Below are 55,476 nucleotides of genomic sequence, written 5' to 3'. Positions count from 1 at the left end.
GCCGTTGATGGTGCAACAGGCCGGGCAATGGCAGCCGATGTTCAGTTTGATTCCCAGCGCTTTGTTGCCAGCGTTGCGAGCGAGCTGGGATCAGGGCGAACGGAGTTTGTTGCGGGTGCTGCTGCAGCACGATCTACGCGCACTGGACTGCGCGGCCGATGACCTGCGCCTGACGAATTTCAATTCGCCGGATTTGCTGAAGTCACTGTAGGAGCGGGCTTGCCCGCGATCGCGATGTGTCAGGTAAATCGCTATCGCGGGCAAGCCCGCTCCTACAGGGTTAGATCAGCTCCGCCAGACAGCTCTCAAAAATATCCAGCCCTTCATTCAGCACCGATAACTCGGTGGTCAACGGTGGCAGCAAGCGAATGATGTGGCGCGCCTTGCCACTTGGCATTAGCAGCAAGCCTTTGTTTCGCGCCGCCTCCAGCAACGCTGCCAATTGCGCGGTTGCCGGCTTGCCTTCCGGGGTGACGAACTCGATGCCGCGCATGGCGCCGACACCGGTCAGTCGACCGAGGAATGGCGACACCTTGTTGTCTACCCACTGCTGATAACGACTGACAATGGCCTGTTCCTGCGCCTCACCCCAGGCTGACAGATTGGCGTCGGTCATTTGCGCCAACGACGCCAGACCCGCCGCGCAGGCAATCGGGTTGCCCGAATAGGTGCCACCCAAACCGCCTTTGGGCAGGGTGTCCATCAATTCTTTTCTGCCCGCAACCGCACCCAGTGGTACGCCGCCGGCAATGCTTTTGCCCATCAGCAGCAAATCAGGCTCGATGCCCAGACGCGAAAATGCGAAGCGCTGACCGCTGCGGCCAAAGCCCGACTGAATCTCGTCGATGATCAGCAAAATGCCTTTTTCATCGCAGAACCTGCGTAGGTGTTGAGCGAACTCGACGTCCAGCGCAAGGAAACCGCCTTCACCCTGTATCGGCTCGATGATGAAACAGGCTATTTCTTCCACGTCGATTTCGACGCTGAACAGACGATCCATCGCCTTCAACGCTTCGGCAGTGGTGACGCCGTTGTCCTTGCTCGGAAACGGCAAGTGATACACCGGCCCCGGCAGTACACCGACTTTTTGCTTGTAGGGCGCTACCTTGCCGTTGAGGTTCAAGGTCGCCAGGGTCCGGCCGTGGAAGCCGCCGTCGAACGCGATGACTGCAGTGCGCCCGGTATGACCGCGGACGATTTTCAGGGCGTTTTCCGCAGCTTCAGCACCACTGTTGGTGAGCATGCCGCTCACCGGATAACTGACCGGAATGAACTCGGCCAGACGCGCCATGAACTGCTTGTAGGGGCCGTGAGGGACAGCGTTGAAGCAGTAATGGGTGAGCTTGGTCGCCTGCTCGCGAATGGCGTCGACGATGAGCGGGTTGCAATGCCCCAGGTTCAGCACACCAATGCCACCGACGAAGTCGATGTAGCGCTTGCCATCCTCATCCCAGACTTCGGCGTTCTTGCCGTGATCCAGAGTGATCGGGTGGACCATGGAGATCGAACCGCTGATTGCTGCAGTGCTCATGCTGGAAAACATCCCGTGAAAATCGTTGCGTCATATAAGCGAGGAATGCCCATGGCTCACAAGCGAAATAAAATCGCAGGGTTATTCCGGATTTTCCGGATGTCTGTAGGAGCGGGCTTGCCCGCGATCAGCGGTGTGTCAGTTGCACCGCCATCGCGGGCAAGCCCGCTCCTACAAGTGTCAGCCCTGCCCACCAAAAATCTGCGAGGGCCGGCGCAGAGTCGGGTCGAACGGGTTGATTCTCGGCCCGATGGCCGCCGCTTCGCGCTTGAGCAGTTCCACCACCGTGGGCAGCCGATCCGGCCCCAGGCGATCGCTGATGGTCGCCACACTGAGCGCTGCCACCGCATACCCGTCACGGTTGAGGATCGGCACCGCAAGCCCCGCCATGCCTTGCAGCACGCCGGTATTGCGCGCGGCGTAACCCAACCGTCGGACGTTCTCCACTTCCGAACGCAGGAACACTTCGTCGTACAGGTGAAAGTCCTTGAGCCGTGGCAGGTTGTAGCGGATCACCGTCTCGCGCTCTTCCTCCGGCAAGAACGCCAAGATCGCCAGACTGCCTTGCCCGACGCCCAGCGCCACGCGCCCACCGATGTCGCCGGTAAAGGTGCGGATCGGGTAAGGACCTTCACTGCGGTCCAGGCATATCGCGTCGAAGCCACTGCGCGCCAGCAAGAACAACGAATCCCCCAGCGATGCACTGAGGCGCAACATGCTCGGCCGGACCAGATCCCGAAGATTACCGCTGTTGCCTGCCTGAGCGGCCAGGGCGAAGAACTCGATGCTCAGCCGATAGCGCTTGCTGCGCGCGTCCTGCTCGACCATGCCCTCGTCCATCAGGCTGCGTAATAACCGGTGGGTCGTCGGTTGCGATAACCCCACCTGCTGCGCCAACTGAGTCACCCTTTCACCTTCAGCGGGCGCCGCCCCCAGCGTACGCAGCACGGCAAACACTCTTGATACACCACCGGCGCCGACATCTTTGGGCTCTTCATTCCGCTCAGTGGAATTCATTTATCTATTTCCTTTCATTAAATTTATTCACTGAATGAAACTGAAAAAAGTCTGCCGTTCAGTGAAATAACCTCTTCCGCACATCCTAGTCTTCGCCCTAATCTGAGTCCACAGGGGCGAATCGAACAACATACTTGGCAGCCGACTCAGATCGAGCGCCAACGCACCCGCGGTACTCCTTCGCATCTGCCCATTACAAAAAAGCGCGTTTCGACGCGTCCTAAAAACACAGGTGGAACGCAGACATGGCTTTTCTCCAGCTAGAAGGTCTCAGCAAGCGCTATGGCGCCATTGACGCCGTCGTCGCCACACATCTCGCGGTGGAGAAAGGCGAGTTCGTTTCTCTACTCGGCCCTTCCGGTTGCGGCAAGACCACTACCCTGCAAATGATCGCCGGTTTTGTCGAAGCCACCTCCGGGCGCATCGTGCTGGATGGCCGAGACATCACCAACGCCAAACCGAGCAGCCGCGGCCTGGGCGTGGTGTTCCAGAGCTACGCGCTGTTCCCGCACATGACGGTGCGTGATAACGTCGCCTTCGGCCTGCGTATGCGCAAGGTTCCAGCCGCCGACATCGCCAAGCGTGTGGCCACGGTGTTGCAGTTGGTGCGTCTGGCGCAGCACGCCGAGCGTTATCCGCGCGAGCTGTCTGGCGGCCAACGCCAGCGTGTCGCATTGGCCCGCGCCCTGGTGATCGAGCCGCCGGTGCTGTTGCTCGATGAGCCGCTGTCCAACCTCGACGCCAACTTGCGCGAAGAGATGCAATTCGAGATTCGTCGCATTCAGTGTGAGGTGGGCATCACCACCCTGATGGTGACCCACGATCAGGCCGAAGCACTGTCGATCAGTGATCGCGTGGTGGTGATGCAGGCCGGTCGCGTGACCCAAATCGACGAGCCGTACAAACTGTATGAACATCCGCGCACACGCTTCATTTCCGGCTTCGTCGGCAAGGCCAACATGCTCCCCGGCGACCGCGATTCGGAGGGTCACCCACAAGTGCGGCATGCCGCTGGCGACGGCGAGCTGACCCTCAGCCTGCGCCCGGAAAAGATCGACCTGCTCGACGCCGGCAACGGCCGCCTGCAAGGGCGCATCCTGATCCGCTACTTCCTCGGCAGCCAATGGCTGTACCGCATCGACACCGCGCTGGGCGAGATCACTGTGGTTCGCCGCAACGACGGCAGCGCGCCGTTGGCCGAAGGCACATCCGTCGGGCTCGACTGGCAAGCCGACCTGCTGCGTGTGCTCGCCGCCGACGAGGTGCCGGCATGAGTACACTCGCCGCCATGCGTCAGGGCGGGCGCGGTTATCTGTTGTCGATGCCGGCGATGGTGCTGTTCTTTTGTCTGCTGGTGTTGCCGTTGTGCCTGACGCTGGTGCTGTCGTTCAACGTGTTCGACTTTCAGCTCGGGGTGAAGAACGGCGCCTACACCCTCTCCCAATACATCAACCTGTTCAGCGATTCGTACTTTTACGAGATCTTCTTTCGTACGTTCTGGATCAGTGCGTTGGTCACGCTGTTGTGCGTGGTGATCGGCGTGCCCGAGGCCTACATTCTCAGCCGAATGGGCACACCGTGGCGCTCGATTTTTCTGATTCTGATCCTCACGCCGTTGCTGATTTCAGTGGTGGTGCGAGCCTTCGGCTGGAGCCTGTTGCTCGGTGCCGATGGCCTGGTCAATCAGGCGATCCAGGCGCTGGGCGGGCGCCCGGTGAAACTGCTTTACACCTCATTCGCGGTGATCATTGCACTGGTGCACGTAATGCTGCCGTTCATGATCATTCCGGTCTGGACCTCGCTACAAAAACTCGACCCCGCTGCTGAACAGGCCGCTCTGTCCCTCGGCGCCAGCCACGCGAAAGTCATGCGTCTGGTGGTGCTGCCGCAAGTCATGCCCGGCGTATTGTCCGGCACCTTGATTGTGTTTGGTCTGTCGGCCAGTTCCTTCGCCATCCCCGGTTTGCTCGGCGGACGACGTCTGAAAATGGTCGCTACCGTGGTCTACGACCAATACCTCTCGGAGCTGAACTGGCCCATGGGCGCGACCATCGCCGTGGTGCTGTTGCTGATCAACCTGCTGGTGATGTTGACCTGGAATCGCCTGGTCGAAGGCCGTTACAAAAAGACCTTGGGGGAATAAGACATGTCCAAAAACGGTCCTTTGGCGCTGGGCTTCCATGGCCTGGTGGTGCTGTTCATGATGGCGCCGCTGGTAGTGGTTTGCCTGGTGGCCTTCACTCCAGAAAATACTCTGAGCCTGCCGACCTCCGGCTTCTCGCTGCGCTGGTTCAAAGCGGTGTTCGAACGCGCCGACTTTATCCATGCGTTCTACAACAGCATCATTCTGGCGTTCGTCGCTGCGACCCTGGCAACGCTGATTGCGGTTCCCGCTGCGCTGGCAATCACCCGCTATAAATTTCCGGGACGCGACTTCCTCAACAGCGTGTTCCTCTCGCCGATCATCATTCCGCACCTGGTGCTGGGCGTGGCGATGTTGCGCCTGTTCGCGTTGATGGGCGTCAACGGCAGCTTCACCTGGCTGATGCTGGCCCACGTGGTGATCATCACACCGTACGTGTTGCGGCTGGTGATTGCGGCGGCTATCGGCATTGATCGCAGCGCCGAGCAGGCGGCTGAATCCTTGGGTGCCAGCCGCTTCACGCTGTTTCGCCAGATCACCCTGCCGATGATTTTGCCGGGGGTCGCCGGTGGCTGGCTGCTGGCGTTTATTAATAGCTTCGACGAAGTCACCTTGTCGATTTTCGTCAGCTCGCCGTCGACGCAAACACTGCCGGTGCGCATGTACGTCTACGCCACCGAATCCATCGACCCGATGATGGCCGCCGTGTCGGCACTGGTGATCGCCCTGACGGCGGCGACCATGATTGTCCTCGACCGCGTCTACGGCCTGGACCGGGTTCTGGTCGGTAAACATTGAAAGGAAAGCACTTAAATGGCGCTGCTTAAACGACTGGCCGAACAGGATCGTCCGGGGCTGGCTTTCACCCTCGACGGCCAACCGGCGACTGGCTTGCTCGGCGACACGCTGCTGACCGCCGTACTGACCTGCGCCGATCACTTGCGCGGCAGCGACTTCAGCGCCGAACCGCGTGCCGGTTTCTGCATGATGGGCGCGTGCCAGGATTGTTGGGTCCGCCTGGGCGATGGTCGCCGGGTGCGCGCGTGCTCGACGCTGCTGGAAGCCGGGCAAGTGGTCAGCCGTGAACCGGGGCGTCGTTCATGAGCGAACAAAAGATCGTCATCGTCGGTGCCGGCCCGGCCGGAATTCGCGCCGCGCAAACCTTGCTGGCGCATGGCGTGGCGCCTTGCCTGATCGATGAAGCGGCGCGTGGCGGCGGGCAGATTTATCGGCGCCAACCGGCGAATTTTCAACGCTCGCCACACAAGCTGTACGGCTTCGAAGCGTCCAAAGCCGAGGCGATTCATCGCACCGCCGACGAGCTGATGACGCAGGTCGATTATCGCCCTGACACCCTGGTGTGGAACGCCGAAAGCAATCGGCTGGACACCCTGCGCAATGGCCGCTCCGAGGTCGTGGAGTATTCGAAGATCATTGTCGCCACTGGCGCCACCGACCGTATTTTGCCGGTGCCGGGTTGGACCTTGCCCGGCGTCTACAGCCTCGGTGCGGCACAAATCGCCCTGAAATATCAGGGCTGCGCCATTGGCGAACGCGTGGCCTTTTGTGGCAGCGGACCGCTGCTGTATCTGGTCGCCTATCAATACGCCAAGGCCGGAGCCAAGGTGGTTGGCGTATTTGATAGCGCGCCGTTCAGCGCTCAATTGCGCGCCTTGCCAGCGTTGGTCGGACAGCCATCAACACTGGCCAAGGGCATGTACTACCGCAGTTGGTTGACGGCCCATGGCATCCCCGTGCATCAAGGTGCAACCCTGGAACGCATCGAGGGTGAGCAGCGCGTCGGTTCTATTACGTGGCGTCAGGGTCAGAACCAACAGACGCTGGCCTGCGACGCCGTGGCTTTCGCTCACGCCCTACGCAGCGAAACGCAATTGGCTGACTTGCTCGGCTGTGATTTCCACTGGAACGAATTGAATCGTGCCTGGTTGCCGACTCGCAACAGCGCCGGACGCAGCAGTGCCGAAGGTGTTTACCTCGCTGGTGATGGCGCCGGAATCATGGGCGCAGACGCCGCAGAAATGGCGGGCGAACGCGCGGCGCTGGCGCTGCTGGAAGACAGCGGACACCCGGTCGACCACACACGCGGCCAACAACTGGAACACAAACTGGCGTCCATCGAACGCTTCCGCCACGGTCTCGAAACCGCGTTCCCTTTCCCGACTGACTGGGCGGCCAACGCCCCGGACGAACTGATAATTTGCCGCTGTGAAGAAGTGTCGGTCGGCGAGGTGCGGGCGGTAGTCGATGAGGGGCATTGGGAGCTGAATCGGGTCAAGGCCCATTGCCGTGTAGGCATGGGTCGTTGCCAAGGCAGGATGTGCGGCTCCGCGGCGGCAGAAATTGTTGCGCAACATAGCGGTCGGGCATTGGACAGCATCGGTCGGTTGCGCGGTCAGGCGCCGATCAAGCCGCTGCCGTTTGGCGTGGAGATCGAGCAATGAGTGCGCGGATGGAAGTTGATGCCGTGGTGTTGGGCGGTGGCATCGTCGGCGCCTCTGCGGCCTTGATGTTGGCGCGCAAAGGCAAGCACGTGGTATTGCTGGAACGCGACTTCTGCGGCTCCCATTCCAGCGGCGTGAATTATGGTGGCGTGCGGCGTCAGGGAAGGCCGTTGAGCCAATTGCCTTTGTCGCAACGCGCGCATCAGATCTGGGATAACCTGCCCGAACTGATCGGCATCGATGGCGAATATGTGCGCTCCGGACATCTCAAACTTGCGCGCAGTCATGAGGACATGAAGGCGTTGCAGCAGTATGCCGAGTCCACCCGTGGTTTTGGTTTGGAGCTGCAACTGCTCGACCACACTGAATTACGCGCACGCTTTCCGTGGGTCGGCGATGTGGCCGTGGGCGCTTCGCTGTGTCCCGATGATGGCCACGCCAACCCGCGACTGGTTTCCCCCGCCTTCGCCCGCGCGGCAAAACGCTTCGGTGCGCAGGTGTTCGAACAGACTGAGGTCACGCACATCGAACACGATGGTCAGGCATTCTTGCTGCGTTGCGCCAATGGTTTGCAAGTCCGCGCGCCGTGGCTGCTGAATTGCGCGGGTGCGTGGGCCGGGACGGTCGCGGCGCAGTTCGGCGAGGCAGTGCCTATGCACTCCGGACATCCGGCGATGTTGGTCACCGAACCGTTGCCGGTCGTAATGGACGTCAGCACCGGCGTCGAAGGTGGCGGGATTTATGCGCGTCAGGTGGCACGCGGCAATTGCGTATTGGGTGGCGGTCAAGGGTTCGCCCTCGGCCCGCAGCAGGCCCGACCGGGTCAGGCAGCGGTATTGGAGATCCTGCGCAACGCCGTCGAGCTTTACCCTTTCCTCGCGGGCGCCCAGGCGATTCGTACCTGGAGCGGTACCGAAGGCTACTTGCCGGATCGCGAACCGGTGATCGGCGCCAGCACCACGCAACCTGGTTTACTTCACGGTTTCGGCTTCGCCGGATCCGGTTTCCAAATTGCCCCGGCGGTCGGTGAGGCCTTGGCCGAACTGGTGTGCGCGGGTCAAGCAACACAGCCTATCGACGCGTTTTCAATTCGTCGGTTTCAACCCACTCCAACCGCTGCAAGCGGGGATCGTCATTTAGGAAGATGTCTATGAAGAACGTCAGTCGTATCGCCCTGTCTTGTCTACCCTTGGCCAGCCTGCTGCTGTCGGCCACGGCCCATGCCGATCCGACGCTGTATCTGGGCATGAACGGCGGCACCATGGAGCGGGTCTACGCCGATAAAGTCTTGCCGGCGTTCGAAAAGGCCAACCACGTCAAAGTAGTGATTGTCCCCGGCACGTCCTCGGACATCCTGGCCAAGGTCCAGGCCAGCAAAGACAATCCGCAGATCCACGTGATGTTCCTCGACGACGGCATCATGTACCGCGCAATCTCCATGGGCCTGTGCGATAAGCTGCAGGATAGCCCGGCGCTGGCAGACATCCCGGCCAAAGCCAAGATCAAAGACCAGGCCGTCGCCGTTACGCTTGGTGTCACCGGTCTGGCCTACAACACCCGTATGTTTAAGGAAAAGGGCTGGGCCGCTCCGACCTCGTGGATGGACATGGCTGACAGCCGCTTCAAAGACAAGCTGGTATTTCAGTCCCTGGCCTCGTCGACCTTCGGCCTTCACGGCTTCTTGATGTTCAACCGCATTCAAGGCGGCAGCGAATCCAACGTCGAGCCAGGCTTCAAGGCCTGGCCGAAAACCGTTGGCCCGAACGTGCTGGAATACATCGCCAGCTCGGCGAAGATTTCCGAAATGGTGCAGACCGACGAAGCGGCAATCTTCCCGCTGACACCGACTGGCGTTACCACGCTGAAGCTGCTCGGCGTCCCGGTTGAATACGCACAACCGAAAGAAGGCGCTGTGGTGCTTAACGTTGCCGAGTGCGCAATTGCCCACAACGACCAACCCGAACTCGCACAGAAACTGGCCGCGTTCCTGCTGACACCGGAAGCACAAGCGCCAGCGCTGGAAGAAGGTGACCAGATCCCGTCCAACCCGAAAACCCCGACCACCGACAAGACTCGCGCTCGGGTCGAGGCGATGAACACCTACCTGCAAACCGCGATCTCGATTGATTGGGATCAGGTGAATCAGCAGCGTCCGGAATGGAACGCGCGCTGGAGCAAGACCATCGAGCGTTAACCGCTGCACAGCTCCGGCAGAAAATCCGGAGCTGTGCTACCTGAACTGCGGACATTGGAGTGGCATACGTTAGACTTCGCCTACGTCACACAGTAGGTCGCGCCTATGTCCTTCGCTCCTTCCGACATGCCTTCCCCGGAAATCGATCTGCTGCGCAAGCGCACATATCAACGTCGCCGAGTACGTCAGCAGCGATTGAGGGAGTGGCGCCAGCGCTTGGCGTTTTGGTGTGGCGCGCTATTGGTGGGTCTGATCGCCCTTGCGTTCGCGTGGCTCGCGGACCAAGCCTTTGTGCTGTTCAAGCAGATCACCTCACGAGCTGCATGGCTCCCATGGATCATCACGCCGGCGGGCTTTGCTTTGCTGGCCTGGGTGACCGAGCGCTGGTTTCGCGATGCGCGGGGCAGCGGTATCCCGCAAGTCATCGCAGCGCTGGAACACCCCGTTCACAGCTTCCGCCGCAAAGTGCTGGCATTGCCCATAGCCGCAGCAAAAATGCTGCTGACGGTTGGTGCGTTGTTGGTGGGCGCCTCCGTCGGCCGTGAAGGCCCGACCGTGCATGTCGGTGCAGCGGTGATGTATGCCTTCGGTCGACGTCTCGGCCTGCATGGCCGACGCACCGTCGCCGGGCTGATCCTCGCAGGCGGTGCTGCTGGTATCGCCGCCGCGTTCAATACGCCGCTGGCGGGGGTGGTGTTTGCCATCGAAGAACTCAGCCATACCTTCGAGCAGCGATTCAACGGCCTGGTGCTGACCGCCGTGGTCATCGGTGGCATGGTCACCCTCGGCCTGCTCGGCCCTTACACCTACTTCGGCGAGCTCGGTGCCCACCTCGCCTGGGGCTGGGGTTGGAGCGCGGTACCGATCTGCGGCGTGCTCGGCGGCGTGGTGGGAGGCGGCTACGTGCGCCTGGTGCTGCCAACCAAACACGGCTGGCTTGGCCGGATGTTCGCACTGCGTAGCCGGTTTCCGGTGCGTTTTGCCGCAGGCTGCGGTGTGGTGCTGGCGTTGCTGGGGCTGCTGTCTGGCAACCATGTATTCGGCACAGGTTACGCAGAAACCCGGGCCATCCTCGACGGCGATCCGCTGACTGGGTCGGATTTTATTGTGTGGAAATTTCTCGCCAACGTCGTGTCCTACCTGGCCGGAATTCCCGGCGGACTGTTCTCGCCCTCACTGGCAGTAGGTGCGGCTTTCGCCCCGTGGTTAACGCCTTGGCTGCCCGGAGTCAGCGCAGCGATTGGCGCCCAGCTCGGCATGGGCGCCTACCTCGCCGGCGTCACCCGGTCACCGCTGACCGCCGCCGTGATCACCCTGGAGTTATCCCACAGCCCTGACCTGGCGATTCCATTGCTGGCCACGGCATTGATCGCCAGCGGTGTGTCAGGGTGGATTTCGCCGGTCTCGCTTTATCATGCGTTGGCTGCGCAGGTGTTGGAGAGGGTCAGGCCAGTAAACGATAAAAACTGACCCAAAGAAAACTGTCACACGAGCTGAGACAAGGCTTTGATTTGCCACTGGGGTAGACATTTCTTAGAACGGTTTCGCGCGAATCACCGCCAAGGCTTGAAAGGTCGCCGAGGTCTAGCAGGTGCTGTTGAACGGACATAAAAAATCCGATGCCAGAGATCTGGCATCGGATTTTTCAGAAAGCCCAGTATGAGTTCAACTGCTTGAGTGAAAAGCATTACCCGGTCAGTGGGTGCTTTTGCAATCAGTTACCGAACAATTTATCCGACCGGTTCACGTCGGCCTTGCCGGTGTCTTCCAGCAGTGTCTTAGTGCCCGAACTGACGTCGCGCGTGGCATCGGCCCTGGACTGCACTACATCGGTTTGTGCCGCGCTGCTGCGCAATTCGGCGTCGATGTAATCGTTGGAGCGGTCGGCCTTGGCTTTCATCGCTTGCAGCTTGAGCTTGCGCTCTTCGATGTCCAGGGAGTGCTCTTCGTCGGCCTGTTGTTCGGCACGGCTACGCAAGCGGGAATTCTCCTGGGCGACAGACTTACGCTGCTCGGCGGCCTGTTCGGCTGAACGGGCCTGCGCTGCGGCACGAGCGCGACGGTTGGCGTCTTCACGGGCCTGAGCCTGGGCCTGCTGGTCTTGCCACTGGCGCTGCTGGGTAGCCTGCTGGTAGGCGTCGGCCTGCTGCTGCTGGACTTCGATCTGGTGCAACTGGTCGAACTGGCCAGCATGTGCCTGAGCCACCCACAGCGCCAAGGTTGCGGCAATGATTGTGCGATTCATTCCGAGTATCAACCCTTGGCAGGTGGTGGGCAGGTAGCATTAGGCTGGATGCGAGTTTCGTTGTTGAGCATCATCACCATCAGCGAAATGCTGCCCGTTGTGAACTGGCAAGGCTGGCCGACCTGGGCAGAAGTGTAGATTTTTCCGCTGTCCGAGTAGCCAATTAGTACGCCCGGCACCAGGCTGGTCTCGCTGACCAAGGACCCTGCCAGGGCACCAGCAGCGCCGCCGCCAACTGCGCCGACCACCGCAGTGTTTCCGCTACGTGTAGCTCCCAATGCGCCACCGCCAACTACGCCAAGCAAGCCGCCGACCACGGTGGCCGCTTTGCGGTTAGCTTCGTTGCTGACTTTAATCCTGGTAGGCGAAACCGTGATGATCTGTACGGTCTTTGCTGGCTGCTTGGTGTTTACTTGACTGGCATCGAACACGTCGGCCTGATATTCCTCACCGGTGGCCTGGCAGCCAGCGAGTACAGTGGCCAGGGAGATAACAGCTATGGTTTGCTTGAACATAAACAACATTTCCTTAGGTCCTTCGAGGGAGCAGACCGCTTCCTGGCGCTTTTCGAATATCGCCACGCAACGAATTCTGGTGTGCATAGGCAATAAATGACATCAATTTGACATCAGTAAATTGTAACCACGCGATACCGCCGAGGGAACTATTTATTTCTCAATCTGATGGCCAACTATGCCTCGCCCCGGACGACGCCGTTGTACGACCGGAGCCGAGATCAGGAGCGAGTCAGGCTATGACGCCAAGATTGGCCATGGCGTACGCAAGCCTCCGCTCAGCGCTCAAAAAAATCCGGGCGGGGGTGGCGGTTTACCGCTGGGGACCATTCATTACTGCATTCTCTACGCTTATCGCTAGCCATCCCCTGCGCCTGTCACCCGGCTATAATTTATTTTTTTTGGGCAAAGAAAAAGCCCCGAGCGCTTGCGCACCGGGGCTTTCAGGGGAAAACCTTACATTGCTCTATGGTAATGCCTAGAACGGAATATCGTCATCAAAGCTGTCGAAATCCGGAGCCGGTTGCGGCGCTTGCTGCTGGGGAGCAGGACGCGACTCGCGCTGTGGCGGCTGGGATTGCTGCGGACGCTGCTGTTGAGGACGCGGCGCGGAGTTGGACATGCCGCCTTGACCCTGTGGAGCGCCTTCGCCTTGTGGACGACCGCCCAGCAGTTGCATGGTGCCTTGCATGTCGACGACGATTTCAGTGGTGTAGCGCTTGATGCCGTCTTTTTCCCACTCGCGGGTCTGCAGCTTGCCTTCGATGTAGACCTGCGAACCTTTACGCAGGTATTCGCCAGCGATTTCCGCCACTTTGCCGAACATCGAAACGCGGTGCCATTCAGTCTTTTCGACTTTCTGACCCGTTTGTTTGTCGGTCCATTGTTCGCTGGTCGCCAGACTCAGGTTGGTCACGGCGTTACCGTTAGGCAAGTAGCGAACTTCGGGATCCTGGCCACAAGTGCCGACCAAAATGACTTTGTTAACCCCACGGGCCATAACGTTCTCCTAGGCTTCACACGCCGCAGGCACCGGGTCGTTGACCAGGCGCTCAAGGGACGAGCGATCCAATAGTTCGGTATCCAATTTGATATAGATGGCAGCTTCATCCGCCACCACCACTGCATCTGTCACTCCCGGGACCGCCATCAGACGCGCGATCAGACCGGCTTCGCGCTGTGTCTCTGGCGTCAACGGCACACGTAAGCTCGTCACGTATGGAGGTTCACGCATAGTAACAGCAAAGGCGAGCCAGATGGCGCTAAGCGCAGCGCCCCCGAGGAAGACCACACTCAAGCCACCATGCTGAAACAGCCAGCCGCCGAGTATGCCGCCAGCCGCCGAACCGAGGAACTGGCTGGTGGAGTAAACCCCCATCGCCGTGCCCTTGCCGCCCGCCGGTGACACCTTGCTGATCAACGATGGCAACGACGCTTCGAGCAGATTGAACGCAGTGAAGAACACCACCGTGCCGATCACCAATGCTCGCAGCGTATCGCCAAACGCCCAGAAATATAGCTCCGTTAACATCAGCACTGTGACCGCGCCCAGCAACACCCGTTTCATCTGGCGTTTTTTCTCGCCATAGATGATGAACGGGATCATCGCAAAGAACGAAATCAGCAATGCCGTCAGGTAGACCCACCAATGCTGCTCTTTCGGCAGACCGGCTTTTTCCACCAGCGCCAAGGGTAGCGCAACAAAGCTGGACATGAGCATCGCGTGCAACACAAAGATACCCAAATCCAGACGCAACAAGTCAGGGTGACGCAAGGTCGGCCCCAACGCCTGGCGCGCCACGCCCGACTCTCGGTGCATCAGCGGTCCGGTTGCGCGCGGCACCATGAACGCGACGATCAGAATTCCGACCAATGCCATGCCACCCGTGGCCAGAAACAGCCCCGACAAACCAAACGCGCGAGTCAGCAACGGCCCGACCACCATGGCCACCGCGAAGGACACGCCGATGGTCATGCCGATCATGGCCATGGCCTTGGTGCGATGTTGTTCGCGGGTCAGATCAGAGAGCAGTGCCATGACGGCCGCCGAAATCGCACCCGCACCTTGCAGGATCCGTCCGGCGATGACGCCCCAGATCGAGTCCGCATTGGCCGCCAGCAGGCTGCCAAGGGCGAAGATAATCAGCCCCAGGTAAATCACCGGTCGCCGACCAATGCGGTCAGAAATCATACCGAACGGTATTTGAAGCACCGCCTGAGTCAGGCCATATGCACCAATTGCCAGACCAATCAGCGCGGGAGACGCGCCCGCCAGGTCCATGCCATAGGTGGCCAGCACCGGCAAAACCATAAACATGCCAAGCATACGGAACGCGAACACCAGGGCCAGACCGCTGGCTGCGCGGGTCTCGGCACCACTCATGCGTTCGCTAAGGGGATCGTGCATGGAAAAACCTCATGTGAACCGGCGGCGATTCTACCAGTCCCATCGATGGAGAGCACATACGTGACGCTTTGCCGCGTACTGGCATGGAGCCGTATACTCCGACGTTTATGCCCGCCAAGCGAGGCCGCAGTGGACAAGATCCTGATACGTGGGGCGCGAACCCACAACCTGAAGAACATTGACCTGACCCTGCCACGCGACAAATTGATCGTCATTACCGGACTTTCCGGCTCTGGCAAATCGTCGCTGGCGTTCGACACGCTGTATGCCGAAGGGCAACGGCGCTATGTCGAATCGCTCTCTGCCTACGCCAGACAATTCCTGTCGATGATGGAGAAACCGGACGTCGACACAATCGAAGGGCTGTCACCTGCCATTTCGATCGAACAAAAATCCACGTCGCACAACCCGCGTTCGACCGTGGGTACCATCACCGAAATTTACGACTACCTGCGTCTGTTGTATGCGCGGGTCGGTCAGCCGCGTTGCCCGGATCACGATATCCCGCTGGAAGCGCAGACCGTCAGCCAGATGGTTGACCTGGTGTTGGCGCAACCGGAAGGCAGCAAGCTGATGCTGTTGGCGCCGGTGGTTCGGGAACGTAAGGGCGAACACCTGGCCATTTTCGAAGAGCTACGCGCACAAGGTTTTGTTCGTGCCCGGGTCAACGGCAGGCTGTGCGAACTCGATGAGCTGCCAAAACTGGACAAGCAAAAGAAGCACTCCATCGATGTAGTGGTCGACCGCTTCAAGGTTCGCGAGGACATGCAGCAGCGTCTGGCTGAATCCTTCGAAACCGCGCTGAAACTGGCCGACGGCATCGCGTGGGTCGCGCCGATGGACGATGAGCCGGGCGAAGAGATGATTTTCTCCGCGCGCTTCGCCTGCCCGATCTGTGGCCACGCCATTAGCGAGCTGGAACCCAAGCTGTTCTCGTTCAATAACCCGGCTGGCGCTTGCCCGACCTGTGATGGGTTGGGCGTGAAGCAATTCTTCGACACCAAACGTCTGGTCAATGGCGAGCTGACATTGGCGGAGGGTGCGATTCGCGGTTGGGATCGGCGCAACGTGTATTACTTCCAGATGCTCGGCTCGCTGGCGAGTCACTATGGCTTCAGCCTGGAAGTGCCGTTCAACGAACTTCCTGCCGACCAACAGAAGATTCTGTTGCATGGCAGCGGCACGCAGAACGTTGATTTCCGTTACCTCAATGACCGGGGGGACATCGTCAAGCGTGCGCACCCGTTCGAAGGCATCGTGCCGAACCTCGAACGCCGTTACCGCGAAACCGAATCGGCCACCGTGCGCGAAGAGCTGGCCAAGTTTCTCAGCACCCAGCCTTGCCCGGATTGCCGTGGCACGCGCCTGCGTCGTGAAGCGCGCCATGTGTGGGTCGGCGAGAAGAATTTGCCAGCGGTGACCAACTTGCCGATTGGCGATGCAGCCAATTATTTCGCCACGCTGTCGCTGACCGGGCGACGCGGCGAAATTGCCGACAAGATACTCAAGGAAATTCGCGAGCGCCTGCAGTTCCTGGTCAACGTCGGCTTGGATTATTTGTCGCTGGACCGCAGCGCCGATACCTTGTCTGGCGGTGAAGCGCAGCGTATTCGTCTGGCGAGCCAGATTGGCGCGGGGCTGGTCGGGGTGCTGTACATCCTCGACGAGCCGTCAATCGGCCTGCATCAACGCGACAACGATCGGCTGCTCGGTACGCTGAAACACCTGCGCGACATCGGCAACACAGTGATCGTGGTCGAGCACGACGAAGACGCTATTCGTCTGGCGGACTACGTCGTGGATATCGGCCCTGGCGCCGGTATTCATGGCGGGCACATCGTTGCTGAAGGCACGCCAGCTGAAGTTATGGCGCACCCGGATTCGCTGACGGGCAAATATCTGTCGGGCCGGGTGAAGATCGAAGTCCCGGCGAAACGCACGCCGCGTGACAAGAAGCTGTCGCTGAAGCTCAACGGCGCGCGCGGCAACAACCTGCGCAACGTCGACCTGGAGATCCCGATTGGCTTGTTGACCTGCGTCACCGGGGTTTCCGGCTCGGGTAAGTCGACACTGATCAACAATACCCTGTTCCCGCTCAGCGCCACCGCATTGAACGGCGCCACCACGCTTGAGGCGGCGGTGCATGACAGCATCGATGGCCTGCAACATCTGGACAAGGTCGTGGACATCGACCAAAGCCCGATCGGTCGTACGCCGCGCTCCAACCCCGCCACCTACACCGGGTTATTCACCCCGATCCGCGAGCTGTTTGCCGGTGTTCCCGAGTCGCGCTCCCGTGGTTATGGCCCGGGGCGTTTCTCGTTCAACGTCAAAGGCGGACGCTGCGAAGCCTGTCAGGGCGATGGCCTGATCAAGGTCGAGATGCACTTCTTGCCGGACATTTACGTGCCTTGTGATGTGTGCAAAAGCAATCGCTATAACCGCGAGACGCTGGAGATCCGCTACAAAGGCAAGAGCATCCACGAGGTGCTGGAGATGACCATTGAAGACGCGCGAGTGTTCTTCGATGCCGTGCCGGCGCTTGCGCGCAAGCTGCAAACCTTGATGGATGTGGGCTTGTCCTACATCAAGCTGGGGCAGTCGGCGACTACGCTATCGGGCGGTGAAGCGCAGCGGGTCAAGCTGTCTCGCGAGCTGTCCAAACGCGATACCGGCAAGACGCTGTACATCCTCGACGAGCCGACCACCGGCCTGCACTTCGCCGATATCCAGCAGTTGCTCGACGTTCTGCATCGCCTGCGCGATCACGGTAATACGGTGGTGGTCATCGAGCACAACCTTGACGTGATCAAGACAGCCGACTGGTTGGTGGACCTGGGGCCAGAAGGTGGCTCCAAGGGCGGCCAGATCATCGCCTGCGGCACACCGGAACAAGTGGCGGAGATGGAACAGTCCTACACCGGGCACTACCTCAAACCGTTGTTGATTCGCGACCGGGCGTAAGACCAAAAAAACCCCTGCCATCTCGCGATGGCAGGGGTTTTTTATTGCCGGTACTGTCAGAACTGCGATTGCAAATAGTTTTCCAGGCCAATCGACTTGATCAAACCAAACTGCTGCTCCAGCCAGTAGGTGTGGTCTTCTTCGGTGTCGGCCAACTGGATTCGCAGAATGTCACGGGTGACATAGTCCTTGTGCTGCTCGCAGAGCGCGATACCCTTGCACAGCGCGGCACGCACCTTGTATTCGAGGCGCAAGTCGCTGGCGAGCATCTCAGGCACCGTGGTACCCACGTCCAAGTCATCCGCGCGCATGCGGGGCGTCCCTTCGAGCATCAGAATACGACGCATCAACGCGTCAGCGTGTTCTGTCTCTTCCTGCATCTCGTGGTTGATACGTTCGTAGAGCTTGGAAAAGCCCCAGTCCTCGTACATCCGCGAATGGATGAAATATTGATCGCGCGCTGCCAGTTCGCCGGTCAGCAACGTGTTGAGATAATCGATTACGTCCGGGTGACCTTGCATCGCCCTGCATCTCCCTGCTTGAAAGCCTGTAGTTTGAACCAAGCAACTCCCAAGGTCACTTCACAAAGTTAAATAAAGTGTGAAAAAAGCGTCGAAAGTCGGACAACCGGAGGCGAAAACCGCCCAAATGAGGGCGGTTTGCTTTCTCACTTCGAATTACGACAGATTTACCCCCAAGGCCTTGGCAATGCCTTCGCCGTAGGCGGGATCAGCCTGGTAGAAGTACTGCAGCTGACGTTGAACGACATCGCTGGAAACACCCGCCATCGCGCCGGCAATGTTGTTGATCAGGTGAGCCTTCTGCTCGACAGTCATCAGACGGAACAGTGCACCGGCGTGGCTGAAGTAATCGGTGTCTTCACGGTGATCGTAGCGAGTAGCGACACCATTAAGCGCCAAGGCCGGCTCCGCGTACGCTGGCGCTTGCTTCGGTGCGTCGGTGTAACTGTTTGGCTCATAGTTCGGCGCCGAACCACCGTTGTCGCCAAAACGCATCGATCCGTCACGCTGATAGCTATGCACTGGACTTTTTGGTGCATTGATCGGCAGTTGCTGATGGTTGGTACCCACGCGGTAGCGGTGTGCGTCCGCATAGGCAAACACACGACCTTGCAGCATACGATCAGGCGACAAACCAACGCCTGGCACCATATTGCTCGGGCCAAACGTCACTTGCTCGACCTCAGCAAAGTAATTCTGCGGATTGCGGTTGAGTTCCAGCTCGCCCACTTCGATCAGCGGGTATTCCTTTTGCGACCAGGTCTTGGTTACGTCGAACGGGTTTTCGTGATGCGCCTGAGCCTGATCTTCACTCATGATCTGCACGCAGACACTCCATTTCGGGAAATCGCCACGCTCAATCGCCGAGAACAGATCACGTTGGGCGTAGTCAGGATCAGTGCCCGCCAGACGCGCAGCATCGGCCGGCGACAGGTTCTTGATGCCTTGCTGGGTCTTGTAGTGCCACTTCACCCAGTGACGCTCACCCTTGGCGCTGAGCAGACTATAGGTGTGGCTGCCGAAACCGTGCATGAAGCGGTAGCCGTCCGGAATTCCACGATCCGAAAACAGGATAGTGACCTGGTGCAGCGCCTCTGGAGAATGCGACCAGAAATCCCAAACCATTTGCCCACTTTTCAGGTTGGTTTGCGGCTGACGCTTTTGCGTGTGAATAAAGTCGGGGAATTTCAGCGGATCACGAATGAAGAACACCGGCGTGTTATTACCAACGATGTCCCAGTTACCTTCCTCGGTGTAGAACTTAACCGAGAAGCCGCGCGGGTCACGCTCGGTGTCCGCAGATCCACGCTCGCCACCTACGGTCGAAAACCGAAGGAAAATAGGGGTTTGTTTGCCGGCGCTCTGGAACAACTTGGCGCTGGTGTACTGGGTGATATCACGCGTCACAGTGAAGGTCCCGTGAGCGCCCGAGCCTTTGGCGTGAACGCGGCGTTCCGGGATGTTCTCGCGATTAAAATGAGCCAGCTTCTCGATCAAATGAAAATCGTCGAGCAGCAGTGGACCGCGTGGTCCTGCCGAGCGGGAATTCTGGTTGTCGGCAACGGGTGCGCCGCTGGCAGTGGTAAGCGTCTTGTTCTGGCTCATGGGAAATCTCTCTGTGTCAGCAATTGGCCGGTCACCGGCATGGGAGAGAGTATTGTCCGTTTTTATTACACCATCTAATTCATTGATCTTCTGGCAGCGATAGTTTTTTACAATTCATACAGACACAAAAAACCGGGCACTAGGCCCGGTTCCTTGATCAAGCTGACAGCTTATTCAGCGTCTACAGCAGCACCGCTAACAGCACGGTCAACCAGCTCGACGTACGCCATAGGCGCGTTGTCGCCAGTGCGGAAACCGCACTTCAGGATGCGCAGGTAGCCACCCTCACGGGTTGCATAACGCTTGCCCAGATCGTTGAACAGCTTACCAACGATAGCTTTCGAACGAGTACGGTCGAAGGCCAGACGACGGTTAGCAACGCTATCAATCTTAGCCAAAGTGATCAGCGGCTCAGCAACGCGACGCAGCTCTTTAGCTTTCGGCAGTGTAGTTTTGATCAGCTCGTGCTCGAACAGCGACACCGCCATGTTTTGAAACATGGCTTTGCGGTGAGAGCTGGTACGGCTCAGGTGACGTCCACTTTTACGATGACGCATGGTTCATTCCTTACCAAACACAACGTTCGGTGATTACGACGATCAGGCAGTCGCCTTGTCGTCCTTCTTAAGACTTGCAGGCGGCCAGTTGTCGAGGCGCATGCCGAGGGACAGACCACGGGAGGCCAGAACGTCCTTGATTTCAGTCAAGGATTTCTTGCCCAGGTTCGGAGTCTTCAACAGTTCTACTTCGGTGCGCTGAATCAGGTCGCCGATGTAGTAAATGTTCTCCGCCTTAAGGCAGTTGGCCGAACGTACAGTCAGTTCCAGATCGTCAACCGGACGGAGAAGGATCGGATCGATCTCGTCTTCCTGTTCGATTACCACTGGCTCACTGTCACCTTTGAGGTCGACGAACGCAGCCAACTGCTGTTGCAGAATGGTTGCAGCACGACGGATTGCCTCTTCAGGATCCAGAGTACCGTTGGTTTCCAGATCAATAACCAGCTTGTCCAGGTTAGTACGCTGCTCGACACGGGCGTTTTCCACCACGTATGCGATACGGCGAACCGGGCTGAACGAAGAGTCAAGCTGCAAGCGACCAATGCTGCGGCTTTCGTCTTCATCGCTCTGACGCGAATCGGCCGGTTCATAACCACGACCACGAGCTACGGTGAGCTTCATGTTCAGGGCGCCGTTAGACGCCAGGTTAGCGATTACGTGATCGGGATTAACGATCTCGACATCATGATCCAGCTGAATATCGGCAGCGGTAACCACCCCCGAACCCTTCTTCGACAAGGTCAGCGTAACTTCGTCTCGACCGTGCAGCTTGATAGCCAGACCTTTAAGGTTCAACAGGATTTCAATAACATCTTCCTGTACACCTTCGATGGCGCTGTACTCATGGAGTACACCGTCAATCTCGGCCTCGACTACTGCACAGCCGGGCATGGAGGACAACAGGATGCGGCGCAGCGCGTTGCCCAGGGTATGGCCGAAACCACGCTCGAGAGGCTCGAGAGTGATTTTGGCGCGGGTTGGACTGACAACCTGCACATCAATGTGACGGGGTGTCAGGAACTCATTTACCGAAATCTGCATGGATGCACCTATTTTCTAGCCCTTACTTGGAGTAGAGCTCGACAATCAGGCTTTCGTTGATGTCGGCGGACAGATCACTGCGAGCTGGAACGTTTTTGAAGACGCCAGATTTTTTCTCAGTGTCTACTTCTACCCATTCTACGCGGCCACGTTGGGCACACAGATCGAGAGCCTGGACGATGCGCAGTTGGTTTTTCGCCTTCTCGCGGATAGCAACCACATCACCAGCACGCACTTGGTAAGAAGGAACGTTAACGGTTTTGCCGTTTACGCTAACCGACTTGTGCGATACCAGTTGACGCGATTCGGCACGAGTCGAACCAAAGCCCATACGGTATACAACGTTGTCCAGACGGCACTCGAGCAGTTGCAGCAGGTTCTCACCAGTAGCGCCTTTCTTGCCGGCAGCTTCTTTGTAGTAACCACTGAACTGACGCTCGAGAACGCCGTAGATACGACGAACTTTTTGCTTCTCACGCAGCTGGGTGCCGTAATCGGACTGACGACCGCGGCGCTGACCGTGGATGCCTGGAGCTGCTTCGATGTTGCACTTGGATTCGATTGCGCGAACGCCGCTCTTCAAGAAGAGATCGGTGCCTTCACGACGAGCCAATTTGCATTTTGGACCAATGTAACGAGCCATTCTATACAGTCTCCTGGATTACACGCGGCGCTTCTTCGGCGGACGGCACCCGTTGTGCGGGATTGGCGTCACGTCGGTGATGCTGGCGATCTTATAGCCGCAGCCGTTCAAAGCACGGACAGCAGATTCACGACCTGGACCTGGACCCTTGACGTTAACGTCGAGGTTCTTCAGGCCGTATTCCAGCGCAGCTTGGCCAGCACGTTCAGCAGCTACTTGAGCAGCGAACGGGGTGGATTTGCGCGAACCGCGGAAACCCGAGCCGCCGGAGGTAGCCCAAGAAAGCGCGTTACCTTGACGATCGGTGATGGTGACGATTGTGTTGTTAAACGACGCGTGGATGTGGGCGATGCCATCAACCACTGTCTTTTTAACTTTTTTACGAGGACGAGCAGCAGGTTTTGCCATGACTAATTTCCTGTCGTTGCGCTGGTGCGATTACTTGCGGATCGGCTTACGCGGACCTTTGCGAGTACGCGCGTTGGTCTTGGTACGCTGACCGCGTACTGGCAGACCACGACGATGACGCAGACCGCGGTAGCAGCCCAAGTCCATCAAGCGCTTGATTTTCATGTTGATTTCGCGACGCAGGTCACCTTCAGTGGTGAACTTCGCCACTTCGCCACGCAGCTGTTCGATCTGCTCGTCGCTCAGATCTTTGATCTTTGCCGCTGGGTTAACCCCAGTGGTTGCACAGATTTTGTGTGCAGTAGTGCGACCGACACCATAGATGTAGGTCAGCGAGATAACAGTATGCTTGTTATCTGGAATGTTAACGCCTGCAATACGGGCCATTCAGTGGGACTCCAATTGACAGCTACCTACGCCCCGGAAGCCAAGAAATAGGGCGCGAGATAATATCGCTGTAATAACAAATAATCAACCCAGCAGCGCACTAGCTGCTGGGCTTTAAGCACAAATCACAATCAGCCTTGGCGCTGCTTATGACGTGGTTCCGCGCTGCAAATTACTCGAACAACACCTTCGCGGCGAATAATCTTGCAGTTGCGGCACAGTTTTTTAACCGATGCACGAACTTTCATCACCAACTCCTCGAACCTTAGGGGTGCTTCAGCGCAGCATTCCGCTGCCGTAGCCCTTCAGGTTGGCTTTCTTCATCAGGGATTCGTACTGGTGCGAAACGAGGTGGGATTGTACTTGCGACATGAAGTCCATCACAACCACTACCACGATCAGCAACGAGGTCCCGCCAAGGTAGAACGGTACGTTTGCCGCAACCACCAGGAACTGGGGAAGCAGACAGACGGCCGTCATATAAAGAGCACCGAACATGGTCAAACGAGTCAGAACGCCATCAATGTAGCGCGCCGACTGCTCGCCCGGACGGATACCCGGAATAAAGGCACCGGACTTCTTCAGGTTTTCCGCTACGTCTTTCGGATTGAACATCAACGCCGTATAGAAGAAGCAGAAGAAAATAATCCCTGCACTAAACAGCAGAATATTCAACGGCTGACCAGGAGCGATCGACTGCGAGAGATCCTGCAACCAGCCCAAACCTTCAGACTGACCGAACCAGGCGCCCAACGAAGCCGGAAACAGCAAAATGCTGCTCGCGAAAATGGCCGGAATCACACCAGCCATGTTCACTTTCAGCGGCAAGTGGCTAGTCTGCGCAGCGAAGACCTTACGGCCCTGCTGACGCTTGGCGTAGTGAACAGCAATACGACGCTGACCACGCTCAATGAACACCACGAAACCGATGATCGCTACTGCCAGCAAACCGATGGCGACCAAGGCGAAAATGTTGATATCACCCTGACGTGCAGACTCGAAAGACTGCCCAATCGCTCTCGGAAGACCGGCGACGATACCCGAAAAAATCAACATCGAGATACCGTTACCAACACCGCGCTCGGTAATCTGCTCACCCAGCCACATCATAAACAGTGCGCCAGCCACAAACGTGGATACCGCAACGAAATGGAAGCCAAGGCCACCAGAGAACGCGACGCCCTGCCCTGCCAGACCAGCGGACATGCCGATAGCCTGAACAAGAGCGAGGACAACGGTGCCATAGCGGGTGTATTGACTGATCTTACGACGACCAGCCTCACCTTCCTTCTTCAACTGCTCCAACTGCGGGCTGACGGCGGTCATCAGTTGCATGATGATCGATGCCGAAATGTACGGCATGATCCCCAGTGCAAAGATGCTCATCCGTTCCAGCGCGCCGCCGGAAAACATGTTGAACAAGCTAAGAATGGTCCCCTCATTCTGTCGAAACAGGTCCGCCAGCCGGTCCGGGTTGATACCTGGAACTGGGATGTGCGCGCCGATCCGGTAGACGATAATCGCCAGGACTAGAAAACGCAGACGAGCCCAGAGCTCGGATAACCCGCCTTTGCTGAGCGCTGAGAGAGCACCTTGCTTAGCCATTTATTCCTCGAACTTGCCGCCAGCTGCTTCGATAGCCGCACGCGCACCTTTGGTGGCTGCGATACCCTTGATGGTGACTGCGCGAGTAACTTCACCGGACAACATGATTTTCACACGTTGTACGTTTTGGTTGATCACGTTGGCATCCTTCAGGGACTGCACGGTGACGATGTCGCCTTCCACTTTAGCCAGCTCGGACAGACGCACTTCTGCGCGGTCCATGGCCTTCAGGGAAACGAAACCGAACTTCGGCAGACGACGATGCAGAGGCTGTTGGCCACCTTCAAAGCCCGGAGCAATAGTGCCACCGGAGCGGGAGGTTTGACCTTTGTGGCCACGGCCACCAGTCTTACCCAAACCGCTACCGATACCACGGCCCGGACGATGCTTTTCGCGACGGGAACCCGGCGCTGGACTCAGATCATTGAGTTTCATCGATTAACCCTCGACTCGCAGCATGTAGTAAGCCTTGTTGATCATCCCGCGATTCTCAGGAGTATCCAGCACTTCTACAGTGTGACCGATGCGACGCAGACCCAGACCCTTAACGCACAGTTTGTGGTTAGGGATGCGGCCGGTCATGCTTTTGATCAGCGTTACTTTAACGGTAGCCATGATCAGAAGATCTCCTTAACACTTTTGCCGCGCTTGGCAGCAATAGACGAAGGAGACTGCATAGCTTTCAAACCTTTAAAAGTGGCGTGAACCACGTTTACCGGGTTAGTCGAGCCGTAGCACTTGGCCAGAACGTTCTGAACGCCAGCAACTTCGAGGACAGCACGCATTGCGCCGCCAGCGATGATACCGGTACCTTCAGAAGCAGGCTGCATGTACACCTTCGAAGCGCCATGAGCGGACTTCATTGCGTACTGCAGAGTGGTGCCGTTCAGATCAACCTGGATCATGTTGCGGCGAGCAGCTTCCATTGCCTTCTGGATCGCAGCAGGCACTTCACGTGACTTGCCACGGCCGAAGCCAACGCGCCCTTTACCATCACCCACCACGGTCAACGCGGTGAAAGTGAAGATACGGCCGCCTTTAACGGTTTTGGCTACGCGGTTAACTTGAACCAGCTTCTCGATGTAGCCTTCGTCGCGCTTTTGGTCGTTATTTGACATAACTTAGAACTCCAGCCCAGCTTCACGAGCAGCATCAGCCAGCGCCTTGACGCGGCCGTGATACTTGAAGCCAGAGCGGTCGAAAGCCACTTGCGAGACGCCAGCGGCTTTTGCACGCGTAGCGACCAGCTGGCCAACCTTAGTGGCCGCGTCGATGTTGCCAGTGGCGCCATCACGCAGTTCTTTGTCCAAAGTCGAGGCGCTCGCCAAGACTTTGCTGCCGTCGGCCGAAATGACCTGGGCATAAATGTGCTGCGAAGAGCGGAACACGCAGAGACGCACGACTTCTAGCTCGTGCATTTTCAGGCGTGCTTTGCGAGCGCGACGCAGTCGGGTAACTTTTTTGACGGTCATTTGCTATGCCCTACTTCTTCTTGGCTTCTTTACGGCGGACGACTTCGTCTGCGTAACGCACACCTTTGCCTTTGTATGGCTCAGGACGGCGGAAGTCGCGGATCTCAGCGGCCACTTGACCAACCAACTGCTTGTCGATACCTCGGATGAAGATATCGGTCTGGTTGGGAGTCTCAGCGGTGATGCCTTCCGGCAGTTCGTAATCCACTGGGTGCGAGAAGCCGAGAGCCAGGTTCAGCACTGTGCCTTTTGCTTGCGCTTTATAACCAACACCGACCAGCTGGAGCTTACGCTCGAAGCCTTGGCTTACGCCTTGGACCATGTTGTTAACCAGTGCACGAGTGGTGCCTGCCATTGCGCGAGTTTGTTGATCGCCATTGCGAGCAGCGAAACGCAGCTCACCAGCTTCTTCAACAATCTCAACGGACGAATGGATGTTCAGATCTAAAGTGCCCTTGGCACCTTTCACCGAAAGCTGCTGGCCGACGAGTTTAACTTCGACGCCTGCTGGCAACTTAACGGGGTTCTTAGCGACGCGTGACATGCTTATCCCCCCTTAGAACACTGTGCAAAGAACTTCGCCGCCGACACCGGCAGCGCGCGCAGCACGATCCGTCATCACACCTTTGTTGGTGGAGACGATAGACACACCGAGACCGCCACGAACTTTTGGCAGATCATCGACGGACTTGTACTGACGCAGGCCTGGACGGCTAACGCGCTTCACTTCCTCGATGACCGGACGGCCTTCGAAGTACTTCAGCTCGATGGACAGCAACGGTTTGATTTCGCTGCTGATCTGATAACCCGCAATGTAACCCTCGTCCTTCAGGACTTTGGCTACAGCAACCTTCAACGTGGAAGATGGCATGCTTACGACGGGCTTTTCAGCCATCTGGGCATTACGGATACGAGTTAGCATGTCCGCTAACGGGTCCTGCATACTCATGGGCTAGACGCTCCTAATACAAAAAAATGAGCCTTACGGCTACAACCTATCGCCGAAAAATCCTGGCCACGTGAAAAACACGGGCTCTGGCGAGCCGGCAATTCTAGACGTACCTCACAAACGAATCAAGCCCCAAAAGGGGCTTGATTCGAATTCAGGCGTCTCGCTGGTCGATTTCCGAGGAAACCGACCGACGGGATGCGAGAAGTGCGCCTTACCAGCTGGCTTTAACCAGACCTGGTACGTCACCACGCATGGCAGCTTCACGCAGCTTGTTACGGCCAAGGCCGAACTTGCGGTAAACGCCGTGCGGACGACCGGTGATGCGGCAGCGGTTACGCATGCGCGAAGCGCTTGCGTCACGTGGCTGCTTCTGCAGAGCTACTTGAGCTTCCCAACGCGCTTCTGGACTTGCGTTCAGATCAACGATGACAGCTTTCAGTTCTGCACGCTTCTTGGCGTACTTTTTAACCGTGAGCTGACGTTTCAGCTCGCGGTTTTTCATGCTCATCTTGGCCATTGTCCTACTCCAATCAGTTGCGGAACGGGAACTTAAAGGCACGCAGCAACGCGCGACCTTCGTCATCCGTACGAGCAGTGGTGGTCAGGGTAATGTCCAGACCGCGCAGAGCATCGATCTTGTCGTAATCGATTTCCGGGAAAATGATCTGCTCTTTCACGCCCATGCTGTAGTTGCCACGACCATCGAAGGACTTGGCATTCAGGCCGCGGAAGTCGCGAACCCGAGGCAGGGAGATCGACAGCAGACGATCCAGGAATTCATACATACGATCGCGACGCAGAGTAACTTTAACGCCGATCGGCCAACCTTCACGGACTTTGAAGCCAGCGATGGATTTCCGAGCGTAAGTCACAACGACTTTCTGACCGGTGATCTTTTCCAGGTCAGCAACAGCGTGCTCGATGACTTTTTTGTCGCCGATCGCTTCGCCCAGACCCATGTTCAGGGTGATCTTTGTAACGCGCGGAACTTCCATCACGTTCGCGAGCTTAAGTTCTTCCTTAAGCTTCGGAGCGATTTCCTTCCGGTAAATCTCTTTTAGTCGTGCCATGGTCTTCTACCTAGCAGTGTTCAAGCATCAACCGCTTTTTGGGTCGACTTGAAGACACGAATTTTTTTGCCGTCTTCAACTTTGAAACCAACGCGGTCAGCCTTGTTGGTTGCGCCGTTGAAAATGGCGACGTTAGAAGCGTGCAATGGCGCTTCTTTCTCGACGATACCGCCTTGGACACCCGACGCTGGGTTTGGCTTGGTATGACGCTTCACCAGGTTGATCCCACCAACGACCAAACGGTCGTCAGCGAGAACCTTGAGCACCTTACCGCGCTTACCTTTGTCTTTGCCGGCGATCACGATGATCTCGTCGTCACGACGAATCTTTTGCATGTCGGATCTCCTTACAGCACTTCTGGGGCGAGTGAGACGATCTTCATGAACTTCTCAGTACGAAGTTCACGGGTCACTGGCCCAAAGATACGGGTGCCGATCGGCTCTTGCTTGTTGTTCAACAGAACAGCAGCGTTGCCATCAAAGCGGATGATGGAGCCGTCAGCACGACGAACACCATGGCGAGTGCGGACTACAACAGCAGTCATCACTTGGCCTTTCTTCACTTTACCGCGCGGAATTGCTTCCTTGACGGTTACTTTGATGATGTCACCGATACCAGCGTAACGACGATGGGAGCCACCCAGCACCTTGATGCACATAACGCGGCGTGCGCCGCTGTTATCGGCCACATCGAGCATGGATTGAGTCTGAATCATATAATTTCTCCGACCCCTAGTCCTTAGACTTCCACAGCGCGTTCGAGAATATCAACCAATGCCCAAGACTTGGTCTTGGCCAGCGGACGAGTTTCACGAATAGTGACTTTGTCGCCGATGTGGCACTGATTGGTTTCGTCGTGCGCGTGCAGCTTAGTCGAACGCTTAACATATTTACCGTAGATCGGGTGCTTAACGCGACGCTCGATCAGAACGGTGATGGTCTTGTCCATCTTGTCGCTGACAACACGGCCAGTCAGCGTACGGACGGTTTTTTCGGCTTCAGCCATGATCACTTACCTGCCTGCTGGTTGAGCACAGTCTTCACGCGAGCAATGTCACGTTTAACTTGCGAGAGCAGGTGAGACTGCCCCAACTGGCCAGTTGCTTTCTGCATACGCAGATTGAACTGGTCCCGCAGCAGGCCGAGCAGTTGCTCGTTCAGCTGCTGTGCTGATTTTTCACGAAGTTCATTCGCTTTCATCACATCACCGTCCGTTTAACAAAGGAGGTGGCGAGCGGCAGCTTTGCAGCAGCCAGGGCGAAAGCCTCACGCGCCAGCTCTTCAGAAACACCCTCGATTTCATACAGGACTTTGCCTGGCTGAATCTGGGCAACCCAGTACTCCACGTTACCCTTACCTTTACCCATCCGAACTTCGAGGGGCTTTTTGGAGATAGGCTTGTCCGGGAATACACGGATCCAGATTTTGCCGCCACGTTTTACGTGACGGGTCAGTGCACGACGCGCTGACTCAATCTGACGAGCGGTGAGACGACCACGAGCAACAGACTTCAGCGCATATTCGCCGAAGCTGACTTTGCTACCGCGCTGAGCCAGGCCACGGTTGTGACCTGTCATCTGCTTGCGGAACTTCGTACGCTTTGGTTGCAACATTTGGCGTACCCCTTACTTAGCAGCTTTTTTACGAGGCGCTGGCGCTTGTGGTTTCAGTTCTTCTTGGCGACCACCAATTACTTCGCCTTTAAAGATCCAAACCTTCACACCGATCACACCGTAAGTGGTGTGAGCTTCGTAGTTGGCATAGTCGATGTCAGCACGCAGGGTGTGCAATGGAACACGACCCTCGCGATACCATTCAGTACGTGCGATTTCAGCACCGCCGAGACGACCGCTCACTTGGATTTTGATGCCTTTGGCACCAATGCGCATTGCGTTCTGTACTGCGCGCTTCATAGCGCGACGGAACATTACACGGCGCTCCAGCTGCTGAGCTACGCTCTGCGCAACCAGCATACCGTCGAGTTCCGGCTTGCGGATCTCTTCGATATTGATGTGCACAGGCACACCCATTTGCTTGGTCAGGTCCTGACGCAGCTTCTCAACATCTTCACCTTTCTTCCCGATAACGATACCTGGACGAGCGGTGTGGATGGTGATGCGTGCTGTCTGAGCCGGACGATGGATATCGATACGGCTTACGGACGCGCTTTTTAGTTTGTCTTGGAGATACTCGCGCACCTTCAGATCAGCGAACAAATAGTCCGCATAAGTCCGACCGTCTGCGTACCAGACGGAGGTGTGCTCCTTGACGATTCCCAGGCGAATGCCAATGGGATGTACTTTCTGACCCATCTCTTCGACTCCGTTACTTGTCAGCAACCTTGACAGTGATATGGCAAGACCGCTTGACGATGCGATCAGCACGGCCTTTGGCTCGTGGCATGATGCGCTTCAGCGAACGCCCTTCGTTGACGAAAACAGTAGAGACTTTAAGGTCATCTACGTCTGCGCCTTCGTTATGCTCGGCGTTGGCTACGGCCGACTCCAGCACTTTTTTCAGGATCTCGGCGGCTTTCTTACTGCTGAAAGCCAACAGGTTGAGCGCTTCGCCCACCTTCTTCCCGCGGATCTGGTCGGCGACCAAGCGGGCTTTCTGGGCGGAGATTCGAGCGCCCGACAACTTAGCGGCTACTTCCATCGTTCCTTACCCCTTAACGCTTGGCTTTCTTGTCTGCCACGTGCCCACGATAAGTGCGGGTACCGGCAAACTCGCCTAGTTTATGGCCGACCATGTCTTCGTTCACGAGAACTGGGACATGTTGACGACCGTTATGCACAGCAATGGTCAAACCGACCATTTGTGGCAGGATCATAGAACGGCGCGACCAGGTCTTAACTGGTTTGCGATCGTTCTTTTCCGCCGCCACTTCGATCTTCTTCAGTAGGTGAAGATCAATAAAAGGACCTTTTTTCAGAGAACGTGGCACTGTCGTATCCCTCTATTTACTTGCGACGACGGACGATCATTTTGTCGGTACGCTTATTACCACGAGTCTTCGCGCCCTTAGTCGGGAAGCCCCACGGCGATACCGGATGACGACCACCAGAGGTACGACCTTCACCACCACCATGTGGGTGGTCAACCGGGTTCATGGCAACACCACGAACGGTTGGGCGAACGCCACGCCAGCGTTTGGCACCAGCTTTACCCAGCGAACGCAGGCTGTGCTCGGAGTTCGAGACTTCGCCAAGCGTTGCACGGCATTCAGCCAATACTTTACGCATTTCACCGGAGCGCAGACGCAGGGTCACGTAGACACCTTCACGAGCGACCAACTGAGCCGAAGCACCAGCCGAACGAGCGATTTGTGCACCTTTACCCGGCTTCAACTCGATACCGTGTACAGTCGAACCAACTGGAATGTTACGCAGTTGCAGAGCGTTGCCCGGCTTGATCGGTGCCAAAGCACCTGCGATCAGCTGGTCACCAGCACTCACGCCTTTAGGGGCGATGATGTAGCGGCGCTCGCCGTCTGCGTACAGCAGCAGTGCGATGTGAGCAGTACGGTTTGGATCGTATTCAATACGCTCGACAGTGGCAGCGATGCCATCTTTGTCGTTGCGACGGAAATCAACCAGACGATAATGCTGCTTATGACCACCACCGATGTGACGGGTAGTAATACGGCCATTGTTGTTACGACCACCAGTCTTCGATTTTTTCTCGAGCAGCGGTGCGTGAGGAGCGCCTTTATGCAGCTCCTGGTTGACCACCTTGACCACAAAACGGCGGCCAGGGGAAGTCGGTTTGCATTTAACGATTGCCATGATGCACCCCTTCCTTACTCAGCACTGCTGCTGAAATCGAGATCTTGGCCTGGCTGAAGGGAGATAACTGCCTTCTTCCAGTCATTACGCTTGCCCAGACCGCGAGCAGTGCGCTTGCTCTTACCCAGAACATTCAGGGTAGTAACACGCTCAACTTTCACGCTGAACAGGCTTTCGACGGCCTTCTTGATTTCCAGCTTGGTTGCATCAGTAGCAACCTTGAAAACGAACTGGCCTTTCTTGTCAGCCAGAACCGTAGCCTTTTCGGAAACGTGCGGGCCAAGCAGAACTTTAAATACGCGTTCCTGGTTCATCCCAGCAGCTCCTCGAATTTCTTCACGGCCGACACGGTGATCAACACCTTGTCGTATGCGATCAGACTAACTGGATCGGAACCTTGCACGTCACGAACATCAACGTGTGGCAGGTTGCGAGCAGCCAGGTACAGATTCTGATCAACAGCATCAGACACGATCAATACGTCGGTCAGTTGCATGCCATTCAGCTTGCCCAGCAGGTCTTTGGTTTTCGGCGATTCAACAGCGAAATCCTGAACCACGACCAGACGATCAGTACGAACCAGCTCAGCGAGGATGGAGCGCAGTGCTGCGCGGTACATCTTCTTGTTGAGCTTCTGAGAGTGATCTTGTGGACGTGCTGCGAAAGTGGTACCGCCGCCACGCCAGATTGGGCTACGGATAGTACCGGCACGAGCACGGCCAGTACCCTTCTGACGCCATGGGCGCTTACCGCCACCAGAAACGTCGGAACGGGTCTTTTGCGCTTTGCTACCTTGACGGCCGCCAGCCATGTAGGCCACGACTGCTTGGTGAACCAGCGTCTCGTTGAACTCGCCGCCAAATGTCAGTTCGGAAACTTCGATCGCTTGAGCGTCATTTACATTTAATTGCATGTCAGCTTCCCCTTAACCGCGAGCCTTGGCTGCTGGACGTACAACCAGATTGCCGCCAGTAGCGCCAGGAACAGCACCCTTGACCAACAACAGATTGCGTTCAGCGTCCACGCGCACTACTTCCAAGGACTGTACAGTCACGCGCTCAGCGCCCATGTGACCGGACATCTTTTTGCCCTTGAATACACGACCAGGAGTCTGGCACTGGCCGATAGAGCCTGGGACGCGGTGGGATACGGAGTTACCGTGAGTGTTATCTTGGCCACGGAAATTGTGACGTTTGATAGTACCCTGGAAGCCCTTACCCTTGGACTGACCGGTCACATCGACCAGTTGACCAGCAGCAAAAAGCTCCGCATTGATCAGATCGCCAGCTTGGTAGTCGCCTTCTTCAAGACGGAACTCCCAAACACCGCGACCAGCGGCAACGTTCGCTTTTGCAAAGTGACCAGCTTGAGCAGCAGTCACACGCGAAGCACGACGCTCGCCGACAGTGACTTGCACTGCACGATAGCCATCGGTTTCTTCGGTTTTAAACTGGGTGACGCGATTCGGCTCGATCTCAATGACCGTAACCGGAATGGAGACACCTTCTTCGGTGAAAATACGGGTCATACCGCATTTACGACCGACTACACCAATAGTCATGTTGTAAACCTCATGAGTGTACGGGGCTTTCACCCGCTATGGCCGCCCATTTCAGAGCGTTACACGACTAAGACCCAAGTCTTAGCCGAGGCTGATCTGTACTTCCACACCGGCCGCCAGATCTAGCTTCATAAGTGCATCAACGGTTTTATCCGTTGGCTGGACGATGTCCAGTACGCGCTTATGAGTACGGATCTCATACTGGTCGCGCGCGTCTTTGTTGACGTGCGGAGAAACCAGAACAGTGAACCGCTCTTTACGTGTTGGCAGTGGAATTGGACCACGCACCTGTGCACCAGTACGTTTCGCGGTTTCCACGATTTCCTGGGTAGATTGGTCGATCAGGCGATGGTCAAAAGCCTTCAACCTGATACGGATTTGCTGATTTTGCATTGGATTTCAGACTCCGGCTGCTATTCCCACCGGACGCAATGCGCCCGTTAAAAGGAGGCGCAATTCTATAGACGCCCCCACCCAGTGTCAACTCAATAAAAAAGCCCCCGCAAGGCGGGGGCTTTTTCAAAGCATCGAAGCCGACTCTATGAAAGAGACTTACTCGATGATTTTGGCTACGACGCCAGCGCCGACGGTACGACCGCCTTCACGGATAGCGAAACGCAGGCCATCTTCCATTGCGATGGTTTTGATCAGGGTAACAGTCATCTGAATGTTGTCACCTGGCATTACCATTTCAACGCCTTCTGGCAGCTCGCAGTTACCAGTCACGTCAGTAGTACGGAAGTAGAACTGTGGACGGTAGCCTTTGAAGAACGGAGTATGACGGCCGCCTTCTTCCTTGCTCAGAACGTAAACTTCTGCGGTGAACTTGGTGTGCGGCTTAACCGAACCTGGCTTGACCAGAACCTGGCCACGCTCAACGTCGTCACGCTTGGTACCACGCAGCAGGACGCCGCAGTTCTCGCCAGCACGACCTTCGTCGAGCAGCTTACGGAACATCTCAACACCAGTACAGGTAGTGGTGGTGGTGTCACGCAGACCAACGATTTCCAGCGAATCCTGAACGCGAACGATACCGCGCTCGATACGACCAGTCACAACAGTACCGCGACCCGAGATCGAGAATACGTCTTCGATTGGCATCAGGAACGGCTTGTCGATAGCACGCTCTGGCTGTGGAATGTAGCTGTCCAGAGTCTCAACCAATTTCTTGACTGAGGTGGTGCCCATTTCGTTGTCGTCTTTGCCTTCCAGCGCCATACGAGCAGAACCGATGATGATTGGAGTGTCATCACCTGGGAAGTCGTAAGTGCTCAGCAGGTCGCGCACTTCCATCTCAACCAGTTCCAGCAGCTCAGCGTCGTCTACCAGGTCAGCCTTGTTCAGGTAAACCACGATGTACGGAACGCCTACCTGACGGGACAGCAGGATGTGTTCACGAGTCTGAGGCATCGGACCATCAGCGGCCGAGCAAACCAGGATCGCGCCGTCCATCTGCGCAGCACCGGTGATCATGTTCTTCACATAGTCAGCGTGACCTGGGCAGTCAACGTGAGCGTAGTGACGAACGGCAGAGTTGTACTCTACGTGCGCGGTGTTGATGGTGATACCACGAGCTTTTTCTTCTGGTGCGCTGTCGATCTTGTCGAAGTCAACACGAGCCGAACCGAAAATTTCGGAGCAGACGCGAGTCAGAGCAGCGGTCAGAGTGGTTTTACCGTGGTCAACGTGACCGATGGTGCCAACGTTGACGTGCGGAAGGGAACGATCAAATTTTTCTTTAGCCACGACAATTAACTCCTAGCCTAAAGGGGGCTGAATCAGCCTTGTTTTTTAACGATAGCTTCGACGATGTTCGACGGAGCTTCGGAGTATTTGGAAAATTCCATGGAGTAGCTCGCGCGACCCTGAGACATGGAACGGACGTCGGTCGCATAACCGAACATCTCACCCAGCGGAACTTCGGCGCGAATCACTTTGCCGGAGACCGTGTCTTCCATACCCTGAATCAGACCACGACGACGGTTCAGGTCACCCATCACGTCACCCATGTAATCCTCAGGTGTTACAACTTCCACCCTCATGATCGGCTCAAGCACCACACCACCACCTTTGGTAGCCAGTTGCTTGGTCGCCATGGAGGCAGCCACCTTGAACGCCATCTCGTTGGAGTCGACGTCGTGGTAAGAACCATCGAACACAGTAGCCTTCAGGCCGATCAGCGGATAGCCGGCAACAACGCCGTTCTTCATCTGCTCTTCGATACCCTTCTGGATAGCAGGGATGTATTCCTTAGGAACCACACCACCCACTACTTCGTTCACGAATTGCAGACCTTCCTGACCTTCGTCAGCAGGAGCAAAACGAATCCAGCAGTGGCCAAACTGACCACGGCCGCCGGACTGACGAACGAACTTGCCTTCGATCTCACAAGCCTTCGTGATTTTCTCACGATAGGAAACCTGTGGTTTACCGATGTTGGCTTCAACGTTGAACTCACGGCGCATCCGGTCAACCAGGATGTCCAGGTGCAACTCGCCCATGCCAGAGATGATCGTTTGACCAGTCTCTTCATCAGTTTTGACGCGGAAAGACGGGTCTTCCTGAGCAAGTTTGCCCAGTGCGATGCCCATTTTTTCCTGGTCATCCTTGGTCTTAGGCTCTACCGCAACCGAAATTACCGGCTCCGGGAAGTCCATACGAACCAGGATGATTGGCTTGTCGATATCGCACAAGGTATCACCAGTGGTGACGTCCTTCATGCCGATCAGGGCTGCGATGTCGCCAGCGCAAACTGCCTTGATCTCTTCGCGGGTGTTTGCGTGCATTTGCACCATACGACCCACGCGCTCTTTCTTGCCTTTAACCGAGTTGAGTACGGCAGTGCCGGAGTTCAACACGCCCGAGTAAACGCGGGCAAAGGTCAAGGTACCGACGAATGGGTCGGTCGCGATCTTGAACGCCAGCGCCGAGAACGGTTCGCTGTCGTCTGCATGACGCAGCATTTCGACAGTCTCGTCATCCGGGTCGGAACCCTTGATGGCAGGAATGTCTACAGGCGCAGGCAGGTACTTGATCACAGCGTCGAGAACCAGGGGAACACCCTTGTTCTTGAACGAAGAACCGCAAACAGCCAGAACGATCTCACCAGCGATAGTACGCTGACGCAGAGCGCCTTCGATTTCCTCGATAGTGAGTTCTTCACCCTCGAGGTATTTGTTCATCAGCTCATCACTGGCTTCGGCAGCAGCCTCAACCATGTTCTGGCGCCACTCTACAGCCAGCTCTTGCAGCTCAGCAGGAATCGCTTCGCGACGAGGAGCCATGCCTTTGTCAGCGTCGTCCCAGTAAACCGCTTCCATGGTCATCAGATCGATCTGACCCTGGAAGTTGTCTTCGGCACCGATTGCCAACTGGATAGGCACCGGAGTGTGACCCAGGCGCTTTTTGATCTGTTCGATCACACGCAGGAAGTTCGCACCGGCACGGTCCATCTTGTTGACATAAACAAGACGTGGAACGCCGTATTTGTTGGCCTGACGCCATACGGTTTCCGACTGCGGCTCAACACCCGACGTACCGCAGAACACAACGACCGCGCCGTCGAGTACGCGCAGGGAGCGCTCTACTTCGATGGTGAAGTCTACGTGACCCGGGGTATCGATGATGTTGAAGCGATGGTTTTCGAACTGCTTGGTGGAGCCAGCCCAGAATGCAGTAGTAGCAGCGGAGGTAATGGTAATACCCCGCTCCTGCTCCTGCACCATCCAGTCCATGGTCGCGGCGCCATCATGCACCTCGCCCATTTTGTGGTTTACGCCGGTGTAAAACAGTACGCGCTCAGTGGTGGTGGTTTTACCCGCATCCACGTGAGCAACGATACCGATATTACGATAGCGCTTGATATCAGTTGTACGAGCCATAAAGCCCTCGCAAAATTAATGACGCTAAAATTAGAAGCGGTAGTGCGAGAAAGCCTTGTTGGCTTCAGCCATACGGTGCACGTCTTCACGCTTCTTAACTGCAGCACCTTTGCCTTCGGCAGCGTCCAACAGTTCGCCAGCCAAGCGCAGAGCCATAGACTTCTCGCCACGCTTACGTGCGAAGTCTACCAACCAGCGCATTGCCAGGGCGTTACGACGGGACGGACGAACTTCGACCGGAACCTGGTAAGTAGCACCGCCTACACGGCGCGACTTCACTTCGACCAGCGGAGCGATGGCGTCGAGAGCTTTCTCGAAGATTTCCAGGGGGTCGCTGTTCTTACGCTCTTTAACCTTCTCCAGCGCGCCATAAACGATACGCTCGGCAACGGCTTTCTTGCCGCTTTCCATCACGTGGTTCATGAACTTGGCCAGGATCTGGCTACCGTATTTTGGATCGTCAAGCACATCGCGCTTGGCTGCTACGCGTCTTCTTGGCATGGATAAGCCCTCAAACGGTCTTCAGGTTAGCTCGGGACCACTGACTCTTTCGAGACACGCCCGACCTTACTCTTATCGACTCAGAAAAATAGAAATCAATGTTTTGCTACAAAAAGCCACTACTACTTAGGCTTCTTGGTACCGTACTTCGAACGACCTTGGTTACGACCTTTAACGCCGGAAGTATCCAGGGAGCCGCGAACGGTGTGGTAACGAACACCTGGCAAGTCTTTTACACGACCGCCACGGATCAGTACGACGCTGTGCTCTTGCAGGTTGTGACCTTCACCACCGATGTACGAGGAAACCTCGAAACCGTTGGTCAGGCGCACACGGCATACTTTACGCAGTGCCGAGTTAGGTTTTTTCGGCGTAGTTGTATACACACGGGTGCATACGCCACGACGTTGCGGGCAGTTCTGCAGCGCAGGCACGTCGGATTTCTCGACGATACGCTTACGCGGCTGACGTACCAGCTGGTTGATAGTTGCCATCTACTAGCTCCACTGTTGTCTTTCGACATAAACAATATGGCAGGACACAAGTCCCGCCAAATTTAGGGGTACAAGAGTCTAAAGAGGATCTTGCCCCCAGTCAAGGCAAAGCCCCGACCTCCCCGACCGTAAGGACAGCTGATTTTCACCAGATGTCTTCTTTGGTCGAGGTAGCCGGGGCTCTACTCTCAATTGCCGCTTGAGTTCAGCGCTTCGGTCAGTGCAGCTTCCACTTCACTCGCGCTAACACGCATCGGCTTGTCTGCTTCACGGCGACGCTTGCGCTCGCTGTGGTAAGCCAGACCGGTACCGGCCGGGATCAAACGACCCACGACCACGTTCTCTTTCAGGCCACGCAGGTAATCGCGCTTGCCGGTCACAGCCGCTTCGGTCAGCACGCGGGTGGTCTCTTGGAAAGAGGCCGCGGAGATGAACGACTCGGTGGACAGCGATGCCTTGGTAATACCCAGCAACACACGAGTGAACTTGGAGACAAACTTCTCATCAGCAGCCAGGCGCTCGTTCTCTACCAGAACGTGCGTCAATTCCATTTGGTCGCCTTTGATGAAGGTCGAATCGCCAGACTCGGCAATTTCAACTTTACGCAGCATCTGACGAAGAATCGTCTCGATGTGCTTATCGTTGATCTTCACGCCCTGCAGACGGTAAACGTCCTGGATCTCGTTGACGATGTACTTGGCCAGCGCACTTACACCTAGCAGACGCAGGATGTCGTGTGGATCGCTCGGACCGTCGGAGATAACTTCGCCGCGGTTCACTTGTTCGCCTTCGAAGACGTTCAGGTGACGCCACTTTGGAATCAGCTCTTCGTACGGATCGCTACCGTCGTTCGGGGTAATGACCAGACGGCGCTTGCCCTTGGTCTCTTTACCGAACGCGATGGTGCCGCTGACTTCAGCCAAAATCGAGGCTTCTTTCGGACGACGAGCTTCGAACAAGTCGGCAACACGCGGCAAACCACCGGTGATGTCACGAGTCTTCGAAGTTTCTTGCGGGATACGAGCGATAACATCACCGATCGCGATCTGCGCACCATCCGCAACACCGACCAGGGCGTTGGCTGGCAGGAAGTACTGTGCTGGTACGTCGGTACCTGGCAGCAGCAGATCCTTGCCATCCAGACCCACCATCTTGACTGCAGGACGAATGTCCTTGCCGGCAGCTGGACGGTCTTTGGCGTCAAGTACTTCAATGTTGGTCATACCGGTCAATTCGTCAGTTTGACGCTTGATCGTGATGCCTTCTTCCATGCCCACGTAGGTCACGGTACCTTTCATTTCGGTAACGATTGGGTGAGTGTGCGGATCCCACTTGGCCACGATTGCGCCAGCGTCGACCTTGTCACCTTCCTTCACCGAAATCACAGCACCGTACGGCAGCTTGTAACGCTCGCGCTCACGACCGTAGTCATCAGCGATCGCCAGCTCACCGGAACGGGACACAGCAACCAGGCAACCATCCACTCGCTCAACGTGCTTCAGGTTGTGCAGACGGACAGTACCGCCATTCTTCACCTGAACACTGTCAGCCGCGGAGGTCCGGCTTGCCGCACCACCGATGTGGAACGTACGCATCGTCAGCTGGGTACCCGGCTCACCGATGGACTGAGCAGCGATAACGCCGACAGCTTCACCGATGTTCACCTGGTGACCACGCGCCAGATCACGGCCGTAGCACTTGGCGCAAATGCCATAGCGAGTTTCGCAGCTGATCGGCGAGCGAACGATCACTTCGTCGATGCTGTTCAGCTCGATGAACTCAACCCACTTCTCGTCAACCAGGGTGCCCGCAGGAACGATAATGTCATCGGTACCCGGCTTGAACACGTCACGGGCGATAACTCGACCCAGTACGCGCTCACCCAACGGCTCAACAACGTCACCGCCTTCGATGTGCGGAGTCATCAGCAGACCGTGTTCGGTGCCGCAGTCGACTTCAGTCACCACCAGATCCTGAGCAACGTCTACCAGACGACGAGTCAGGTAACCGGAGTTCGCGGTTTTCAACGCGGTATCCGCCAGACCCTTACGAGCACCGTGAGTCGAGATGAAGTACTGAAGTACGCTCAAACCTTCACGGAAGTTCGCGGTGATCGGCGTCTCGATGATCGAGCCGTCCGGCTTGGCCATCAGACCACGCATACCGGCGAGCTGACGAATCTGTGCAGCGGAACCCCGCGCACCGGAGTCAGCCATCATGTACATCGAGTTGAAGGACTCTTGGTCGACTTCGACGCCGTGACGGTCGATGACCTTCTCTTTCGAGAGGTTCGACATCATCGCCTTGGAAACTTCGTCGTTCGCCTTGGACCAAAGGTCGATCACTTTATTGTACTTCTCGCCCTGGGTTACCAGGCCTGAGGCGTACTGACTTTCGATCTCTTTAACCTCTTCGGTCGCCGATTCGATGATGCGAGCTTTCTCATCCGGGATAACGAAGTCGTTAACGCCGATGGAAACACCCGAAATAGTCGAGTAAGCAAAACCGGTGTACATCAACTGGTCGGCGAAAATAACGGTCTCTTTCAAACCAACCACGCGGTAGCACTGGTTGATCAGCTTGGAGATCGCCTTTTTCTTCATCGGCTGGTTGACTACGTCGTACGACAGGCCGGCCGGAACCACCTGGAACAGCAACGCACGGCCAACAGTGGTGTCGACGATACGGGTGTTCTTGACGCTGCCACCATCACGATCGTTGACCGTTTCGTGGATGCGGACTTTGACTTTTGCATGCAGTGCGGCTTCGCCGGCACGGAACACACGGTCAACTTCCTGCAGATCCGCGAACACGCGACCTTCGCCCTTGGCGTTGATCGCTTCACGAGTCATGTAGTACAGACCCAATACAACGTCCTGCGACGGAACGATGATTGGCTCACCGTTGGCTGGCGACAGAATGTTGTTGGTCGACATCATCAGCGCACGCGCTTCGAGCTGGGCTTCCAGCGTCAGCGGTACGTGAACGGCCATTTGGTCGCCGTCGAAGTCGGCGTTGTACGCGGCGCAGACCAGCGGGTGAAGCTGGATCGCTTTACCTTCGATCAGAACCGGTTCAAACGCCTGGATACCCAGACGGTGAAGGGTCGGTGCACGGTTGAGAAGCACTGGGTGTTCGCGAATCACTTCAGCGAGAACGTCCCAAACCTCTGGCAGCTCGCGCTCAACCATTTTCTTCGCGGCTTTGATGGTGGTGGCCAGGCCACGCATTTCCAACTTGCCGAAAATGAACGGTTTGAACAGCTCGAGAGCCATTTTCTTCGGCAGACCGCACTGGTGCAGACGCAGGGTCGGACCTACGGTAATTACCGAACGACCGGAGTAGTCAACACGCTTACCGAGCAAGTTCTGACGGAAACGACCTTGCTTACCCTTGATCATGTCAGCCAAGGATTTCAAAGGACGCTTGTTGGAACCGGTGATAGCGCGGCCACGACGACCGTTGTCGAGCAAGGCGTCGACGGCTTCCTGCAACATACGCTTTTCGTTGCGCACGATGATGTCCGGAGCGGACAGATCAAGCAGGCGCTTCAAGCGGTTGTTACGGTTGATCACTCGACGATACAGATCGTTGAGGTCGGAAGTCGCGAAACGACCGCCATCCAGCGGGACCAGTGGACGCAGATCTGGCGGCAGAACCGGCAGAACGGTCAGCACCATCCACTCAGGAAGGTTGCCGGAACCCTGGAAGGCTTCCATCAACTTCAAGCGCTTGGACAGCTTCTTGATTTTGGTTTCCGAGTTGGTTTGCGGAATTTCTTCACGCAGACGACCAATCTCGTGCTCCAGATCGATAGCGTGCAGGAGTTCACGGACAGCCTCGGCACCCATGCGGGCGTCGAAATCATCACCAAACTCTTCCAGCGCTTCGAAATACTGCTCGTCGTTCAGCAGCTGACCCTTTTCAAGGGTGGTCATGCCTGGATCGATAACGACATAGCTCTCGAAATAGAGAACGCGTTCGATATCACGCAGGGTCATGTCCATCAGCAAGCCGATACGGGACGGCAGCGATTTCAGGAACCAGATGTGGGCAACCGGAGAGGCCAGCTCGATGTGAGCCATGCGCTCGCGACGAACTTTTGCCAGGGCGACTTCAACGCCGCACTTCTCACAGATCACACCACGGTGCTTCAGGCGCTTGTACTTACCGCACAGGCACTCGTAATCCTTGACCGGGCCAAAGATCTTGGCGCAGAACAAGCCGTCACGCTCAGGTTTGAACGTACGGTAGTTGATGGTTTCCGGCTTTTTAACTTCACCGAACGACCACGAACGGATCATCTCAGGCGATGCCAATCCGATACGGATGGCGTCGAACTCTTCGACTTGACCCTGGTTTTTCAGCAAATTCAGTAGGTCTTTCAAGGCCTTTCCTCCTGGCGGAGCTGAGAGCGGGCAAATCCTGCCCCGCTCTCATTCGCGTCACGTGTTATTCGGTTTCCAGATCGATGTCGATGCCAAGGGAACGAATTTCCTTGATCAACACGTTGAAAGACTCGGGCATGCCCGGCTCCATACGGTGATCGCCGTCCACGATGTTTTTGTACATCTTGGTCCGGCCGTTCACATCGTCCGACTTCACTGTGAGCATTTCTTGCAGAGTGTATGCAGCACCGTATGCTTCCAGTGCCCAAACCTCCATCTCCCCGAAACGCTGACCACCGAACTGAGCCTTACCACCCAGCGGCTGCTGGGTAACCAGGCTGTACGAACCGGTAGAACGAGCGTGCATCTTGTCGTCTACCAAGTGGTTCAGCTTCAGCATGTACATGTAGCCAACGGTAACCGGGCGCTCAAACTTGTTGCCGGTACGACCATCAAACAGCTGCATCTGGCCGCTTTCTGGCATATCCGCCAGTTTCAGCATGGCCTTGATTTCGCTTTCCTTGGCACCGTCAAATACCGGAGTAGCCATTGGAACGCCGTTACGCAGGTTCTTCGCGAGATCCAGGATTTCCTTGTCGGACAGATCGTCCAGGCTTTCCTGGCGGCCGCCGATTTCGTTATAGATCTCGTTGAGGAACTTACGCAGTTCGATGACTTTGCGCTGCTCTTCAAGCATGCGGTTGATCTTCTCGCCCAAACCTTTGGCCGCTAGGCCCAGGTGAGTTTCGAGAATCTGACCAACGTTCATACGCGAAGGTACGCCCAACGGGTTGAGGACGATGTCGACCGGGGTGCCATTGGCATCGTGCGGCATGTCTTCAACTGGCATGATCACGGAGACCACACCCTTGTTACCGTGACGACCGGCCATCTTGTCGCCCGGCTGGATGCGGCGACGGATTGCCAGGTAAACCTTGACGATTTTCAGAACGCCAGGTGCGAGGTCATCGCCCTGCTGCAGCTTGCGCTTCTTGTCTTCGAACTTGTCGTCCAGCAGACGGCGGCGATCAACGATATAAGCCTGAGCTTTCTCGAGCTGCTCGTTCAGAGCGTCTTCGACCATGCGCAGTTTGAACCACTGACCATGCTCAAGACCGTCGAGAATTTCGTCGGTGATTTCCTGACCTTTCTTCAAGCCCGCGCCGCCTTCAGCCACACGGCCTACCAGAGCGGAACGCAGACGTTCGAAGGTCGCGCCTTCAACGATACGGAACTCTTCGTTCAGATCTTTACGGATCTCGTCGAGCTGGGTTTTCTCGATGGACAGTGCACGAGCATCACGCTCAACGCCGTCACGAGTGAACACCTGAACGTCGATGACAGTACCCTTGGTACCAGTAGGTACGCGCAGGGAAGTGTCTTTAACGTCGCTCGCCTTTTCACCGAAGATCGCACGCAACAGTTTTTCTTCTGGTGTCAGCTGGGTCTCGCCTTTCGGAGTGACCTTACCGACCAGAATGTCGCCTGCGCCTACTTCAGCACCGACATAAACGATACCGGCTTCGTCCAGCTTGTTCAGTGCAGCTTCACCCACGTTCGGGATGTCTGCAGTGATTTCCTCTGGCCCAAGCTTGGTGTCACGCGCCACACAGGTCAGTTCCTGAATGTGGATCGTGGTGAAGCGGTCTTCCTGAACCACACGCTCGGACAGGCAGATGGAGTCTTCGAAGTTGAAGCCGTTCCACGCCATGAACGCGATGCGCATGTTCTGACCCAGAGCCAGCTCACCCATATCGGTGGACGGACCGTCAGCCATGATGTCGCTTCGCTCAACCCGATCACCTTTGCTCACCAGCGGACGCTGGTTGATGCAGGTGTTCTGGTTCGAACGGGTGTATTTGGTCAGGTTGTAGATGTCGACACCGGCTTCACCGGTCTCTACTTCATCATCGGCAACACGAACCACGATACGGCTGGCATCGACGGAGTCGATTACACCACCGCGACGCGCAACAACGCACACGCCGGAGTCACGAGCAACGTTGCGCTCCATGCCGGTACCTACCAGCGGCTTGTCAGCACGCAGGGTTGGTACAGCCTGACGCTGCATGTTCGAACCCATCAACGCACGGTTGGCGTCGTCGTGCTCGAGGAACGGGATCAGCGACGCTGCAACAGAAACAACCTGCTTCGGCGAAACGTCCATCAAGGTGACGTCTTCCGGCGCCTTGACGGTGAACTCGTTCAAGTGACGAACGGCTACCAGCTCATCGATCAGGACTTTCTTGTCGTTCATCGTGGCCGAAGCCTGAGCGATCACGTGATCAGCTTCTTCGATGGCGGACAGGAACACGATCTCGTCAGTTACCAATGCATCTTTAACCACGCGGTACGGGCTTTCGAGGAAGCCGTACTGGTTGGTGCGAGCATAAGCAGCCAGGGAGTTGATCAGACCGATGTTCGGACCTTCCGGCGTTTCGATCGGGCAAACACGACCGTAGTGCGTCGGGTGTACGTCACGAACTTCAAAGCCAGCACGCTCACGAGTCAAACCGCCAGGGCCGAGTGCAGAGACACGACGCTTGTGGGTGATCTCGGACAACGGGTTGTTCTGGTCCATGAACTGCGACAGCTGGCTGGAACCAAAGAACTCTTTGACCGCAGCAGCAACCGGCTTGGCGTTGATCAGGTCCTGAGGCATCAGGCCTTCGCTTTCCGCCATCGACAGACGCTCTTTGACCGCACGCTCAACACGTACCAGGCCAACGCGGAACTGGTTTTCTGCCATTTCGCCAACACAGCGAACACGACGGTTACCCAGGTGGTCGATGTCGTCGACGATGCCTTTACCGTTACGGATATCAACCAGCGTCTTGAGGACGGCAACGATATCTTCTTTGCACAACACGCCCGAACCTTCGATCTCGGTACGACCGATACGACGGTTGAACTTCATCCGGCCGACCGCAGACAGGTCATAGCGCTCAGGGCTGAAGAACAGGTTGTTGAACAGCGTTTCGGCTGCGTCTTTGGTTGGCGGCTCGCCAGGACGCATCATGCGATAGATCTCGACCAGCGCTTCCAATTGGTTGCTGGTGGAGTCGATCTTCAGAGTGTCTGAAACGAACGGACCGCAATCGATGTCGTTGGTGTACAACGTTTCGAGACGGACAACCTGAGCCTTGGCGATTTTTGCCAGAATCTCGGTGTTCAGTTCAGTGTTGCACTCAGCAATGATTTCGCCGGTAGCCGGGTGCACGATGACCTTGGCTGTAGTGCGACCCAGGACGTAGTCCAGAGGCACTTGCAGCTCTTTGATGCCGGCTTTTTCCATCTGGCTTACATGGCGCGCGGTGATCCGACGGCCCTGTTCGACGATGACTTTGCCCTTGTCGTCCAGGATGTCCAGAACAGCAATTTCGCCACGCAGACGCTGAGGGATCAGCTCCAGATTCAGGTTTTCACCCTGCACATGGAAGACGTTGGTGGTGTAGAACGCATCGAGCACTTGTTCAGTCGTGTAGCCGAGTGCGCGCAACAATACGGACGCAGGCAGCTTGCGACGACGGTCGATACGGACGAACACGCAGTCTTTCGGATCGAACTCGAAGTCCAACCACGAACCACGGTATGGAATGATACGCGCGGAGTAGAGCAGCTTACCGGAGCTGTGCGTCTTGCCGCGGTCGTGGTCGAAGAACACGCCCGGGGAACGGTGCAACTGGGAAACGATTACGCGCTCGGTACCGTTGATTACGAAGGTACCGTTTTCAGTCATCAGGGGGATTTCACCCATGTAGACTTCTTGCTCTTTGATGTCCTTGATCGCTTTGTTCGACGATTCTTTGTCGAAAATGATCAGACGGACCTTGACCCGCAAAGGCACAGCGTAAGTCACACCGCGCAGCACGCACTCTTTGACATCAAATGCCGGTTCGCCCAAGCGATAACCCACATACTCCAGCGCAGCATTGCCGGAGTAGCTGATGATCGGGAAAACGGATTTGAAGGCTGCATGCAGACCGACGTCGCGGAACTGATCTTTGGTCGCTCCCGCTTGCAAGAATTCGCGATACGAATCCAGCTGGATGGCCAGGAGATACGGCACATCCATCACGTCCGGCAACTTGCTAAAGTCCTTGCGGATACGTTTTTTCTCAGTATATGAGTAAGCCATCAGCGTTCCCCAGCTTGGTCACCTGCTTGTTTGGCTCCTCCCGACGGGAGCAGCCAGAAAATCGTGCAAACCCCTTGGTTTGCACCACCACATCGGGTGGTTCCTGCACGTTATAGAAGCCGACCCGGTCAGCCTTCAATAACGGAAAAAGGCCGGTGGCAAGAGCCACCAGCCATCAGCCTTTCGCTTTACGCTCGGGCTGGAGACACAAAGTCGATGCTTACTTCAGCTCGACTTTAGCGCCTGCTTCTTCCAGTGCAGCTTTGGCTTTGTCAGCAGCGTCTTTCGAAACTGCTTCCAGAACCATCGAAGGCGCGCTGTCAGCTACAGCTTTGGCTTCTTTCAAGCCCAGGCCGGTCAGCTCACGTACTGCCTTGATCACGTTAACTTTCTTCTCGCCAGTTTCAAGCAACATGACGTTGAATTCAGTTTGCTCTTCAACAACAGCAGCGGCAGCAGCTGGGCCAGCCGAAGCAGCGGCAGCAGTAACGCCGAATTTTTCTTCGAAAGCTTTGATCAGCTCAACAACTTCCATTACGGACATGTTGCCAACTGCTTCAAGGATATCGTTTTGAGAGATAGACATGACTCTAATTCCTGAATTGGGGGACGGCCTACGCGACCATCGAAATAAACAAAAAACGCGAGAGGATGACGAGCCTTAGGCTGCGACAGCTTCTTTTTGGTCGCGGACTGCAGCCAGTGTACGAGCCAACTTGCTGGTAGCGCCTTGAATCACGCTCATCAGCTGGGAGATAGCTTCGTCACGGGTCGGCAGAGTTGCCAGCACGTCGATTTGGTTAGCTGCGAGGAACTTGCCCTCGAACGCAGCTGCCTTGATCTCGAACTTGTCCTGACCTTTTGCGAACTCTTTGAACAAACGGGCAGCAGCGCCTGGATGTTGGGTGGAGAACGCGATTAAGGTCGGGCCAGTGAACACGTCGTTGAGGACACTGTATTCAGTGCCAGCAACAGCGCGCTTGAGCAGGGTGTTACGTACAACACGTACGTATACGCCAGCTTCACGAGCCTCTTTACGGAGTCCGGTCATAGCGCCTACTGTCACACCACGGGCATCAGCCACGACAGCGGACAGGGCAGCTTTGGCAGCCTCGTTGACTTCAGCGACGATGGCCTTCTTGTCTTCGAGATTAATTGCCACGGGTTAACTCCTGCTTGTTACCGTTTCATCTGGCCGAAGCCGGATGTCGTTTTGGTGTCTGATTCGGTAAGGAACCGGGAGCACCATCTGCGTAGGCTTAAGGTTTAAGGCTTGCGCCGCCTACGGTCTTGGATAGCCCCCGCCAGGCAGGGACCCCAATTTTTCATGAGTGCAGTTACCTGCACCCAGTTTGTCTTACGCGTCCAACGAACCTTGGTCGATGATCAGACCTGGGCCCATAGTGGTGCTCAAGGTGACGCGCTTGACGTAAATGCCTTTCGAAGAAGCTGGCTTGATACGCTTCAAATCAGCGATCAGGGCTTCAACGTTTTCCTTCAGCTTGACAGCGTCGAAACCGACCTTGCCAACGGAAGTGTGGATGATGCCGTTTTTGTCGGTGCGATAACGAACCTGACCAGCCTTCGCGTTTTTGACCGCGGTAGCGACGTCCGGAGTTACGGTGCCGACTTTAGGGTTAGGCATCAGGCCACGTGGACCGAGGATCTGACCCAACTGACCAACAACACGCATCGCGTCCGGGGAGGCGATAACGACGTCATAGTTCAGGTCGCCGCCTTTCATTTCGGCAGCCAGGTCGTCCATACCAACGCGATCAGCGCCGGCAGCCAGAGCAGCTTCAGCAGCTGGGCCCTGGGTGAAAACTGCAACGCGAACAGTCTTGCCAGTGCCGTGTGGCAGCACAGTAGCGCTACGAACAACCTGGTCAGATTTACGCGGGTCAACACCGAGGTTTACAGCAATGTCTACGGACTCGCTGAATTTAACGGTGGACAATTCGGTCAGCAGCGCAGCAGCATCAACGAAGCTGTAGGACTTGCCTGCTTCGATTTTGCCGGCGATTGCCTTTTGACGCTTGGTCAGCTTAGCCATTACACACCCTCCACGTTAAGGCCCATGCTACGAGCAGAACCGGCGATGGTACGCACGGCTGCATCCATATCAGCTGCAGTCAGATCCGCATTTTTTGCTTTAGCGATATCTTCCAGCTGAGCACGGGTAACGGTGCCAACCTTAACGGTGTTTGGACGAGCGGAACCGCTAGTCAAACCAGCAGCCTTCTTCAGCAGAACCGAAGCAGGGGTGCTTTTAGTTTCGAAGGTGAAGCTACGGTCGCTGTAGACAGTGATGATCACTGGAGTCGGCAGGCCTGGCTCAATACCCTGAGTACGGGCGTTGAAAGCCTTGCAGAATTCCATGATGTTCACGCCGTGCTGACCCAGTGCAGGACCAACAGGTGGGCTAGGGTTAGCCTGAGCGGCCTTCACTTGCAGCTTGATGTAAGCGGTAATTTTCTTGGCCATGAGGCACTCCAATTACGGGTTCAGACGCCTATAAAGGCTCCCCGGTTACTTGCGCGTTTATCCCGGTGACGACAAAACCCCACAGCCTAGGGCTGCGGGGTTTGGGATTCTCGTTCAGCTATGCCTTTTCGACCTGGCTAAACTCTAGCTCTACCGGAGTAGAGCGACCGAAAATGAGCACTGCCACTTGGATTCGGCTCTTTTCGTAGTTAACTTCTTCAACCGTGCCGTTAAAATCAGCGAACGGACCGTCGGTGACACGAACAACTTCACCCGGCTCGAACAGCGTTTTTGGCTTCGGCTTGTCGCTACCATCAGCGACGCGACGCAGAATCGCTTCTGCTTCTTTATCAGTGATCGGCGCAGGCTTATCAGCGGTACCGCCGATGAAACCCATCACCCGAGGAGTATCCTTGACCAAGTGCCAAGTACCCTCGTTCATATCCATCTGGACCAGCACGTAACCAGGGAAGAATTTACGCTCACTCTTGCGCTTCTGGCCGTTGCGCATCTCAACCACTTCTTCAGTGGGGACCAGAATTTCGCCGAAGCCATCTTCCATGCCAGCCAGCTTCACACGCTCGACCAACGAGCGCATGACATGCTTCTCGTAACCCGAGTAAGCATGCACTACGTACCAACGCTTAGCCACGGGACACCCTTAGCCAACAATCGAAGAAACAAGCCAACCGAGCAGGGAATCTAGCCCCCACAACAGCAGCGCCATAACCAGAACAACAGCCACAACAATCAGCGTGGTCTGCGTAGTCTCTTGGCGAGTAGGCCAAACAACTTTACGAATCTCGGTACGGGCTTCCTTTGCCAACACGAAGAAAGCCTTACCTTTGCCCGTCTGCAGACCTACGAACGCAGCAGCAGCAGCAATGACAAGCAATACAAGCACGCGGTACAGGATCGGTTCCGCTGAGTAGTACTGATTGCCGACAACACCTACAACCACCAGAACGACTACTGCTAGCCACTTCAGGAGATCAAAGCGAGAGTCTTGGGCTTCAGCCTTGGGAGTCATCTACGAGGATCCTGTGAAAAGAAAGCCAGATTACACCGAGTGAATCTGGCAGGTCAGGAGGGAATCGAACCCCCAACCTACGGTTTTGGAGACCGTCGCTCTGCCAATTGAGCTACTGACCTAAAAGCAAAATTAGGCCGACCATTATGCCGGCCCAACGAGAGTTTTTCAACTACGCTTAAAACAAAGGCAGATATTTTCATATCTGCCTTAGTAATGGAGCTCTTGAGCAGATTCGAACTGCTGACCTCACCCTTACCAAGGGTGTGCTCTACCAACTGAGCTACAAGAGCGAAACACATTGCACGAACAACAAATCTGGAGCGGGTAGCGGGAATCGAACCCGCATCATCAGCTTGGAAGGCTGAGGTTCTACCACTAAACTATACCCGCTGAGCTTGTTGCTAATGCTCAAATTTGGTGGAGGGGGAAGGATTCGAACCTTCGAAGTCGTAGACGTCAGATTTACAGTCTGATCCCTTTGGCCGCTCGGGAACCCCTCCTAAGCGAGGCAGCATTCTCAACTCATGCTACCCTTCTGTCAACCTTTTTCTCATTAAAAACCTGAGGTTACATCAGTTGACACTTGCAGCTTCGCAGATTTGATTTACATCACACTGCGAAGCGGGCGCCATTCTATGCAAACTAATCCGCAGTTGCAATGCCTTCACAGGACATTATTTTGTTTTTTAATTGTGAGAAATCCTGAACAAGCCCACGAACCAACCCTTCATCCACCAGACGCCGACTAACCGGGGCGATCTTCACCCAATAACTGGCGGCAGAACCGTTTTCAAGCGACAGAAACTGAGCCTGTATGTCCAGACTGGTCAAGCGCTGCTCCACCAGGCGCGCATCCTCCTGACGAACAAATCCTCCAAGATACAAACACTTCCCCTCGCCCTCACGGGGCACAGAAGGTCCTTCATGCCCCTCAGACTCGCTCAGAAGGCGGATATCCTGCTGCGCGCCCTTGTACTGCGACAGCGACACGACCTCCTTGGCCCGCCAGCGGCGCTTCCTGCTGATGCCATAGGTAATAGAAAGAATTGAGCATTACCAGTAAAAGGAATAGCCAACGCATAGGAGCCTCAAGACAGCGGACAAGCCAAGGCCAGGCCGACGAAAACCAGGTCAGGCATCACTCGCGCACCCGGCAGGGTTTCACTGACCAGCGCAGCGTCACCCCCCGTCACGAAAATAGAAAAATCGTCACCCCAATGCTCTTGCGCCACCTCCAGCTGACTCTGCACAAAGCCTCTGACCATTAACGAGCAACCTCTTTCAACCGCCTCAGCCGTGGAGCGACCGGGAGAGAGATTTTTCAGCGCTTCCTGCGCTGCCGCCTCGTGATAACGGATACGTCGCGTGTGCGTGCGCAGCAGATTGCGCATAAGCGGCATGCCTGGACAAATGAAACCACCGATATGCTCACCATCGCGAGAAACGAAGTCAGAGGTAATAGCCGTGCCCAGATCAATCACCAGGCATGCCTTACGCGCCAGGTGATAAGCACCGACGAACGCCAGCCAGCGATCCAGGCCCAGGCGCTGATAGTCATCATAGCCATTGACGACCCCGGCAAGACTCCGCTCAGAGCCGGCACACTGCACCTTCATCGAGAACGCCTGGGTCAGGCTGGAGATCAGCAACTCAGTCTCGTCGCTACTGCGCACACTTACCAGCCGGCAATGAACCAGGGTCAAGCCCACTACTTGCTGGAGCGCCAGGACCAGGGCAGCATCGGAGTCGACCACACCACCGGCGACTACCTCAATGCCCTCAGCGCGGATGACGCGCCACTTGATGAAGCTGTTTCCACAATCGAGTTCAAGAATCATCACGCAGCCTCAGACTGAGCTCACCACCACTGAACACCTGCACGTCATTACCTACCTTCAACCTCAGAGCCCCCTGAGCATCAACGCCCAGAATCACTCCTTCTACTTTATTGGTGCCGGCCAGCAATGTAGCTGCTCGGCCCTGCCATAGATGATTGTGTTCCCACTCAACCTGCAGGGCACTGAACCCTCCCGCCAGATGAATACTGAAGTAATGCGCCAACTGCCGACTCAGGCGCACGACCAGATCATTACGATCGACAAGCTGCCGAGTCTCAAGCCGAACCGAGGTCCACGGCTGATCGACCTCCGGCGCTGCCTGCATATTGACGTTTATGCCAATACCAACCACCACATGACAGACGTCGGCAGGATCTCCAACCAGCTCCAGGAGCACCCCCGCAATCTTGCGCTGACCGACCAGAATGTCGTTTGGCCACTTCAGACCCGCACCCGCAACGCCGACCTCACGCAATGTATGCATCACGGCCAGCCCGACAACCAGACTCAAGCCCTCAAGCTGACGCATACCGCCATCAACCCTCAGTACCAGGCTGTAATAGATATTTTCAGCGAACGGGCTTATCCACTTGCGACCGCGACGACCTCTTCCCGCGAGTTGCCGCTCAGCCAATACCAGCACTGGCAACGACGTCCCACCTTCGATAGCACGCATCGCTTGCGCATTGGTCGAATCAATAGAGTCGAAAATGAACGTCGTCCATTTCGAATCAAGCCCTGCCCCTTCGATGGCGTCTTTATCCAACAGCGATAACGGACTGGCAAGACGGTACCCACGACCCCGAACCTTATGGATTTCGAGACCCAGCTCAGCCTCCAGCTGCTGGAGCTGTTTCCAGACGGCACTACGGCTGACGCCAAGGTCACGACCCAAGGTCTGCCCAGAATGGAAATTGCCATCCTTGAGAAGCTTTAACAACGTCAGCATGCGGGTATCGCCTAACAGTGAGGCACGCATAATAGCCATGCGAAGGGCCTATGCATAGAAACGAAGTGCTGGGTCGTAATGGCTATAACCCGTAGGCATTCCGATGATTTTTCGCGCACAAAAACAAAACCCCTGTTCGCGTTAGCAAACAGGGGTTTCGGAATTTAATCTTGACGATGACCTACTCTCACATGGGGAAACCCCACACTACCATCGGCGATGCATCGTTTCACTGCTGAGTTCGGGATGGGATCAGGTGGTTCCAATGCTCTATGGTCGTCAAGAAATTCGGGTACTGACGCGTCTTTCAACGTTTCAGCAAATCGGGTATGTGATAGCAATCTGTGTGCTGCAAATTTTCGTCGTTTGCGTCTTCACACCTGCATTTGCTTGTCTCTAAGCAAATTGCTTGGGTGTTATATGGTCAAGCCTCACGGGCAATTAGTATGGGTTAGCTCAATGCCTCACAGCACTTACACACCCCACCTATCAACGTCGTAGTCTTCGACGGCCCTTCAGGGGACTCAAGGTCCCAGTGAGATCTCATCTTGAGGCTAGTTTCCCGCTTAGATGCTTTCAGCGGTTATCTATTCCGAACATAGCTACCCGGCAATGCCACTGGCGTGACAACCGGAACACCAGAGGTTCGTCCACTCCGGTCCTCTCGTACTAGGAGCAGCCCCTCTCAAATCTCAAACGTCCACGGCAGATAGGGACCGAACTGTCTCACGACGTTCTAAACCCAGCTCGCGTACCACTTTAAATGGCGAACAGCCATACCCTTGGGACCGGCTTCAGCCCCAGGATGTGATGAGCCGACATCGAGGTGCCAAACACCGCCGTCGATATGAACTCTTGGGCGGTATCAGCCTGTTATCCCCGGAGTACCTTTTATCCGTTGAGCGATGGCCCTTCCATACAGAACCACCGGATCACTAAGACCTACTTTCGTACCTGCTCGACGTGTCTGTCTCGCAGTCAAGCGCGCTTTTGCCTTTATACTCTACGACCGATTTCCGACCGGTCTGAGCGCACCTTCGTACTCCTCCGTTACTCTTTAGGAGGAGACCGCCCCAGTCAAACTACCCACCATACACTGTCCTCGATCCGGATAACGGACCTGAGTTAGAACCTCAAAGTTGCCAGGGTGGTATTTCAAGGTTGGCTCCATGCAGACTGGCGTCCACACTTCAAAGCCTCCCACCTATCCTACACAAGCAAATTCAAAGTCCAGTGCAAAGCTATAGTAAAGGTTCACGGGGTCTTTCCGTCTAGCCGCGGATACACTGCATCTTCACAGCGATTTCAATTTCACTGAGTCTCGGGTGGAGACAGCGCCGCCATCGTTACGCCATTCGTGCAGGTCGGAACTTACCCGACAAGGAATTTCGCTACCTTAGGACCGTTATAGTTACGGCCGCCGTTTACCGGGGCTTCGATCAAGAGCTTCGCGTTAGCTAACCCCATCAATTAACCTTCCGGCACCGGGCAGGCGTCACACCCTATACGTCCACTTTCGTGTTTGCAGAGTGCTGTGTTTTTAATAAACAGTCGCAGCGGCCTGGTATCTTCGACCGGCATGGGCTTACGCAGTAAATGCTTCACCCTCACCGGCGCACCTTCTCCCGAAGTTACGGTGCCATTTTGCCTAGTTCCTTCACCCGAGTTCTCTCAAGCGCCTTGGTATTCTCTACCCAACCACCTGTGTCGGTTTGGGGTACGGTTCCTGGTTACCTGAAGCTTAGAAGCTTTTCTTGGAAGCATGGCATCAACCACTTCGTCGCCTAATGGCAACTCGTCATCAGCTCTCGGCCTTAGACTCCCGGATTTACCTAAGAGTCCAGCCTACCACCTTAAACTTGGACAACCAACGCCAAGCTGGCCTAGCCTTCTCCGTCCCTCCATCGCAATAACCAGAAGTACAGGAATATTAACCTGTTTTCCATCGACTACGCTTTTCAGCCTCGCCTTAGGGACCGACTAACCCTGCGTCGATTAACGTTGCGCAGGAAACCTTGGTCTTTCGGCGTGGGTGTTTTTCACACCCATTGTCGTTACTCATGTCAGCATTCGCACTTCTGATACCTCCAGCAAGCTTCTCAACTCACCTTCACAGGCTTACAGAACGCTCCTCTACCGCATCACCTAAGTGATACCCGTAGCTTCGGTGCATGGTTTGAGCCCCGTTACATCTTCCGCGCAGGCCGACTCGACTAGTGAGCTATTACGCTTTCTTTAAAGGGTGGCTGCTTCTAAGCCAACCTCCTAGCTGTCTAAGCCTTCCCACATCGTTTCCCACTTAACCATGACTTTGGGACCTTAGCTGACGGTCTGGGTTGTTTCCCTTTTCACGACGGACGTTAGCACCCGCCGTGTGTCTCCCATGCTCGGCACTTGTAGGTATTCGGAGTTTGCATCGGGTTGGTAAGTCGGGATGACCCCCTAGCCGAAACAGTGCTCTACCCCCTACAGTGATACATGAGGCGCTACCTAAATAGCTTTCGAGGAGAACCAGCTATCTCCGAGCTTGATTAGCCTTTCACTCCGATCCACAGGTCATCCGCTAACTTTTCAACGGTAGTCGGTTCGGTCCTCCAGTTAGTGTTACCCAACCTTCAACCTGCCCATGGATAGATCGCCCGGTTTCGGGTCTATTCCCAGCGACTAGACGCCCTATTAA

General features: G+C 56.3%; 60 protein-coding genes, 4 tRNA genes, 2 rRNA genes and 1 pseudogene (2 of these 67 only partly in view). 10 read left to right on the top strand and 57 right to left on the bottom strand.

Annotated features, from left to right (window positions below):
* On the top strand, positions 1-211 hold the 3' end of the coding sequence (gene mobA / locus ACF0H7_RS02010) for a molybdenum cofactor guanylyltransferase MobA (protein WP_397451147.1). The gene continues 374 nt to the left of window position 1, outside the view; the window shows 211 of its 585 coding nt (coding positions 375-585); its start codon lies beyond the left edge, outside the window; the stop codon is at positions 209-211.
* A gap of 69 nt (positions 212-280) precedes the next feature.
* Here mobA and ACF0H7_RS02005 read toward each other — a convergent pair whose 3' ends face one another.
* Complete coding sequence (locus tag ACF0H7_RS02005; protein WP_397451146.1) at positions 281-1,531, bottom strand: aspartate aminotransferase family protein; 1,251 nt, start codon at positions 1,529-1,531, stop codon at positions 281-283.
* A 180-nt stretch (positions 1,532-1,711) separates the two neighbouring features.
* Positions 1,712-2,548: an IclR family transcriptional regulator gene (locus ACF0H7_RS02000; protein WP_397451145.1), complete on the bottom strand. Its 837-nt coding sequence runs from the start codon at positions 2,546-2,548 to the stop codon at positions 1,712-1,714.
* Positions 2,549-2,793: 245 nt separating this feature from the next.
* Between ACF0H7_RS02000 and ACF0H7_RS01995 the strand changes: the two genes are divergently transcribed.
* From ACF0H7_RS01995 to ACF0H7_RS01960, 8 genes are all read left to right on the top strand, one after another.
* Positions 2,794-3,822 carry an ABC transporter ATP-binding protein gene (locus tag ACF0H7_RS01995; RefSeq protein WP_397451144.1) on the top strand — a complete coding sequence of 343 codons (1,029 nt, stop codon included), beginning with the start codon at positions 2,794-2,796 and terminating at the stop codon, positions 3,820-3,822.
* Positions 3,819-4,691, top strand: a complete 873-nt coding sequence (locus tag ACF0H7_RS01990; RefSeq protein WP_397451143.1) for an ABC transporter permease — start codon at positions 3,819-3,821, stop codon at positions 4,689-4,691. The genes ACF0H7_RS01995 and ACF0H7_RS01990 overlap by 4 nt, the downstream gene beginning before the upstream one ends.
* Positions 4,692-4,694: 3 nt before the next feature.
* On the top strand, positions 4,695-5,489 hold the full coding sequence (locus ACF0H7_RS01985; RefSeq protein WP_397451142.1) for an ABC transporter permease: 795 nt from the start codon (positions 4,695-4,697) through the stop codon (positions 5,487-5,489).
* Positions 5,490-5,504: 15 nt separating this feature from the next.
* Positions 5,505-5,795, top strand: coding sequence for a (2Fe-2S)-binding protein (locus tag ACF0H7_RS01980; RefSeq protein WP_397451141.1), 291 nt, complete (start codon positions 5,505-5,507; stop codon positions 5,793-5,795).
* Positions 5,792-7,153: an FAD-dependent oxidoreductase gene (locus ACF0H7_RS01975; RefSeq protein ID WP_397451140.1), complete on the top strand. Its 1,362-nt coding sequence runs from the start codon at positions 5,792-5,794 to the stop codon at positions 7,151-7,153. The genes ACF0H7_RS01980 and ACF0H7_RS01975 overlap by 4 nt, the downstream gene beginning before the upstream one ends.
* Entirely contained in the window at positions 7,150-8,307 is a 1,158-nt protein-coding gene (locus ACF0H7_RS01970; protein ID WP_397451139.1) for an NAD(P)/FAD-dependent oxidoreductase, read from the top strand. Before ACF0H7_RS01975 ends, ACF0H7_RS01970 begins: the two co-directional genes overlap by 4 nt.
* Positions 8,304-9,347, top strand: a complete 1,044-nt coding sequence (locus ACF0H7_RS01965) for an ABC transporter substrate-binding protein (RefSeq protein ID WP_397451138.1) — start codon at positions 8,304-8,306, stop codon at positions 9,345-9,347. The genes ACF0H7_RS01970 and ACF0H7_RS01965 overlap by 4 nt, the downstream gene beginning before the upstream one ends.
* A gap of 126 nt (positions 9,348-9,473) precedes the next feature.
* Positions 9,474-10,817 (top strand): chloride channel protein, encoded by a 1,344-nt coding sequence (locus ACF0H7_RS01960; RefSeq protein ID WP_397453804.1) that lies wholly within the window; start codon positions 9,474-9,476, stop codon positions 10,815-10,817.
* A gap of 244 nt (positions 10,818-11,061) precedes the next feature.
* Here ACF0H7_RS01960 and ACF0H7_RS01955 read toward each other — a convergent pair whose 3' ends face one another.
* The 4 genes from ACF0H7_RS01955 to ACF0H7_RS01940 form a co-directional block, all read right to left on the bottom strand.
* Positions 11,062-11,592 (bottom strand): DUF5384 family protein, encoded by a 531-nt coding sequence (locus tag ACF0H7_RS01955; RefSeq protein WP_397451137.1) that lies wholly within the window; start codon positions 11,590-11,592, stop codon positions 11,062-11,064.
* 8 nt (positions 11,593-11,600) lie between these two features.
* Positions 11,601-12,107 (bottom strand): hypothetical protein, encoded by a 507-nt coding sequence (locus ACF0H7_RS01950; RefSeq protein WP_397451136.1) that lies wholly within the window; start codon positions 12,105-12,107, stop codon positions 11,601-11,603.
* A gap of 478 nt (positions 12,108-12,585) precedes the next feature.
* The gene (locus ACF0H7_RS01945; RefSeq protein WP_397451135.1) at positions 12,586-13,107 is read right to left on the bottom strand and encodes a single-stranded DNA-binding protein; all 522 of its coding nucleotides are present in this window, start codon (positions 13,105-13,107) and stop codon (positions 12,586-12,588) included.
* A gap of 9 nt (positions 13,108-13,116) precedes the next feature.
* A complete protein-coding gene (locus ACF0H7_RS01940) occupies positions 13,117-14,514 on the bottom strand; it encodes an MFS transporter (protein ID WP_397451134.1) in 1,398 nt (465 codons plus the stop codon).
* Positions 14,515-14,643: 129 nt separating this feature from the next.
* Between ACF0H7_RS01940 and uvrA the strand changes: the two genes are divergently transcribed.
* Positions 14,644-17,478, top strand: coding sequence for an excinuclease ABC subunit UvrA (uvrA, locus tag ACF0H7_RS01935; protein WP_397451133.1), 2,835 nt, complete (start codon positions 14,644-14,646; stop codon positions 17,476-17,478).
* Between the two features lie 56 nt (positions 17,479-17,534).
* Here uvrA and bfr read toward each other — a convergent pair whose 3' ends face one another.
* From bfr to ACF0H7_RS01680, 51 genes and pseudogenes are all read right to left on the bottom strand, one after another.
* Positions 17,535-17,999 carry a bacterioferritin gene (gene bfr, locus ACF0H7_RS01930; RefSeq protein WP_397451132.1) on the bottom strand — a complete coding sequence of 155 codons (465 nt, stop codon included), beginning with the start codon at positions 17,997-17,999 and terminating at the stop codon, positions 17,535-17,537.
* A 156-nt stretch (positions 18,000-18,155) separates the two neighbouring features.
* On the bottom strand, positions 18,156-19,604 hold the full coding sequence (locus ACF0H7_RS01925) for a catalase (RefSeq protein ID WP_397451131.1): 1,449 nt from the start codon (positions 19,602-19,604) through the stop codon (positions 18,156-18,158).
* A gap of 170 nt (positions 19,605-19,774) precedes the next feature.
* Positions 19,775-20,161, bottom strand: a complete 387-nt coding sequence (gene rplQ / locus ACF0H7_RS01920; protein WP_397451130.1) for a 50S ribosomal protein L17 — start codon at positions 20,159-20,161, stop codon at positions 19,775-19,777.
* Positions 20,162-20,203: 42 nt separating this feature from the next.
* A complete protein-coding gene (locus ACF0H7_RS01915) occupies positions 20,204-21,205 on the bottom strand; it encodes a DNA-directed RNA polymerase subunit alpha (RefSeq protein WP_003176403.1) in 1,002 nt (333 codons plus the stop codon).
* Positions 21,206-21,227: 22 nt separating this feature from the next.
* Positions 21,228-21,848, bottom strand: coding sequence for a 30S ribosomal protein S4 (gene rpsD / locus ACF0H7_RS01910; RefSeq protein WP_002555465.1), 621 nt, complete (start codon positions 21,846-21,848; stop codon positions 21,228-21,230).
* Between the two features lie 18 nt (positions 21,849-21,866).
* Positions 21,867-22,256, bottom strand: coding sequence for a 30S ribosomal protein S11 (rpsK, locus tag ACF0H7_RS01905; RefSeq protein WP_002555466.1), 390 nt, complete (start codon positions 22,254-22,256; stop codon positions 21,867-21,869).
* A 30-nt stretch (positions 22,257-22,286) separates the two neighbouring features.
* Complete coding sequence (gene rpsM / locus ACF0H7_RS01900) at positions 22,287-22,643, bottom strand: 30S ribosomal protein S13 (RefSeq protein ID WP_268798230.1); 357 nt, start codon at positions 22,641-22,643, stop codon at positions 22,287-22,289.
* Between the two features lie 131 nt (positions 22,644-22,774).
* Entirely contained in the window at positions 22,775-22,891 is a 117-nt protein-coding gene (gene rpmJ / locus ACF0H7_RS01895; protein WP_002555468.1) for a 50S ribosomal protein L36, read from the bottom strand.
* A gap of 28 nt (positions 22,892-22,919) precedes the next feature.
* The gene (secY, locus tag ACF0H7_RS01890; protein ID WP_397451129.1) at positions 22,920-24,248 is read right to left on the bottom strand and encodes a preprotein translocase subunit SecY; all 1,329 of its coding nucleotides are present in this window, start codon (positions 24,246-24,248) and stop codon (positions 22,920-22,922) included.
* Positions 24,249-24,683, bottom strand: a complete 435-nt coding sequence (gene rplO, locus ACF0H7_RS01885) for a 50S ribosomal protein L15 (RefSeq protein ID WP_007924183.1) — start codon at positions 24,681-24,683, stop codon at positions 24,249-24,251. It abuts the gene before it with no gap.
* A 3-nt stretch (positions 24,684-24,686) separates the two neighbouring features.
* Positions 24,687-24,863, bottom strand: a complete 177-nt coding sequence (rpmD, locus tag ACF0H7_RS01880; RefSeq protein ID WP_003186033.1) for a 50S ribosomal protein L30 — start codon at positions 24,861-24,863, stop codon at positions 24,687-24,689.
* Positions 24,864-24,865: 2 nt separating this feature from the next.
* Positions 24,866-25,366, bottom strand: coding sequence for a 30S ribosomal protein S5 (rpsE, locus tag ACF0H7_RS01875; RefSeq protein ID WP_397451128.1), 501 nt, complete (start codon positions 25,364-25,366; stop codon positions 24,866-24,868).
* A 3-nt stretch (positions 25,367-25,369) separates the two neighbouring features.
* Complete coding sequence (gene rplR / locus ACF0H7_RS01870; RefSeq protein WP_397451127.1) at positions 25,370-25,720, bottom strand: 50S ribosomal protein L18; 351 nt, start codon at positions 25,718-25,720, stop codon at positions 25,370-25,372.
* A 10-nt stretch (positions 25,721-25,730) separates the two neighbouring features.
* Positions 25,731-26,264, bottom strand: a complete 534-nt coding sequence (gene rplF, locus ACF0H7_RS01865; RefSeq protein WP_020290697.1) for a 50S ribosomal protein L6 — start codon at positions 26,262-26,264, stop codon at positions 25,731-25,733.
* Between the two features lie 12 nt (positions 26,265-26,276).
* Entirely contained in the window at positions 26,277-26,669 is a 393-nt protein-coding gene (gene rpsH, locus ACF0H7_RS01860; RefSeq protein ID WP_065833640.1) for a 30S ribosomal protein S8, read from the bottom strand.
* 214 nt (positions 26,670-26,883) lie between these two features.
* The gene (rpsN, locus tag ACF0H7_RS01855; RefSeq protein WP_397451126.1) at positions 26,884-27,189 is read right to left on the bottom strand and encodes a 30S ribosomal protein S14; all 306 of its coding nucleotides are present in this window, start codon (positions 27,187-27,189) and stop codon (positions 26,884-26,886) included.
* Positions 27,190-27,202: 13 nt separating this feature from the next.
* Entirely contained in the window at positions 27,203-27,742 is a 540-nt protein-coding gene (gene rplE / locus ACF0H7_RS01850) for a 50S ribosomal protein L5 (RefSeq protein WP_397451125.1), read from the bottom strand.
* Between the two features lie 20 nt (positions 27,743-27,762).
* Positions 27,763-28,077, bottom strand: a complete 315-nt coding sequence (gene rplX / locus ACF0H7_RS01845; RefSeq protein ID WP_397451124.1) for a 50S ribosomal protein L24 — start codon at positions 28,075-28,077, stop codon at positions 27,763-27,765.
* An 11-nt stretch (positions 28,078-28,088) separates the two neighbouring features.
* Positions 28,089-28,457: a 50S ribosomal protein L14 gene (gene rplN, locus ACF0H7_RS01840; protein ID WP_002555479.1), complete on the bottom strand. Its 369-nt coding sequence runs from the start codon at positions 28,455-28,457 to the stop codon at positions 28,089-28,091.
* Positions 28,458-28,480: 23 nt separating this feature from the next.
* A complete protein-coding gene (rpsQ, locus tag ACF0H7_RS01835) occupies positions 28,481-28,747 on the bottom strand; it encodes a 30S ribosomal protein S17 (protein WP_003444370.1) in 267 nt (88 codons plus the stop codon).
* Positions 28,748-28,749: 2 nt separating this feature from the next.
* On the bottom strand, positions 28,750-28,941 hold the full coding sequence (gene rpmC, locus ACF0H7_RS01830) for a 50S ribosomal protein L29 (RefSeq protein WP_002555481.1): 192 nt from the start codon (positions 28,939-28,941) through the stop codon (positions 28,750-28,752).
* Positions 28,941-29,354, bottom strand: coding sequence for a 50S ribosomal protein L16 (gene rplP / locus ACF0H7_RS01825; RefSeq protein ID WP_122475651.1), 414 nt, complete (start codon positions 29,352-29,354; stop codon positions 28,941-28,943). Before rplP ends, rpmC begins: the two co-directional genes overlap by 1 nt.
* 12 nt (positions 29,355-29,366) lie before the next feature.
* Positions 29,367-30,053 carry a 30S ribosomal protein S3 gene (rpsC, locus tag ACF0H7_RS01820; protein WP_003176422.1) on the bottom strand — a complete coding sequence of 229 codons (687 nt, stop codon included), beginning with the start codon at positions 30,051-30,053 and terminating at the stop codon, positions 29,367-29,369.
* Positions 30,054-30,066: 13 nt separating this feature from the next.
* Complete coding sequence (gene rplV, locus ACF0H7_RS01815) at positions 30,067-30,399, bottom strand: 50S ribosomal protein L22 (RefSeq protein WP_002555485.1); 333 nt, start codon at positions 30,397-30,399, stop codon at positions 30,067-30,069.
* Between the two features lie 13 nt (positions 30,400-30,412).
* Positions 30,413-30,688, bottom strand: a complete 276-nt coding sequence (gene rpsS, locus ACF0H7_RS01810) for a 30S ribosomal protein S19 (RefSeq protein ID WP_002555486.1) — start codon at positions 30,686-30,688, stop codon at positions 30,413-30,415.
* 16 nt (positions 30,689-30,704) lie between these two features.
* On the bottom strand, positions 30,705-31,529 hold the full coding sequence (gene rplB / locus ACF0H7_RS01805) for a 50S ribosomal protein L2 (RefSeq protein WP_262164025.1): 825 nt from the start codon (positions 31,527-31,529) through the stop codon (positions 30,705-30,707).
* A gap of 14 nt (positions 31,530-31,543) precedes the next feature.
* The gene (gene rplW, locus ACF0H7_RS01800; RefSeq protein ID WP_002555488.1) at positions 31,544-31,843 is read right to left on the bottom strand and encodes a 50S ribosomal protein L23; all 300 of its coding nucleotides are present in this window, start codon (positions 31,841-31,843) and stop codon (positions 31,544-31,546) included.
* On the bottom strand, positions 31,840-32,442 hold the full coding sequence (rplD, locus tag ACF0H7_RS01795; protein ID WP_397451123.1) for a 50S ribosomal protein L4: 603 nt from the start codon (positions 32,440-32,442) through the stop codon (positions 31,840-31,842). Before rplD ends, rplW begins: the two co-directional genes overlap by 4 nt.
* A gap of 12 nt (positions 32,443-32,454) precedes the next feature.
* The gene (rplC, locus tag ACF0H7_RS01790) at positions 32,455-33,090 is read right to left on the bottom strand and encodes a 50S ribosomal protein L3 (protein ID WP_397451122.1); all 636 of its coding nucleotides are present in this window, start codon (positions 33,088-33,090) and stop codon (positions 32,455-32,457) included.
* 81 nt (positions 33,091-33,171) lie between these two features.
* Positions 33,172-33,483 (bottom strand): 30S ribosomal protein S10, encoded by a 312-nt coding sequence (gene rpsJ, locus ACF0H7_RS01785; RefSeq protein ID WP_003186070.1) that lies wholly within the window; start codon positions 33,481-33,483, stop codon positions 33,172-33,174.
* 159 nt (positions 33,484-33,642) lie between these two features.
* Positions 33,643-34,836 (bottom strand): elongation factor Tu, encoded by a 1,194-nt coding sequence (tuf, locus tag ACF0H7_RS01780; protein ID WP_397451121.1) that lies wholly within the window; start codon positions 34,834-34,836, stop codon positions 33,643-33,645.
* A gap of 32 nt (positions 34,837-34,868) precedes the next feature.
* Positions 34,869-36,971 (bottom strand): elongation factor G, encoded by a 2,103-nt coding sequence (fusA, locus tag ACF0H7_RS01775; protein ID WP_397451120.1) that lies wholly within the window; start codon positions 36,969-36,971, stop codon positions 34,869-34,871.
* Positions 36,972-37,001: 30 nt separating this feature from the next.
* On the bottom strand, positions 37,002-37,472 hold the full coding sequence (rpsG, locus tag ACF0H7_RS01770) for a 30S ribosomal protein S7 (protein ID WP_019824369.1): 471 nt from the start codon (positions 37,470-37,472) through the stop codon (positions 37,002-37,004).
* A gap of 122 nt (positions 37,473-37,594) precedes the next feature.
* Positions 37,595-37,966 (bottom strand): 30S ribosomal protein S12, encoded by a 372-nt coding sequence (rpsL, locus tag ACF0H7_RS01765; protein ID WP_002555494.1) that lies wholly within the window; start codon positions 37,964-37,966, stop codon positions 37,595-37,597.
* Positions 37,967-38,154: 188 nt separating this feature from the next.
* The gene (gene rpoC / locus ACF0H7_RS01760; protein WP_397451119.1) at positions 38,155-42,354 is read right to left on the bottom strand and encodes a DNA-directed RNA polymerase subunit beta'; all 4,200 of its coding nucleotides are present in this window, start codon (positions 42,352-42,354) and stop codon (positions 38,155-38,157) included.
* 64 nt (positions 42,355-42,418) lie between these two features.
* A complete protein-coding gene (gene rpoB / locus ACF0H7_RS01755) occupies positions 42,419-46,492 on the bottom strand; it encodes a DNA-directed RNA polymerase subunit beta (RefSeq protein ID WP_397451118.1) in 4,074 nt (1,357 codons plus the stop codon).
* Between the two features lie 220 nt (positions 46,493-46,712).
* Positions 46,713-47,078 carry a 50S ribosomal protein L7/L12 gene (gene rplL, locus ACF0H7_RS01750; RefSeq protein WP_397451117.1) on the bottom strand — a complete coding sequence of 122 codons (366 nt, stop codon included), beginning with the start codon at positions 47,076-47,078 and terminating at the stop codon, positions 46,713-46,715.
* A gap of 75 nt (positions 47,079-47,153) precedes the next feature.
* Positions 47,154-47,654, bottom strand: coding sequence for a 50S ribosomal protein L10 (rplJ, locus tag ACF0H7_RS01745; protein WP_397451116.1), 501 nt, complete (start codon positions 47,652-47,654; stop codon positions 47,154-47,156).
* 195 nt (positions 47,655-47,849) lie between these two features.
* A complete protein-coding gene (rplA, locus tag ACF0H7_RS01740) occupies positions 47,850-48,545 on the bottom strand; it encodes a 50S ribosomal protein L1 (protein ID WP_397451115.1) in 696 nt (231 codons plus the stop codon).
* Positions 48,545-48,976 (bottom strand): 50S ribosomal protein L11, encoded by a 432-nt coding sequence (gene rplK / locus ACF0H7_RS01735; protein ID WP_065833634.1) that lies wholly within the window; start codon positions 48,974-48,976, stop codon positions 48,545-48,547. Before rplK ends, rplA begins: the two co-directional genes overlap by 1 nt.
* A 118-nt stretch (positions 48,977-49,094) precedes the next feature.
* Positions 49,095-49,628: a transcription termination/antitermination protein NusG gene (nusG, locus tag ACF0H7_RS01730; protein WP_003317113.1), complete on the bottom strand. Its 534-nt coding sequence runs from the start codon at positions 49,626-49,628 to the stop codon at positions 49,095-49,097.
* A gap of 9 nt (positions 49,629-49,637) precedes the next feature.
* The gene (gene secE / locus ACF0H7_RS01725; protein WP_397451114.1) at positions 49,638-50,006 is read right to left on the bottom strand and encodes a preprotein translocase subunit SecE; all 369 of its coding nucleotides are present in this window, start codon (positions 50,004-50,006) and stop codon (positions 49,638-49,640) included.
* 46 nt (positions 50,007-50,052) lie between these two features.
* Positions 50,053-50,128, bottom strand: a tRNA-Trp gene (locus ACF0H7_RS01720).
* A 95-nt stretch (positions 50,129-50,223) separates the two neighbouring features.
* Positions 50,224-50,299, bottom strand: a tRNA-Thr gene (locus tag ACF0H7_RS01715).
* Positions 50,300-50,325: 26 nt separating this feature from the next.
* A tRNA-Gly gene (locus ACF0H7_RS01710) sits at positions 50,326-50,399 on the bottom strand.
* Positions 50,400-50,424: 25 nt separating this feature from the next.
* Positions 50,425-50,509: transfer RNA gene (locus ACF0H7_RS01705), tRNA-Tyr, on the bottom strand.
* A gap of 142 nt (positions 50,510-50,651) precedes the next feature.
* Positions 50,652-51,090 (bottom strand): annotated as a pseudogene (locus ACF0H7_RS01700) (hypothetical protein).
* A gap of 7 nt (positions 51,091-51,097) precedes the next feature.
* Complete coding sequence (locus ACF0H7_RS01695; protein WP_397451113.1) at positions 51,098-51,847, bottom strand: pantothenate kinase; 750 nt, start codon at positions 51,845-51,847, stop codon at positions 51,098-51,100.
* A complete protein-coding gene (birA, locus tag ACF0H7_RS01690) occupies positions 51,837-52,796 on the bottom strand; it encodes a bifunctional biotin--[acetyl-CoA-carboxylase] ligase/biotin operon repressor BirA (protein WP_397453803.1) in 960 nt (319 codons plus the stop codon). Before birA ends, ACF0H7_RS01695 begins: the two co-directional genes overlap by 11 nt.
* Positions 52,797-52,964: 168 nt before the next feature.
* Positions 52,965-53,080 (bottom strand): 5S ribosomal RNA (gene rrf / locus ACF0H7_RS01685).
* Positions 53,081-53,216: 136 nt separating this feature from the next.
* Positions 53,217-55,476, bottom strand: a 23S ribosomal RNA gene (locus ACF0H7_RS01680); it runs 631 nt beyond the window's last position.

The organism is Pseudomonas sp. NA-150, from assembly GCF_044336365.1.
Lineage (GTDB): Bacteria > Pseudomonadota > Gammaproteobacteria > Pseudomonadales > Pseudomonadaceae > Aquipseudomonas.
The sequence above is the reverse complement of the archived record's forward strand: the minus strand, read 5'-3'. Positions and strand labels throughout refer to the sequence as shown.

What these genes read in the sequence shown, in the direction of transcription:
- ACF0H7_RS02005 (WP_397451146.1), bottom strand. Translation starts at nt 1,531, where the DNA reads ATGAGCACTGCAGCAATCAGCGGTTCGATCTCCATGGTCCACCCGATC.
- ACF0H7_RS02000 (WP_397451145.1), bottom strand. Translation starts at nt 2,548, where the DNA reads ATGAATTCCACTGAGCGGAATGAAGAGCCCAAAGATGTCGGCGCCGGT.
- ACF0H7_RS01995 (WP_397451144.1), top strand. Translation starts at nt 2,794, where the DNA reads ATGGCTTTTCTCCAGCTAGAAGGTCTCAGCAAGCGCTATGGCGCCATT.
- ACF0H7_RS01990 (WP_397451143.1), top strand. Translation starts at nt 3,819, where the DNA reads ATGAGTACACTCGCCGCCATGCGTCAGGGCGGGCGCGGTTATCTGTTG.
- ACF0H7_RS01985 (WP_397451142.1), top strand. Translation starts at nt 4,695, where the DNA reads ATGTCCAAAAACGGTCCTTTGGCGCTGGGCTTCCATGGCCTGGTGGTG.
- ACF0H7_RS01980 (WP_397451141.1), top strand. Translation starts at nt 5,505, where the DNA reads ATGGCGCTGCTTAAACGACTGGCCGAACAGGATCGTCCGGGGCTGGCT.
- ACF0H7_RS01975 (WP_397451140.1), top strand. Translation starts at nt 5,792, where the DNA reads ATGAGCGAACAAAAGATCGTCATCGTCGGTGCCGGCCCGGCCGGAATT.
- ACF0H7_RS01970 (WP_397451139.1), top strand. Translation starts at nt 7,150, where the DNA reads ATGAGTGCGCGGATGGAAGTTGATGCCGTGGTGTTGGGCGGTGGCATC.
- ACF0H7_RS01965 (WP_397451138.1), top strand. Translation starts at nt 8,304, where the DNA reads ATGAAGAACGTCAGTCGTATCGCCCTGTCTTGTCTACCCTTGGCCAGC.
- ACF0H7_RS01960 (WP_397453804.1), top strand. Translation starts at nt 9,474, where the DNA reads ATGCCTTCCCCGGAAATCGATCTGCTGCGCAAGCGCACATATCAACGT.
- ACF0H7_RS01955 (WP_397451137.1), bottom strand. Translation starts at nt 11,592, where the DNA reads ATGAATCGCACAATCATTGCCGCAACCTTGGCGCTGTGGGTGGCTCAG.
- ACF0H7_RS01950 (WP_397451136.1), bottom strand. Translation starts at nt 12,107, where the DNA reads ATGTTCAAGCAAACCATAGCTGTTATCTCCCTGGCCACTGTACTCGCT.
- ACF0H7_RS01945 (WP_397451135.1), bottom strand. Translation starts at nt 13,107, where the DNA reads ATGGCCCGTGGGGTTAACAAAGTCATTTTGGTCGGCACTTGTGGCCAG.
- ACF0H7_RS01940 (WP_397451134.1), bottom strand. Translation starts at nt 14,514, where the DNA reads ATGCACGATCCCCTTAGCGAACGCATGAGTGGTGCCGAGACCCGCGCA.
- bfr (WP_397451132.1), bottom strand. Translation starts at nt 17,999, where the DNA reads ATGCAAGGTCACCCGGACGTAATCGATTATCTCAACACGTTGCTGACC.
- ACF0H7_RS01925 (WP_397451131.1), bottom strand. Translation starts at nt 19,604, where the DNA reads ATGAGCCAGAACAAGACGCTTACCACTGCCAGCGGCGCACCCGTTGCC.
- rplQ (WP_397451130.1), bottom strand. Translation starts at nt 20,161, where the DNA reads ATGCGTCATCGTAAAAGTGGACGTCACCTGAGCCGTACCAGCTCTCAC.
- ACF0H7_RS01915 (WP_003176403.1), bottom strand. Translation starts at nt 21,205, where the DNA reads ATGCAGATTTCGGTAAATGAGTTCCTGACACCCCGTCACATTGATGTG.
- rpsD (WP_002555465.1), bottom strand. Translation starts at nt 21,848, where the DNA reads ATGGCTCGTTACATTGGTCCAAAATGCAAATTGGCTCGTCGTGAAGGC.
- rpsK (WP_002555466.1), bottom strand. Translation starts at nt 22,256, where the DNA reads ATGGCAAAACCTGCTGCTCGTCCTCGTAAAAAAGTTAAAAAGACAGTG.
- rpsM (WP_268798230.1), bottom strand. Translation starts at nt 22,643, where the DNA reads ATGGCCCGTATTGCAGGCGTTAACATTCCAGATAACAAGCATACTGTT.
- rpmJ (WP_002555468.1), bottom strand. Translation starts at nt 22,891, where the DNA reads ATGAAAGTTCGTGCATCGGTTAAAAAACTGTGCCGCAACTGCAAGATT.
- secY (WP_397451129.1), bottom strand. Translation starts at nt 24,248, where the DNA reads ATGGCTAAGCAAGGTGCTCTCTCAGCGCTCAGCAAAGGCGGGTTATCC.
- rplO (WP_007924183.1), bottom strand. Translation starts at nt 24,683, where the DNA reads ATGAAACTCAATGATCTGAGTCCAGCGCCGGGTTCCCGTCGCGAAAAG.
- rpmD (WP_003186033.1), bottom strand. Translation starts at nt 24,863, where the DNA reads ATGGCTACCGTTAAAGTAACGCTGATCAAAAGCATGACCGGCCGCATC.
- rpsE (WP_397451128.1), bottom strand. Translation starts at nt 25,366, where the DNA reads ATGTCAAATAACGACCAAAAGCGCGACGAAGGCTACATCGAGAAGCTG.
- rplR (WP_397451127.1), bottom strand. Translation starts at nt 25,720, where the DNA reads ATGACCGTCAAAAAAGTTACCCGACTGCGTCGCGCTCGCAAAGCACGC.
- rplF (WP_020290697.1), bottom strand. Translation starts at nt 26,264, where the DNA reads ATGTCACGCGTCGCTAAGAACCCCGTTAAGTTGCCAGCAGGCGTCGAA.
- rpsH (WP_065833640.1), bottom strand. Translation starts at nt 26,669, where the DNA reads ATGAGTATGCAGGACCCGTTAGCGGACATGCTAACTCGTATCCGTAAT.
- rpsN (WP_397451126.1), bottom strand. Translation starts at nt 27,189, where the DNA reads ATGGCCAAGATGAGCATGAAAAACCGCGAGCTGAAACGTCAGCTCACG.
- rplE (WP_397451125.1), bottom strand. Translation starts at nt 27,742, where the DNA reads ATGGCACGACTAAAAGAGATTTACCGGAAGGAAATCGCTCCGAAGCTT.
- rplX (WP_397451124.1), bottom strand. Translation starts at nt 28,077, where the DNA reads ATGCAAAAGATTCGTCGTGACGACGAGATCATCGTGATCGCCGGCAAA.
- rplN (WP_002555479.1), bottom strand. Translation starts at nt 28,457, where the DNA reads ATGATTCAGACTCAATCCATGCTCGATGTGGCCGATAACAGCGGCGCA.
- rpsQ (WP_003444370.1), bottom strand. Translation starts at nt 28,747, where the DNA reads ATGGCTGAAGCCGAAAAAACCGTCCGTACGCTGACTGGCCGTGTTGTC.
- rpmC (WP_002555481.1), bottom strand. Translation starts at nt 28,941, where the DNA reads ATGAAAGCGAATGAACTTCGTGAAAAATCAGCACAGCAGCTGAACGAG.
- rplP (WP_122475651.1), bottom strand. Translation starts at nt 29,354, where the DNA reads ATGTTGCAACCAAAGCGTACGAAGTTCCGCAAGCAGATGACAGGTCAC.
- rpsC (WP_003176422.1), bottom strand. Translation starts at nt 30,053, where the DNA reads ATGGGTCAGAAAGTACATCCCATTGGCATTCGCCTGGGAATCGTCAAG.
- rplV (WP_002555485.1), bottom strand. Translation starts at nt 30,399, where the DNA reads ATGGAAGTAGCCGCTAAGTTGTCGGGCGCTCGAATCTCCGCCCAGAAA.
- rplB (WP_262164025.1), bottom strand. Translation starts at nt 31,529, where the DNA reads ATGGCAATCGTTAAATGCAAACCGACTTCCCCTGGCCGCCGTTTTGTG.
- rplW (WP_002555488.1), bottom strand. Translation starts at nt 31,843, where the DNA reads ATGAACCAGGAACGCGTATTTAAAGTTCTGCTTGGCCCGCACGTTTCC.
- rplD (WP_397451123.1), bottom strand. Translation starts at nt 32,442, where the DNA reads ATGCAATTAAATGTAAATGACGCTCAAGCGATCGAAGTTTCCGAACTG.
- rplC (WP_397451122.1), bottom strand. Translation starts at nt 33,090, where the DNA reads ATGACTATTGGTGTAGTCGGTCGTAAATGCGGTATGACCCGTATTTTC.
- rpsJ (WP_003186070.1), bottom strand. Translation starts at nt 33,483, where the DNA reads ATGCAAAATCAGCAAATCCGTATCAGGTTGAAGGCTTTTGACCATCGC.
- fusA (WP_397451120.1), bottom strand. Translation starts at nt 36,971, where the DNA reads ATGGCTCGTACAACTGATATCAAGCGCTATCGTAATATCGGTATCGTT.
- rpsG (WP_019824369.1), bottom strand. Translation starts at nt 37,472, where the DNA reads ATGCCAAGAAGACGCGTAGCAGCCAAGCGCGATGTGCTTGACGATCCA.
- rpsL (WP_002555494.1), bottom strand. Translation starts at nt 37,966, where the DNA reads ATGGCAACTATCAACCAGCTGGTACGTCAGCCGCGTAAGCGTATCGTC.
- rpoB (WP_397451118.1), bottom strand. Translation starts at nt 46,492, where the DNA reads ATGGCTTACTCATATACTGAGAAAAAACGTATCCGCAAGGACTTTAGC.
- rplL (WP_397451117.1), bottom strand. Translation starts at nt 47,078, where the DNA reads ATGTCTATCTCTCAAAACGATATCCTTGAAGCAGTTGGCAACATGTCC.
- rplA (WP_397451115.1), bottom strand. Translation starts at nt 48,545, where the DNA reads ATGGCTAAGCTGACCAAGCGTCAAAAGGCAATCGCCGGCAAAATCGAA.
- rplK (WP_065833634.1), bottom strand. Translation starts at nt 48,976, where the DNA reads ATGGCCAAGAAAATTACCGCTTACATCAAGCTGCAAGTGAAGGCCGCT.
- secE (WP_397451114.1), bottom strand. Translation starts at nt 50,006, where the DNA reads ATGACTCCCAAGGCTGAAGCCCAAGACTCTCGCTTTGATCTCCTGAAG.
- ACF0H7_RS01695 (WP_397451113.1), bottom strand. Translation starts at nt 51,847, where the DNA reads ATGATTCTTGAACTCGATTGTGGAAACAGCTTCATCAAGTGGCGCGTC.
- birA (WP_397453803.1), bottom strand. Translation starts at nt 52,796, where the DNA reads ATGCTGACGTTGTTAAAGCTTCTCAAGGATGGCAATTTCCATTCTGGG.